Below are 52,047 nucleotides of genomic sequence, written 5' to 3' on the forward strand. Positions count from 1 at the left end.
TCATGCCGTTCGACTTCTCGATGATCGCGTAGTCCTGGCCCGAATCGGCGGGATAGCAGAACAGCATCACGAAGTCCTCGCCGCCGAAATTTACCGAACGATGGATCCAGCGCGGCGGCACATAGCACACCGTGTTCGCGCGTATCTCGATGATGCGCGTGTCGCCGTCCGGCGACTCCATCAGCATCAGCCCCGTGCCCTTCAGGCCGAAGTACAGCTCCGGCCGGTCGATGTTCGCGTGGATATGTCCGCGCGTCATGAAGTACTCGTTGCCCACCTTGCCCGGACTCATGCGCGTCACGCCGGTAATGAGATCGCCGGGCGCCGCGCTCGGGCGATGGTCGGTCACGTCGTACACCACGTCGTCGCCGCGCTGGGCCGCGAGCGCGGCGAAGGCGGCGGCATCGGCATAGAGGCCGTCGAGATCGCGCAGATGCTTCCGGTAACGCGTGTCCGTGCCGTCCATGAGGCCGGTTTCCAGATCGACGTCGAATGCTCGGGGTTCAGGCCAGCTCATGAGGCGCTCTCCAGGATCAATGTCCCGCCGATTCTAACGTTACTTTTAGTAAAGTTAAAAGATAAGTTTTGACGTTTTATGACCGGGTTTTCCCCCGAGAAATTGCTGCTTCACAGCACACAAACGCTAGTGATACGATCTGTCAACGTTCACATAACTAACGATATTCACTGGCGCCAGGGAAAGCCTGTTGGCCTCGCCGGGAGACATCCATGCACAACTCAGACTTGCCAGCGGTAGTGGCCGCGCTGCATGAGGCGCTCGGCGCCGGCATCGTGACGCTGCCCGCCGATTTCGCCGGCCGCAAGCACGCCGACTGGAGCCGCACGCCGAGCGCCGATCCCATCGCGTTGATCCGGCCGCGCACGACCGCTCAGGTGGCCACGGCGCTGCGCATCTGTCATGTGCACCGGCAAGCGGTAGTCACGCAAGGCGGCCTGACGGGCCTCGCGGGCGGCGCATGCATGCTGGGCGGTGAAGTCGCGCTGAGTCTGGAGCGCATGACCGGCATCGAGGAGATCGATGCCGTGGGCGCCGCGATGACGGTACTGGCCGGCACGCCGCTGCAAACGGTGCAGGAAGCAGCCGATGCGGCGAACTTCATGTTCCCGCTCGATCTCGGCGCGCGCGGCAGCGCGACCATCGGCGGCAATCTCGCGACCAATGCAGGCGGCAACCGCGTCATCAAGTACGGGATGATGCGCGAACAGGTGCTCGACCTCGAAGCGGTGCTGGCGGACGGCACCGTGGTCGGCGGCCTGCGCAAGATGATCAAGAACAACACCGGCTACGACCTGCGCAATCTGTTGATCGGCAGCGAAGGCACGCTCGCGGTCATCACGCGCGCGGTGCTGCGGCTGCGTCCGAAGCCGCGCGCCGTCTCGACCGCATTCTGCGGCGTCGGCAGCTACGACGCCGTGACCGCGCTGCTGCACGCCGCGCAGGAGCGGCTGCCTGCGGGCGTCTCCGCATTCGAGGTGATGTGGCCGGGCTATTACGACTTCGTGCTCGGCCGTCTTCCGGAACTGCGCGCGCCGCTCGAAGAACGGCATGCGTACTACGTGCTGCTGGAGAGCAGCGGCGCGGACCCGGCGCGCCAGGCGGAAGCCTTCGAGGACTTCCTCGGCGAGATGCTCGAAAACGGCGTGATCGCGGACGCGGCGCTGGCCGCGAGCGAAGCGGACGCCGCCGCGTTCTGGGCGATCCGCGACGCGCCCGGCGAATATCCGCGCCTGATTCCGGGCCGCGTGTCCTTCGACGTGAGCTTTTCGATCGCCGATGTCGGCGAAGCGGCGCGCCGTGCCGAAGCGAAGCTGCGCGAGCAATGGCCGCGCGCGACGATCCTCATCTACGGCCATCTTGGCGACGGCAATCTGCATATCGTCGTGCAGGAACCCGACTGGCCCGCCGATACCGCGCCGCGCGTGCAGGCCGTGGTGTATGGCGTCACGGCGGAGTTCGGCGGCTCGGTGTCGGCGGAGCATGGCATCGGCTTGAAGAAGCTCGGCGTGATCGCGCTGTCGCGCACGCCCGCCGAACTCGCCGCGATGCGCGCGGTGAAACACGCGCTCGACCCGCTGAACCTGCTGAATCCCGGAAAGCTGCTTCCGGCCTGACCCGCTTCATTCGACGACGCAGCAGTCGATCACTCGCATCACACCCGCGCGCTCGCGCTCATAAAGGAGGAGACATGTCCCGTGTCATGAAGAAAGCAGCCGGCGCCATCGCACTTGCGGTCGCGGCCATTGCGCTGTCGTCGTCCGCGTTCGCCGCCGACAAGATCAAGGTCGGCATCTCGATGAAAGTGCTCAACGCGCCCTACTTCGCCGCCGCGATGGAATCCGCGAAGGCACGCGCCACCGAACTGGGTCAGGACGTCATCGTCGCCGACGCGCAGGGCAAGATGCAGAAGCAGATTGCTGATGTGGAAGATCTCGTGACGCGCGGCATCAAGGTGCTCATCATCGATCCCGCCGATCCGAAAGGCCTCGTCAACGCGGTGAACGCCGCGACCGCCGCCGGCGTGAAAGTGGTCGTGATCGACAGCACGCTCGATCCGAAGGCCAACTACCTGACGCTGGTGCAGTCGTCGAACCGTGAGAACGGCTCGCTGGTCGGCCAGTGGGTCGTCAACACGATGGGCGACAAGCCGCTCAAGATCGCGTTGATCTCCGGCGAGAAGGGCAACCCGGTGGGCAAGGAACGTCGCGACGGCGTGCTCGAAGGGATCATGGAAGCGCAGCTCGCGAAGACCGGCAAGGTCAACGTGCAGGTGGTCGGGCAAGGCTGGGGCAACTGGTCCGACGAAGGCGGCCTGAAGGCGATGGAAGATCTGCTGGTCGCCAACAAGGACATCAACATGGTGCTCGGCGAAAACGACAGCATGGTTCTCGGCGCGCGCCGCGCGATCGAAAGCGCGAACCGCCAGGGCATCACGCTGGTGGCGGCGGCGGACGGCCAGAAGGAAGCGCTCGCGCTCATCAAGCAGGGCAAGTACGGCGCCACCGCGCTCAACGACCCGGCGCTGGTCGCGCGCACGGCGGTGGATATCGGCGTGAAGGCGGCGCAAGGACAGGCCGTGAGCGTGCCGAAGATCTCCTATACGCCTTCGGCGGTCATCAGCAAGGACAACGTCGACAAGTTCTACAACCCGAAGGCGATCTTCTAAAGCCGGACCGACCGCACGCTGCGCGCGCCGTCATGCGCGCAGCGTGCTGGAGTGGAGAACCCAACATGCTTCCGTTTATCGCTCTCTCGGGCATCGCCAAGCGCTTCGGCGGCGTGCACGCCATCGAGGGCATCGACTTCGACGTCCACGCGGGCGAGGTCCATGCGCTCGTCGGCGAGAACGGCGCGGGCAAGTCCACGCTGATGCGCGTGATCGGCGGCGGCCATCAGGCGGATGCGGGCACGATACGCGTCGAAGGCCGCGAGATCACGTTCCGCAATCCGCATGCGTCGCTGGCCGAAGGCATCGCCGTGATTCATCAGGAGACCGCGCTCGCGCCCGATCTCTCGGTGGCCGAGAACGTGTTCCTCGGCGCGATGCCCGCCGTGCTCGACTGGCGCGCGCTGCGCATGAAGGCCCGTGCGTTGATCGAGAGCCTCGGCTTCGAGATCGATCCGGCCGCGCTCGTCGAAACGATGTCGGCGGCGCAATGCCAGGTCATCGAGATCGCCAAGGCGCTGAGCGGTACGCTCAAGCTGCTGGTGCTCGACGAACCGACCGCCGCGCTCGCGCCCTCGGACGCCAACCGTCTGCTCGATATCGTGCGCGACCTGAAGGCGCGCGGCGTGGGCATCGTCTATATCTCGCACCGGCTGGAAGAGGTCTTCGCGATCGCGGACCGCATCACGGTGCTGAAGGACGGCAAGCGCGTCGATACCGTTACGCCCGGCGACATCACGCGCGACGAACTGATCCGCAAGATGGTGGGCCGTCCGCTGTCCGTGCTGTTTCCCGAACGCCATGCGACGCCCGGCGCAGAAGTGCTGAAGGTCGAGGGGCTGACGCGCGGCCGCGCCGTGCAGGATGTGTCGTTCTCATTGCGCGCCGGCGAAGTGGTGGGCCTGGGCGGGCTGATCGGCTCGGGGCGCACGGAAGTCGCGCGGCTCATCTTCGGCGCGGACACGCGCGACGCAGGTCATATCGAACTGAAGAACAAGCCGCTCCATGCGCGCTCGCCGATGGCCGCCGTACGCGCGGGCATCGGCTTCGTGCCGGAGGACCGCAAGGGCCAGGGCGCGGTGCTCGGGATGCCGATCCGCATCAACGCGACGCTCGCCGCGCTCGATTCGGTGAGTGGGCCGTTCGGCTGGCTGGCCTTCCGGCGTGAACGCGCGGCGGTGGCGAAGCTGATGGACGCGCTGCGCATCAAGGCCCGCTCGATGGACGCGGATGTCTCCACGCTGTCCGGCGGCAATCAGCAGAAGGTCGTGCTGGCGAAGTGGTTCCACGCCGACGGCGATCTCATCATTCTCGATGAACCCACGCGCGGCGTCGACGTCGGCGCGAAGGTCGAAATCTACACGCTGGTCAATCAACTGGCGGAACGCGGCAAGGCCGTGCTGGTGATCTCGTCGGATCATCAGGAACTGATGGGCCTGTGCGATCGCATCCTCGTGATGGGCGAAGGCCGCATTCGCGGACAACTGAATCCCGACGACTACAGCGAGGAACGCATCCTCGCGCTGTCGCTGCAACGCGAGGCCGGCGAAGCGCCCTCGCTCACTCACACCCATGCGGAGATGACATCATGAATCACAGCGCCGCCACGCCGGAATCGTCCAGTGCGCGCACGCAGCGCGCCGCGGCCGCCTCATGGTGGACCGCCGCGCGCCGCTTCAATACGGTCGCAATCCTCGTCGTGCTCGTGATCGCGGCATCGTTCGTGTCGAGCGACTTTCTCTCCGTGCCGAACCTCGCGAACATCTCGCGGCAGGTCGCGGGCGTCGGCATCATGTCGGTGGGCATGCTGCTGGTCGTGCTCACGGGCGGCATCGATCTCTCGGTGGGCTCCGTCGCCGCGCTCGGCAGCGTGCTGTGCGCGCTGCTGATCCCCGAACACGGCCTCTGGTTCGCGCTGCTCGCCACGCTCCTGACCGGCGCGCTGTGCGGCTTCGTCTCGGGCGCGCTGGTGGCGTGGTTCCGGCTCACGCCGTTCGTCGTCACCCTCGCGATGATGACCGTGGCGCGCGGCATCGCGCTGATCGTGTCGAACGGCTCGCCGATTCTCGTCGACGATCCCGGCCAGGCGCTGCTCGACTTCGGCCGTCATTCGTATCTCGGCATTCCGGGACCGACGCTCGTGATGCTGCTGGTGTTCGTCGGCGGCGGCATCGCGCTGAACCGGCTGCGCGCGGGCCGCGTGGTGCGCGCGATCGGCTCCAACGAGGAAGCCGTGCGTCTCTCCGGCGTGCCGGTCGCACGCCACGTGCTCGGCACCTATGTGGCGTCGGGCGTGCTCGCCGCGATGGCCGGCATCATCTCGACCTCGCGCGCGGGTGTCGGCGCGCCGACCGTCGGCGTGGGCGACGAACTGACCGTGATCGCGGCGGTGGTGATCGGCGGCGCGAGTCTCGCGGGCGGCAAGGGCGGCGCGCTCAACACGCTGATGGGCGTGCTGATCCTCGGCGTGATCGGCAACATCATGAATCTGGCGAGCGTGCCGGGCTATCACCAGCAGGTGGTGATGGGCGTGATCATCGTCGCGGCGGTGCTGTCGCAGCGCGGCGGCGGCTTCTGGCGCCGTTTCTCGTTCCGATAAACTGTTCCTTTCGCGTGACCCCGCCGGACGCGCCGCCGTTGAAGCCCGCGCGTCCGGCGTCCTTCAAAGGAACATCGAGTGTCCGACATCAACGTTCTCGAACTGATCGACCGCGCACGGCCGGGCCTGAAGCGCGGCAGCCGGCAGGTCGCCGAGTTCATCCTTTCGAATCTCGATACCCTCCCCGATCTGAGCCTCGCCGAACTCGCGCGGCTCGCCAACGTCAGCGAGCCGACCGTGCTGCGCTTCTGCACGACGCTCGGCTGCAACGGCTTTCGCGACTTCAAGATTCGAGTGGTGCAGAGCCTCGCGCTCGGCGCGCCCGCCGCGCACTCGGTGCTCTCCAACGACGACACGCCCGAGGCCGTCGCCACCAAGATCTTCGACTACACGATCACGAGCCTCGACTGGGCCCGCAAGAAGCTCGATTTCGCGGCCGTCGGACGCGCGGTCGATCTGCTCGCGAAGGCGCGGCGTATCGAGTTCTTCGGCTTCGGGGCGTCGGGCATCGTCGCGCAGGACGCGCAGCAGAAGTTTCCGTTGTTCGGCGTGCCGTGCGTCGCGCATCAGGATTCGCATCAGCAGTTCATCGCGGCCTCGATGCTCGAAGCGGGCGATGCGGTCGTTGCCATTTCGAACACGGGTTCCACGCGCGGGTTGATCGAGATTGCCCGCACCGCGCGCGAACGCGGCGCGGGCGTGGTCGTCATCACCGGTTCCGATAGCCCGATCACGCGTTACGCCGACGTCGCGGTGATCGCCGAGACGCTCGAAAACACTGACGTCTATACGCCGACTACCTCAAGGCTCGCGGCGCTGGTCGTCATCGACATTCTTTCGACCAGCGTCGCATTGAGGCGCGGTGAGAACCACACGCGCGATGTCATGCACATGAAGAAGCGGCTCGCGCATCTGCGGGCCACCGGGGAAATCTGAGCGTTCAGCAAATGGCTTTCGACGCACAAGAAAGCGCAAAGCCGGCACGGCGTTCAGCCTGTGCCGGCTTTTCAGGTGTGCAATCTGAAGTTACCGCCTGCGGCTATTCACCAGTGCAGCAGGCACCAGCAGCACCAATATCCCGCCGATCACCAGACTCACCGAAAGCGCCAGCACGCCCGCCCCTGCCGATCCCGTCGCTTCCTTCACCAACCCGATCAGCGACGGACTCACCACACCCGAAATACTGCCGACCGAATTCGCGAGCGCGAGCCCCGCTGCTGCCGCCGCCCCGCCCAGGAACGACGGCGGAATCACCCAGAACTGCGAGATGGTGGTCATGACGCCCATCGTGCCGATGGTCAGCGCGATCATCGCGAGCACGGTCGAGTGAGAGAACACGACGCTCATCGTCAGGCCAAAGGCCGCAACCAGACCCGGCACGATCAGATGCCAGCGACGCTCACCGGTCCGGTCCGAGTTGTGGCTTACGAACACCATCGCCAGCGCGCCGGCCGCATACGGAATCGCCGTCAGCAAGCCGACATGCAGCGGGTCGGCCACGCCACTGGACTTGATGAGCGTCGGCAGCCAGAAGCTGACCCCGTACAGCCCCATGGTGTAGAAGAAGTAGATGACACTGACGAGCAGCACCTTCGGGTTCATCAGGCCGTCTTTCATCGAATGCAGCCCGCTCTTCGGCTGTTCGACCTTGAGCGCGGTCTCGAGCGTGTCCTTCTGCGATTCCGTGAGCCACTTCGCGTCGCGCACCCGGTCGTCGAGGTAGAAGAACGCCATCACGCCCAGCACGGCGGTCGGGATGCCTTCGACCAGGAACAGCCACTGCCATCCCGCAAAACCATGCGAGCCGTTCATCGCGGTCATGATCCAGCCGGACAACGGCCCGCCGATCACCCCGGACATCGGAATGCCGGTCATGAACAACGCCGTCACCTTCGAGCGCCGCGAAGCCGGGAACCAGTAGGTCAGATAGAGCACGATGGCCGGAAAGAAGCCCGCCTCCGCGACACCGAGGAAGAAGCGCATGACATAGAACATCGTCGGTGTCTTGACGAACATCATCGCCGCTGAAATTAGCCCCCACGTGACCATGATCCGGGCGATCCAGCGGCGCGGACCCACGCGGAGCAACAACAGGTTGCTGGGCACTTCGAACAGCAGATAGCCGACGAAAAACACACTCGCGCCAAAGCCATAGACGGCCTCGCTGAAGCCGAGGTCGCTCAGCATCTGGAGCTTGGCGAATGCAACGTTGATGCGGTCGAGATAAGCGAAGAGGTAACAGACGAAGAGGAAGGGAACGAGACGCCACGCGGCTTTGGTAAAGACGGACGTGTCGGCGCCTTCCACGAAGGTGGCTGGGCTTTGGGAACTCAAGTTGTGTCTCCTGTGGGGCCATCGAGTGACCAGCGGTGTCCTGTACCGGACGGTTCTCCGCCAGCGCTTGAGATGCGCGCGCCAGACCTGGCGCGCGCATCCCGCACTACCCTGCGTACTCAGTCGAACATGTCCGGCTGGGTTTCGACCAGCTCGCTCCAGATGGTCTGGAAGTGCAGCCAGCCGATGTAGTCGCTGCCCACGTGCTCACGGCTGTAGCGCGCGCGCTCGGGCGTGACTTCCTTCGGCGTGATGCCGGTGGCTTCGATCATCAGTTGCTGCTGGCAGCAGCGCTCGAGCGCGATGAACCAGAACGCGGCCGAGTCGATGCTGTGACGGCTCGCCGTCAGCAGACCGTGGTTCTGGTGAATGGCGGCCTTCACGCCCTTGAACGCGTTCGCGACCTTGTTGCCGCCCTTCACCTCCACCGCGACCTTGCCTGCCTCATCGCCGATGACGACGTGGTCCTCGAAGAAGGCGGCCGCATCCTGCGAGATCGGCGCCAGCGGCTTGCCGAGCGAGGCGAATGCCGTACCGTAGGTGGTGTGCGCATGACACATCGCGACGATGTCCTGATGCTGCTCATGCACCGCGGCATGCAGGACGAAGCCGGCGCGATTGATCGCGTATTCGCCTTCAACCACCTTGCCCTCGTGGTCCGCGCAGATGAGGTTCGACACCTTCACCTGCGAGAAGTGGACGGCCATCGGATTGGTCCAGTACAGGCCCGGATGCTCCGGGTCGCGCACCGTCAGGTGGCCCGCGAAGCCGTAGTCGAAACCTTGCAGCGCGAAGGCGCGGCATGCGGCGACGAGGCGTTCCTTCAGATACTTGCGATGCTCGGCGTGGTCCTTGAACTCGGGCATGCGCGGGAAAATCACGCCTTCCTGATCCGGCTCGTAGATCGAGATCTTGCCGGGCTTCAGAATCGATTCCTGCGTGGCTTGCTTCGGTTCATCGATGGTGGACATCAGATACTCCTGTTGTTGATTGGGGGACACTGGAACTTCACGAGAGCGGCGGCCTAGTTCCTGGAGCGGTCGACCAGTGCGTCCCGGGCGATCCACGGCATCATTGCGCGCAGCCTGGCGCCGACGATTTCGATCGGATGCGCGGCGGTGATACGTCGGCGCGACTGAAGGGTCGGCGCCCCGGCCTTGCTTTCGAGGATGAATTGCTTCGCGTACTCACCTGTCTGGATGTCGTGCAGCACGTCCTTCATGGCGGCCTTCGTCTGCGCGGTCACGATGCGCGGGCCAGTGACGTATTCGCCAAACTCGGCATTGTTGGAAATGCCGTAGTTCATGTTGCCGATGCCGCCTTCGTAGACGAGATCGACGATGAGCTTCACTTCGTGCAGGCATTCGAAGTACGCCATCTCGGGCGAATAGCCGGCTTCCACCAACGTTTCGAAGCCCGCCTTGATGAGGTCCACCAGACCGCCGCAGAGCACGGCCTGCTCGCCGAACAGGTCGGTTTCGGTTTCCTCCAGGAAGCTGGTCTCGATGATGCCGGCGCGGCCACCGCCCGTCGCCGCCGCATACGCGAGCGCGATGTCGCGCGCCGAGCCCGAGCGGTCCTGCGCCACGGCGATCAGATGCGGCACGCCGCCGCCTGCGGCGTAGGTGCTGCGGACCGTGTGGCCGGGTGCCTTCGGCGCGATCATGATGACGTCCAGATCCGCGCGCGGGCTGACCTGCCCGTAATGGATGTTGAAGCCGTGAGCGAAGCCGAGCGCCGCGCCCTCGCGGGCATGCGGTTCGACGTCCGTGCGATAGACCTCGGCGATCTGCTCGTCAGGCAGCAGCATCATGACGATGTCGGCTTCCTTGACGGCATCGGCGATGCGCTTGACGGCCAGGCCGGCGCGTTGCGCCTTCTCCCACGAAGGGCCCTGGCGCACGCCGACGCAGACGTTGATGCCGCTGTCCTTCAGGTTGAGGGCATGCGCATGGCCCTGCGAACCGTAGCCGATGATGGCGACGCTGCGGCTCTTCAGAAGGGCAAGGTCGGCATCCTTGTCGTAAAAGACTTTCATGCGGTTTCCAGATGGGTGCGATGGAAGGGTTGATGTCGGCCACGCGAGATGCGTGGTCTACAGGTCCAGGATCAATGTCTTGCTGATGGGCCTGGAGACGCATACCGTCAGAAATTCCCTGCGTTCGTCTTCGTCCAGAATGAAGTCGTTGTGCTCGACTTCGCCTTCGAGATAGCGGACCTTGCAGGTTGCGCACAGGCCGGCACAGCAGGACGTGGGCACTTCGACACCCGCCTCGCCCAGCGCTTCACTGAAGTTCTGCTCCGGTCGCACATGAATGACCTGACCCGTGCTGGCGATGGTGACGTCGCAACCGTCGGCGTTCTCGGTGCCCGAAGGCTCGCGCTTCGGCTGCTCCGGCGCCTTGAAGTGCTCGAAGTGCACCGTGCCCTTCGGCCAGTGACTCGCCGCGTCGGCGCAGGCCGCCATGAATCCGCCCGGCCCGCAGTAATAGACGTGCGTGCCCGGCTGCGGCTCGGCGAGCAGCGCACGCAAGTCCAGGCGATCGGCTTCCGCGCCATCGTCGAAGTGATAGTGCAGCTTGCCCGCGCGCAACATGCTGGCGAACTCAGGACCGAATGCCGCTGCATCCTGGCTGCGCGTGCAGTAGTGCATGTCGAAATCGACGCCGCGCTGTTCCAGCTCATGCGCCATCGCCTTCAAGGGCGTCACGCCGATACCGCCCGCAATCAGCACGACCTTGCGTGCGCCCTCGGCCAGCGCGAAATGATTGCGCGGCTTGCTGATGGTGACGATGTCGCCGGCGCCGATGCTTTCGTGCACCGCGCGCGAACCGCCCCGCCCGCTCTCGTCCTTGAGCACGGCAATGACATACCGGTTGCGCTCGGCAGGTGAATTGCACAGCGAGTACTGTCGGATGACGCCGCTCTTCAGATGAACGTCGATGTGCGAGCCCGCCTCGAAGCGAGGCAGCGCCTGGCCGCTCGGGTTCGTGAGTTCGTACGAGTTGATGCCCTTGCCTTCGTAACGAATCTGCTTGACGCGGACATCGAGCGTACCGGCTTCGATATCCGCGACCGCTTCTTCCTGTTCCAATCGTTCCAATACCGTGTCCATGATCCTTGCTCCGTGGCGGATGTCCGGCCGCGCGTACAGACGGCCGACACCCGGCGCGCCGATTAGCTCTTCAGCGACTGTTCGAGGTCCTTGAACTTGTTGCGCACGAATTCACCGCGCGCTTCGCCTTTCAGGCTGTCGCTCTCGGTCAGGATCTGGACGACGGTCTTCAGCACCTTGCGACGGCGCGCCACTTCTTCTTCGACCGTCGCGCCCTCTTCGATTTCGAACACGTTGCCCGAGCAGAAGCTGTTGGGCGCACCGCCCAAAGCGCGGAACCATTCGGCGAAGCCCTGCGCCGAGGCCGCTGCGTTTGTGCCGCGCACTGCATCGCGCAGCATCTTGCGGAACTGATACAGGCCCGCGTCGAACTTGGTCGGATTCTCGAGTGCATGAACGGCGATCGGACGCTGGCTGATGATCGCCTCGTAGTCGCCCGGTGCGTACTGAGCCTGCTTGTAGATGTCGCGTTCGCGATGGTTCGGGGGAATCGGCGGCATGTCTTCGAGCTTGTACTTGCCGAAGCGCTCGGGACGGCGCATCGCCACCTGTCCTTCCAGGAAGTCGATGGTTTCGTAACCGACCATCTCCTTGTTGCCGATGCCGCGTGTATCGATGCCCGGGCCCATGACGCGCCAGCCGATCATCTTGCTGTTCTCGTCATCGACGGGCACGGTCCAGCGGATGATGTGGAAGCGGCTGAAGTACTTCTTCTTCGAGCCGTCTTCCGACGTGTAGGCATGCAGGCTCAGGTTCGGCAGCACCTGATGCTGGACGCGGACGAACAGCCGGTCCTTGTTGACGCGACGCGCACCGGCGCACGCCAGACTGCGGCCGCCCTGCACCGGCACGAAGTTCATGTCGGGCGCGACTTCCATGGATGCAGCGCCGACTTCGTCGAAAGTCGTTCCCTGATAGTTGCCGTCGACGACGTTCTTGCCCGCGTGCAGTGCGGTCGGATGGTAGTTGTCCGCCGCGTTGTCCTGGACCTGCAGCCAGTTGCAGTGCTGGAAGTTGCTGTAGGGCACGAGCTCGTCGCCGGGCGATACCGTGTAGTCGCCTTCCCATTCCGGAAACGGCGGCTCCTCTTCGGGCGGTCCCATGTAGGCGAACACGAGGCCGTTGCGCTCGACCGCCTTGTAGGCGCCCTGGCGGATCGAACACGCGTAGCGCTCGGCTTCCTTTTCCTCGCCCTTCGGGAACGGCACGTGGAGGCAGGCGCCGTCCACGTCGAACACCATGCCGTGATAGCAGCACATGATGCCGCGCTCCTGGATCGCGCCGTATTCGAGCGATGCGCCGCGGTGAACGCAGTGCGCATGCAGCACGCCGACGCGGCCGCTCTTGTCGCGGAAGGCGACCAGCTCTTCGTTGAGGATCTTGAGGAAGCGCGGCGTGTCGGTCAGTTCCATCGACATGCAGACCGGATGCCAGAAGCGGCGCATGTATTCGCCAGTCGGCGTGCCCGGGCCGGTTTCCGTCAGCTCGGGATCATGCTCCGGCGTCTTGTTGGCGTAATAGCCCCCGAATGGAATCAGCTTCTTCGCCACCGGCGCCGAACCTCCGGTGCGCTTCTGGTCGTCCATCTTGTCCGATTTGACGCTCATGTCCTGCCTCCAATGATTGTTAGGGACCACATCGGTTGTTCTTGTCAGAGCGGTTTCCGTCGTCGGTGTTCCGTGCTCTGAACTCTGTATCCAAAGATTATGCGCATACGAGAGCGATGTCTCTATGGGTAAACACGGATAAGAGTGTTTCCGGGCGTTGCCGGAGACGCATTAGCGTTGCGCGGGAAGTGTCACGCGCACGTCGCGAGGACGTGAAGTTGGTGGCAATGCAGACAGGTGCAGAAACGCGGGATTTTCAGAAGAGATGACGGCCGCAGGACCTAAGCGGCCGGTATTGCGACTCAGGAAGTAGCCTGAGCGATTTCGCTGTTCGTGCTCATGTGCTTCACGAGATTCGCTCGCGCCGCCTCGACGTGCAGCACGCTCAGGCGCGCGGCGAGTTCTTCGTCGCCTGCGGCGATTGCGTCGGCGATGGCCGCGTGCTCGTCCCAGACCACCTTCCTCTGGCCGACGACCTGATGCACCGCGCCCATCACGCGCCTCAGATGCATCCAGTGCAGCCGGGCATTTTCCAGGATCAACGGATTGCCTGAAGCGGCATAGATGGCCAGATGAAATGCCATGTCGGCCTCGACCATGGCCTTGATGTCGTCGCCGCGCATTGCCTTGCGGCCATTGGCGATCAGCGACTTGTCGAGCCGCACGGAACGCCGGGCGGCGAGCTTGGCGGCGAGACCGTCGAGCGCTTCCCTGAATTCATACAGATGCCCGACCCGTTCGACGTTGAGCGGCGTGACCTGCAAGCCGCGCCCGGGTGCGTCCTCGACCAGTCCGTCTTTCTTGAGCAAACGAAACGCCTGAAGCACGGGCGAACGAGATACCGAGAGCTGTTCGGCAATCTCCTCCTGCACGATGCGCGTTCCAGGGGCGATGGAGCCTTCGCTGATGGCGTCGAGAAGGATGTTGTAGACCTCGTCGACGTAATCGGTACGAGCCTGGATCTTGACGAGTTTGGCCGGCATGGCAAATCAGAATCGATATTGAATACCGAATCCTATCAGCTTTCCACAGGGATTTTGCTCCGGCAAATTGCCACGTCGAGGGCGCTCAGCTCATCGACAGGAGCGCGACGCCAAGCGTTTCGTTTTCGGCGGCATGCTTCTCATAGAGCACGTCCGGCGCGACATCACGCATCTGCAAGACCTCTTCCATGACCGCGCGTGCGCGTGCCAGGCCGGATTCGGAATGGGCCTGCACCAGCACGAGCGATTGCGACGCAAAGTAACGTCTCGCCTGCTTCAGCACGAAACTCGCATCCTCGATGAATGCCGCTGTGGTGAAGTCGCGCGCGTCGCGTACCAGGATCGACACCAGCCCGATTCTCGCGCGGGCCAGTATCCAGGCGGCGTCGTAATCCGTACGCGTTTCAGATCGCATGAGCACGCGCGAGAGCCCCTCGAGTTCCCTCAATGAGGATTTTGCATTCAAAACGCATTGTGCCGAAGCCGGAAACGCGTCGGAGTCTGTCCACTGTGCGAGGGCATGAGGCGGCCGGCGGAGGCCGCCGAAAGCGCCATCGCTATGGCTCAGGGTTTGACATTCGACGGGAGGGCCTGCATCGGACCGGAGAATGAGATAGTTGGGGACGTCCATTTTTGGATCTGTCGACTGGCGCTGTGGAGACGTGTGATCGTCATGGCTTGAGGCGCCGTGACTACGGTACTCTAAATTCTGTATACAAAGAGTACGTCCGCAAAGGGGTCGCTCCCATCAGGGAAAACACTATCTCTTTCGGTGGGACTAAAGGGTGAGCGAGAAGATGCCACGAGCCACATGGCGGAAGGCAGCCGGAGTCGAACCGACCTGGGAATGTCTGACATCCCCAACTGGGTTTGAAGCCCAGCCGCACCACCGGATGCGGATGCCTTCCGTGCGTCACACTGCGCCGCCGTCAAAACTTCGCGGGGGGCGACCGATTATAACGACGTCATTCGTCGAGCATGAGTCAGGGTCCGCCGCCCTTGTCCTTCATGTGCCGTCGCGGCTGACGCCTCCGCAACAGCCGATAGACGCAGTACAGCAACGCCACGGCCACGAGCAGATCGACCACCGTGGTGCCGTGCGCCTGCAATTCGAGCAGCGCGAGGTGCAATTGATGCTCGAAGAGCGCGCCGCCGAGCAGCCAGAACGCCGCCCACGCGACGATCCCCGCCGTGTCCCACAAGAAGAACGCCGGCACCGCGATCTGCGTGGTGCCCATCAACGGCGGCGTGACGAGTCCAAGTCCCGGAACGAACTTCGACAGCGCCACGATCGGCGGCCCATGCCGTTCGAACAGTTCGCCGGTCGTGCGCATGCCCGAATCCACCGCATACGATCTGCGCGAGAGCGCCGCGACCAGCTTGCGCCCATAGATGCGCCCTGCGGCAAACCACACGCCATCGCCGAGCAACGCGCCGCACACCGCCGCGAGCAGCACATGCGAGAACGCGAGCCGCCCGCTCGCCACCGCCGATCCCGCGAACACCAGCAACGGCGCGGACGGCAACGGCACGCCCAGTCGCGTGAGCAGCACGTTCGCAAAAACGGCCGCGCCGCCCCATTGCACGATTGCCGACGGCGGGATCTGAATCAAACAACACCTCGCGAACGCTGGTTCCAACGCATCATTCCGCCCTCGACTCAACGAGCATCACCGGCACATTGCCGCATCCCGCGCTACTTGCAATTTCGATGCCTTGCCACGGCGAATTCTTGCCGTGGTCGAAGGCCATCGGATCGACGCGCCGGTCGGGCCTCAGCACATTGAACGGCCACGAAGGACGGCGGATCCGCTCGTGCACCACGGCGCCGAGCCAGATGGGCGTCGGCGCGACGCCCGGACGCTCGCGCACCTCGTATGGCGTGGACCAGAAGCGCAGCACGTCGCGCTCGTCGGCGCCGTAGGGCGAGCGCGCGAACACGAGCTTCGACGGCTCGCCATTGTTCAGGCGCGGCAGCGCCGGCAGATCGATGGCGGGCGCATTCGGCAGCACCACCGACAACACGCTCTTCAGCGACACATGCGACACCTCGGTCCAGCCGCGGCTCAACAACTGCGCGCGGATCTGCGCGGGCGTCGCGGCCCACTGCACGGTGATCGGCTCGCGCCGGTCGCCTTCCATGTTCGCGCGATAACACGAGAAGGTCCGCCAGACCGAATCGGTCCATTGGATCGGCGTAATGACGACGGACCGGGGCGGCGCGCTGCGCGCTTCAGTGTCGTCGCTCAGTTGCAGCGCCACGCTCGCGCAGATCACGACCAGCACCGCGACCGGCATCAACGGCCGCGGCTTCGGCTTGGCCGGATTGCGCCACACGGCCGTCAACGCGATCAGGAACACCCACACGGCCGCGAGCGCCGCGCTGCCGAGCGCATCCGAGATCGTGAAGCGGCCGAAGTAGAGCCCCGCCAACGCCACCGCCGTCACGATCGCCGACGTCCCCATCGCGACCAGCACGCCCGTCAGCAGCCGCACGCGGCGCAGCAGCAGGAACGCGAGGAAGCCGTAGATCACGACCGTCGCCGCGACGTGACTGCTTGGAAAGCGGTGCGTCGAAGGCGCGAACGACACGGCCAGCGGCTCGTGCGCGGTGAAGCGGATCGCGGCCACCAGCAACTGCGAGAACGCCAGCGCCGCGACCCAGTAGGCGACCGTGCGCCAGCGCCGCTCGATGCTCATCCACACGATCACCATCACGCCCAGCACGAGCAGCGTCTCGGTGCTGCCGAGCGTGGCGGCGGCATCGAGGATGGAGTCGGTCCAGGTGGAGCGGAACGATTGCAGCAGCCGATACACCGACACATCCACCTGCACGATCGACGCCCCGCGCGCGACATTCGCGAGCACCGAGAAGAAGAGCACCGCCGAGGCAAGCAGCAGCGTCGAGATCATCACGATGAGGCCGGTGGCCGGATTGGCCGGATCGAGCGCGCGCGCGACGAGCCGCGCCGGCAGTCCGCGGCTGTTGCGGGCCCAGGCGAGCAGCGCATCGCGCGACAGGATGCTCCAGCGCATCGCATGCGAAACCAGCACGCGCACGATGTTGAACACGACCCACGCGAGCGCGGTGAGGATGATGAGGATCACGACGAGCCGGATCGAAACCGCACCCGCCAGTTCGATCGACGCGCCGAACACCACGCCCGGCAGGATATGCGTCGGCGCCCAGACCAGCGCGCTCAGGATGTTGACGGCCAGGAAGCGCGCGGGCGTCATGCCCGTCAGGCCCGCGACGACCGGCACGACGGCGCGCATCGGCGCGACGAAACGCGCCAGCACGACGCTCTTCGCGCCATGCTTCTCGAAATACTTCTTGCCTGCCGTGAGCGCGCCGGGATGCGTCCGGAACGGCCACATCTGCGCAATGCGGTCCGCGTAGCGCTGACCAAACCAGAAGCTCGCGGCATCGCCGGCAATTGCGCCCCCGATCGCGCAGACGAATACCCAGCCGAGATTCAACGCGCCCGTGCCGACCAGCGCGCCCGCGATGAACATCGCCGTGCTGCCGGGCACGAAGGTGCCGATGAACGCGACCGATTCCAGGAACGACGCGAGCAGCACCACGGCGAGCGCCCATTCCGGGTAACTCGCCAGGACATGCAAGAGCTTGAAGTAGTAATGCTCCATCGCGATCAAGGGTGAACCCGGCCAGGGACAGGACGGATCAGACGGACATCAGACGGACTCGTGCCAGCGGCTGTCGGTGCGCAACAGGTGGAGGTCGCGATGGAATCGAGTGTATCCAACCCGGTCGAAGAACTCCAAAAGCTGTATTGCGCGCTTGCGGCCGAGACCCGTTGCATCGCGGAAATGGGCCGCACCCAGCCCGCCGCCCTGCGCCGCCGCCTGTTCGGCCACGAGCCGCGCCAGTGCGCCGATCGTCGCGCGGTCGTAGAACAGGTCGCGCACCACCTGATGCGCGTCGCCACGCCGCGCGAGTTTCTTCAGCAGCCGGCGCATGTCCTCTTCCGCGACGCCGTGCGTTCGTGCAAGATCGCGCACCCACGGCGGATCGAACCGGCCTTGTTGCAGCGACGCCAGCACCGCGTGCGCCAGCGTTTCCTCGCGCGCATCGAGCGTCACCGCGTGCGTCGGCAGATGCAGCCATGGACCGCTTCGCGCAATCGTCTTCTGCGCCACGGCGTCGTCGACGAGCGCGCGCCACAGTGCATCCGGCGCGAGCGGCGCGGCCATGCGGCGCAGGCGCGCGACGTCAGGGCCCTGTTCATCGGGGAAGCGTGCGTGAAACGCGCCCAGCGCGTCGATGAGCCGTGCGTTCAGCACGTTCCAGTAAGCAGCCGACACGTAGAGCACATCGTTCTGCAGCGGAATCTCGCGCATGTCGGCCGGCAAGGCGAGCGCCGCCATCGGCACGCCGCACAGATGCTCGATCAGCGAACGCGGCAGGCCGTAAGGCGCCTGTTCGAACAGCGCATCCACACGCTGGGTATCGAGCCACGCCGCGAGCGCATCGAGCCAGGCGCGGCGTTGCGGCGTGCGGCGCTTACTGGCAGGCGCGAACGGATCGAGCACGCGGCCGCCGCCGACCGTGCGGCTCGCCTGCGCATTGCGCACGATGAAGCGGTCGCCGGGCAGCGCGCACACCGGGGTATCGAAGACGAGCTGCACGCGCGCCGTGTGCCCCGGCTGCAAGGTGTCGCCGTCGAGCAGCGCGACGTGCGCCACGCGATGCGTCGTGCCGAGATGAACATGCAAGGGCGACCAGTGCTGGAGCGTGAGAGCCGCATCGTCGAGCAGGCTCAGTTCGACGTCGATACGCTCACACGCACGCGCCAGCCGCGCATCGACGATCCAGTCGCCGCGACCCAGCGCATCCTTCTCGATGCCAGCGAGATTCAACGCGCAGCGTTCGCCCGCGCGGCCCGTCTGCGTCGCGCGATTCTGCGCATGAATGCTGCGCACCCGCACGGCCTCGCCCGAGGTTCCGCGCGGCGCGAGCGCGCACACGTCGCCCGTCGCCACGCGGCCCGCGAACACCGTGCCGGTCGCGATCGTGCCCTGCCCCGCCAGCGTGAACACGCGATCCACCGCCAGCCGGAACCAGCCGTCGTCGCGGCGCGCGCGCTCGTGCGCCGCCGCTTCGTGCAGATGCGCGGCCAGCGCGGCGACGCCGGCATCGTATTCGCGCGTGGCGTCGGTATCGAAGCGCGGCGCCGCATGCAGCGGACTGCGCGCGAGCAGCGCGTCGATGTCCGCCTGCACCTCGCGGCGGCGCGCGGCGTCCACGCGATCGACCTTCGTCACCGCCACCGCGCCCCGCGTCACGCCGAGCAGTTCGAGGATCGCGAGATGCTCGCGGGTCTGCGGCATCACGCCGTCGTCGGCGGCGATCACGAGCAGCGCGAAGTCGATGCCGCACGCACCCGCCGCCATCGTATGAACGAGTTTCTCGTGCCCGGGAACGTCGATGAACCCGAGCACGCCGCCGCCTGCCAGCGGCATGTACGCATAGCCCAGTTCGATGGAAATGCCGCGCTCCTTCTCTTCCTTCAGACGGTCGGTATCGACGCCCGACAGCGCGCGCGTGAGCGTCGTCTTGCCGTGATCGATATGTCCCGCCGTGCCGACGATCATCCTTCTTCGCCTCGCGCGCCCGGCCCTCGCAGTTGCGCGATGAACAAGGTTTCGTCGCCTTCTTCGAGGCAGCGGAGGTCGAGCCGCAAGGCGCCGTCGGCGATGCGTCCGATCACGGGCCGCGGCAACTCGCGCAGCCGCTTCTCGATGCGGTTCAACTGGCTGCCCGGACGCTTGCCGTTCGCGAGGCGCACGGCCAGGCCGTAGCTCGGCAGGACATCGACGGGCAATGCGCCGCTGCCGATCTGGCTGAACATCGGTTCGGCGCTCACGACGAAGGCATCGCCGATCCATTGCTGCAGCGCGGGCTGGATGCGTTCGGCGCAGAGACGCATGGCGTCGGCGGGACGCGTGAGCAGGCGCAACGTCGTCAGGCGTTCGCGGAGATTCTCCGGTGCCCGATACAGCCGCAACACGGCTTCGAGCGCCGCGAGCGTCAGCTTGCCGACCCGCAGCGCGCGCTTCAGCGGATGCTTCTTGATCTTCGCGATCAGCTCGCGACGGCCGACGATCAGCCCGGCCTGCGGGCCGCCCAGCAGCTTGTCGCCACTGAAGGTGACGAGATCCGCGCCGGCGTCGACGGTCTCCCGCACCGTCGCTTCGCGCGGCAGGCCCCACTGCGCGAGATCGACCAGCGTGCCGCTGCCCAGATCCACCGCGATGGGCAAATCACGCGATTTGGCCAGCGGCGCGAGTTCGGCGAGTGTCACTTCCCTGGTAAAGCCGGTGACGGCGTAGTTGCTGCAATGCACCTTCATCAGCAGGGCGGTCTTCGGGCCGATGGCTTCGTCATAGTCCTTGAGATGCGTGCGATTCGTCGTACCGACTTCGCGCAACCTTGCGCCTGCGCGGCTCATGATGTCGGGAATGCGGAACGCGCCGCCGATTTCCACCAGTTCGCCTCGCGACACGATCACTTCCTTGCGCGACGCAAGCGCCGACAGCGTCAACAGCACGGCCGCCGCATTGTTGTTGACGACGGTCGCTGCCTCCGCGCCCGTCAACTCGCAGATGAGGCCGTTGATGAGGTCATCGCGATCGCCGCGCGCTCCGGTGTCGAGATCGAATTCGAGGTTCGCGGGCCGCGTGAGGACTTCCGTCACCGCGCTGACGGCTTCGTCCGGCAGCAGCGCGCGGCCCAGATTCGTATGCAGCACGGTTCCGGTGAGATTGAAGACGCTGCGCACCGCGCTGCGCGCCCGAGCCGAAAGCACCGCGCTCACCGCTTGCGCCAGTGCGGCGTCGCTCAATGCATCGACGGTTGCCCGGCCGGCCTGCGCATCGCTGCGCCAAGCATCCAGCGTGGCGCGCAGGGCCGCGAGCGTCTGTGTGCGTCCATGGGCGGCGATCACGTCCGCGAATTCCGCCGCGCCCAGCACGCGCTCGACCGACGGCACGCGCGCCATCAACGCACGCAGTTCACCGCCGTCGCTTCCCCGGACGTCGCTCATGATTCGTCAGGCTGTTCGGGCCACAGCCAGGGATGCGGCGCGGCACGGCGATAACCGGCATCGCCCATCAACAGGTCGAGTGTGAGGCTCGCGAGATCGTCGGCGTAGGGTTCGAAGTCGAACGCCTTGTCCTGGTAGCCGATCTTGCGATACGTGCCGCATTCGTCGCACGACTCAGCCTTGAGCGCCGCGCGTTTCGCCTGCTCGGCCTTGTCGTCCTCGCTTTCGTCGCCCGTGCCCATCGCGTGATAAGCGATGCCCTTGGTCGAATCGCAGTTCGTGCATTTTGCGCGGACCACGTGCAGCTCCGTCGCGCACAGCCCGCACTGCACATAGCGATACCCTTCATACGGACCGCCGACGCGCACGATGCTCGCCACCGGCACCGAGCCGCACACGGGACAGACGCCGGGCGCGTCGAGGTAGGGCACGTCGCGCATGTTGACGCGGCTCGCGAGATCGGTCCAGACGACTTGCAGCGCCGCCGCGACGAAGGGCGCGGCGGCCGGATCGATCTCGGCGAAGCGCAAGGCAAGGATGGCGTCGGCCTGATTGTCGAGCGTGGCGGTGTCCATCGTGCGCAGACGCGCCACCAGTTGCACGAGCGCGGGCGTCAGCGCGCCAGCCGCCTCGATGCCGTCGAGCAGCATGAACAACACGTCGCGCCAGGCGGGATCGCGGTGATCGGTGAGTGCGGGGATGATCGGCATCGAATGCCGCTGATTCATTTGAATCGATTCGCGCGCGGGCATCGGCGCCTGGAACTGGGACAGAACGCGCTGCTGCGTGTCAGCGAGCGCGGACATCAGCCGCAGATAGCCGCCGATGGGACTGCTCGCATCCGCGAGTTGCAGCAGCCGTGCGGCGCGTGAAGCGAACACCGTGGCACGCTCGGGCATGCGCAATCTAGGGATCGCCGAGGGATCGAGCGACTCGATCTCAGCGGCTTCGATGATGCGTTGGACCACGGCGGCTCCTGGATGGAAGTATCGGGCAACAAGGCAGTCTGTTCGAACGGACACGCGCGTCAAGCATAGCAGTATCCATGCGCGCGCTCAGAGCAGTCTGAAATCACTGTGTTTTGCTTAAAAACACGTTGCAAGGGCCGCCTGAGAGAAAGACATCGCGTCGATGAGCGCTACGATTTCGCGTAGCTTGAGTCAAGACACGTTGAGGAAATCAAGATGGAACTGTCGATTCAGAAGTGGGGGTATAGTGCCGCTTTGCGTTTGCCCGCCGCGCTGCTCGAGCAAGCTCGCGTCACCATAGGTGACAGGCTCGTCGTTGAGATCCGTTCGGAGGGAATCGTGCTTGCGCCGGCACGACCCCGATACTCTCTGGATCAGCTTATCGCGCGCTGCGACTCCAAGGCACCGGTTTCCGATGACCTGGTGAATTGGATCAGCATCAAGGACGCGGGACGTAAAACATCCTGCTCCCGCCTGAGCCTGAGACGAACCCCCTACTTCCCGATCATCTCCCGAAACCACCTCGGATGATGCTTCCGCGCCCATCCGAACGTGACCGTGCCGCGCGTCATCGCGCCGATCGATCCCTTGATCCACAGCGCCGCATAGATATGCACGATGATCGACACGATCAGCACGAAGGCCGTCGCCGCATGCACGATCGACGCCACGCGCACCACCGTGATCGGAAAATAGAACGCGAAGTAACGCCGCCAGATCACGATCCCGCTCAGCAGCAGCAGCACGAGACTCGCCACCATCACGAAAAACAGCAGCTTCTGCCCGGCGTTGTACTTGCCGATCTCCGGCAACCGGTCCTCGCGGTTCGTGAGCACGTCGCCGATCTGTTTCATCCACTGCACGTCGTTGCGGTCCAGATAGTTGTGATGCCAGAACCGCAGCGCGAGGATCAGGAACGACACGAACATCACGCAGCCCACAAACGGATGCAAGATGCGCGTCCACTGTCCGCCGCCGAACACCGCGTAAAGCCACGCCATCGAAGGATGAAACATCGCGAGCCCGGAGAGCGCGAGCAGCACGAAGGTGATCGCGGTGATCCAGTGATTCGTGCGCTCGTTCGGCGTGTAGCGCTGTATCAGCCGATGCCCCTTGACGTCACGCAGTTCGCTATCGTGTTTCATCGCTTCGCTCCTGTCCGCCCTCACGGCGGTGACGCACTTCATCCGCCTCGCGCTGCGCCTCGATTTCGTCTTCGTCGCTGACTTCGTTCGGCCCGATACGCGTGTAATGGAAGAACCCGGCCAGCGCCGCAATGCCGATGCCGATCATCGCCAGCGGCTTCGTCACGCCCTTCCAGATCGACACCAGCGGACTGATATGCGGATCCTTCGCCAGACCGTGATAAAGCTCCGGCTGATCCGCGTGGTGCAGCACGTACATCACGTGCGTGCCGCCCACGCCCGCCGGATCGTACAGTCCGGCATGCTCGAAGCCGCGTTCCTTCAGGTCCTCGACACGCTCCGCCGCCTGCTGCTGCATGTCCACCTTGGTGCCGAACATGATTGCGCCGGTCGGGCAGGTCTTGACGCACGCGGGCTCCTGTCCCACCGCGACGCGGTCCGAACACAGCGTGCACTTGTACACGCGATGATCTTCCTTCGAGAGCCGCGGAATATTGAACGGACAGCCCGTGATGCAATACCCGCAGCCGATGCAGTTCTCCTCGTGAAAGTCCACGATCCCGTTGGTGTACTGCACGATCGCGCCCGGCGACGGACACGCCTTCAGGCAGCCCGGATCCTCGCAGTGCATGCAGCCGTCCTTGCGGATCAGCCATTCGAGATCGCCCTTCGGGTTCTCGTATTCGGTGAAACGCATCACCGTCCACGAGTGCTCGGTCAGGTCGCGCGGGTTGTCGTAGATGCCGGTCGTGTGACCGATGTCGTCGCGCAGGTCGTTCCACTCCATGCAGGCCGTCTGGCACGCCTTGCAGCCGATGCACTTCGACACGTCGATCAGCTTCGCGACCGTGCCCGTGACGGGCACGCGGTCGCCGGGCGGCGGCGTGGTGGTGGCCGAGAGGCGCTTGATATCCAGCGATTGCAATGCCATGCCGTCCTCCCTATGCCTTTTCCACTTTCACGAGAAACGACTTGAACTCCGGCGTCTGCGAGTTCCCGTCGCCTACGGAAGGCGTCAGCGTGTTGACGAGATAGCCCGGCTGCGCGAGGCCCTTGAAGCCCCAGTGCAGCGGCAGGCCGACGGTATGGACCTTCTTGCCCTCCACCATCAATGGCTTGATGCGCTTGGTGACGAGCGCCACCGCGACGATATGTCCGCGATTGCTCGATACCTTCACGCGGTCTCCCGCCACTACGCCCACTTCCTTTGCGTGTTCCTCGCCGATCTCCACGAACTGCTGCGGCTGCACGATCGCGTTCAGGCGCGCGTGCTTGGTCCAGTAGTGGAAGTGCTCGGTCAGACGATAGGTCGTGCCGGTGTTCGGGAACTTGTCCGCCGTGCCGAACGCCGCGCGGTCATCCGGAAACACGCGCGCCGCCGGATTGCTCGTCACCGCCTTGTTGTCCGGGAAGAACGGGTTATAGCCGATGGGCGTCTCGAACGGCTCGTAATGCACGGGGAACGGGCCTTCGTTCATGCCGTCGCGGGCGAAGAAACGCGCTACGCCCTCGGGGTTCATGATGAACGGGCTCATGCCCTTGTCGGGCGGTTCGTCGACCTTGAAGTCGGGGATATCCGGACCGGTCCACGCGCGCCCGTTCCATGCGATCAGCTTGCGCGACGGATCGAAGGGCTTGCCGTTCACGTCGCACGACGCGCGGTTGTACAGCACCCGCCGGTTCGCCGGCCACGCCCAGGCCCAGCCGAGCGTCTGGCCGATGCCGGTGGGGTCCGCGTTGTCGCGCCGGCCCATCTGGTTGCCCGCCTGCGTCCACGAACCGCAGAAAATCCAGCAGCCGCTCGCGGTCGAGCCGTCGTCGCGCAATTGCGCGAAACTCGCCAGCTGCTCGCCTTGCTTCGCGAGCACCTTGGTCTTGTCGGCGGGATCGGTGACATCGGCGAGCGCGCGGCCGTTGAACTCCATCGCGATCTCTTCCGGCGTCGGGCTTTCCGGATCGGCGTAGGGCCAGCTCATCTTGAGGATCGGATCGGGATACGCGCCGCCCTTTTCCTGATAAGCGCGACGCATGCGCAGCCACAGACCCGACATGATCTCCAGGTCGCTGCGCGCCTCGCCCGGTCCCACCGCGCCCTGCCAGTGCCACTGCAACACACGCGACGAGCTGACCAGCGAGCCGCGTTCCTCCGCGAAACAGGTCGTGGGCAGCCGGAATACCTCCGTCTGGATCGTCGACGAATCGACATCATTGAACTCGCCGTGGTTCTTCCAGAACTCGGACGTCTCGGTCGCGAGCGGATCCATGATGACCAGCCACTTCAGCTTCGACAGCCCGAGCCCGACCTTCGCCTTGTTGGGCGCCGCGGCCAGCGGATTGAAGCCCTGGCAGATGTAGCCGTTCATCTTGCCCGCGGCCATCAGCTCGAAGACCTGCAGCATGTCGTAGGACTTGTCGAGCTTGGGCAGATAGTCGAAGCCGAAGTTGTTGTCGGCGGTGGCGTTCTCGCCCCACCATGACTTCATGAAGCTCACGTGGAACGCCCGATAGTTCTTCCAGTAACTCAGCTGGTTCGGCCGCAACGGCTGCGACGCGCGCTTCGTGATGTAGTCGTCGAAGTCCTGTTCGGCTTCCATCGGCAGGGTCATGTAGCCGGGCAAGAGGTTCGACATCAGGCCGAGATCGGTGAGGCCCTGGATGTTCGAGTGCCCGCGCAGTGCGTTCATGCCGCCGCCCGCTATGCCGATGTTGCCAAGCAGAAGCTGCACCATCGCGCCCGTGCGGATCATCTGCGCGCCGACCGAATGATGCGTCCAGCCGAGCGCGTAGAGAATCGTGCCCGCGCGATTCGGCGCGGCGGTCGTGGCGAGCATCTCGCAGACCTTGAGGAACTTGTCGGTCGGCGTGCCGCAGACCTTGGTCACCATCTCCGGGGTGTACGAAGCGTAGTGCTGCTTCAGCAGGTTGTAGACGCAGCGCGGATGCTGCAAGCTCGGATCGGTCTTCACATAGCCGTCGTCGCCGCGCTCGTAGTCCCAAGTCGACTTGTCGTACTTGCGATGCTCGGCGTCATAGCCCGAGAACAGGCCGTCCTTGAACACGAAGTCCTCGCGCACGATGAACGACATGTCCGTGTAATTCTTCACATACTCGTGCTGGATCTTGTCGTGCGTGAGCAGATAGTTGATCACGCCGCCCAGGAACGCGATGTCCGAGCCGGTGCGGATCGGCGCGTAAAAATCCGCGACCGATGCCGTGCGCGTGAAGCGCGGATCCACCACGATGAGACGCGTCTTGCGATGCGCCTTCGCTTCGGTCACCCACTTGAAGCCGCACGGGTGCGCCTCGGCGGCATTGCCGCCCATCACGAGAATCACGTCCGCGTTCTTGATGTCGACCCAATGGTTCGTCATCGCTCCACGGCCAAACGTCGGGGCAAGACCTGCCACCGTCGGGCCATGTCAGACACGCGCCTGATTGTCGAATGCGAGCATTCCCCAGCTGCGCACCGTCTTGTGCGTCAGATAGCCGACCTCGTTGCTGCCCGCCGACGCCGCCAGGTAGCCCGAGGTCAGCCAGCGATTGACCGTCTTGCCGTCCGCCGTCTTCTCGACGAAATTGGCATCGCGGTCTTCCTTCAGAAGCGTAGCGATGCGGTCGAGCGCGTCCTCCCACGACATCCGTTTCCACTCGCTCGATCCAGGCGCGCGGTATTCCGGATGAAGCAGACGGCTCGGGCTGTGAATGAAGTCGATGAGCGAGGCGCCTTTCGGACAGAGGGTGCCGCGATTGACCGGATGATCCGGGTCGCCCTCGATGTGGATGATGCTGGCCTTGGCGTTCTTGGCGTTGTCGCCGAGGCCATACATCAGGATGCCGCATCCGACTGAACAGTACGGACAGGTATTGCGCGTTTCCGTGGTGCGCGACAGTTTGTATTGCCGGACTTCGGCAAGCGCGGGAGCCGGAGAGAAGCCCATTGCCGCCAGGCTCGATCCGGCGAGCGTGCTCGCGGAGACCTTGAGGAACTGTCGCCGTGACATTTGGAGCATGATTGCCCTCGGCGTGTCGTAAAGTGGGTTTCCAGAGTGTAAGGGTGCTCGGTGACACCTGCAGTAAAGATGCAGTGGCGGCAGCGTCTTCATGTCCGGAACGTCCCGATGAAGCAATGTACGCGCCTGAGACGCATGCCTCCTGAACGTTCTGGAATGGAACCTGCTCTCCCGACCTCAAGTCCGGGCGCCCTGCGCGTCTTACCGAACCGAGAGGTCCGCCATGAGTTCCGTGTCAACGCAGAAGATCGAAGCCGCCGTCAGGAAAGATGCATCTTGGGCCGTCGGCGCGCTCAAGAAGTTTTCCGAAGACCGCTGCGCCGCCATGGCGGCAAGCATTGCCTTCTATTCCGCCTTCTCGCTCGCGCCGACGCTCGTCATGGTGATCGCCGTCGCGGGCTGGATCTTCGGGCCGGAGGCGGCGCGCGGGCAGTTGTTCCATCAGGTCAACGGCCTGATCGGCGATCAGGCGGCTGCGGGCGTGCAGAGCATCGTCGAGAATGCGCACCGCAGCAGCGGCACGGGCATCGCCGCGATCATTTCGTTCGCGCTGCTGGCCATTGGTGCGTCGGCTACTTTTTCTTCACTCAATACCGCGCTCAACCTCGTGTGGCCGATGACCGGCGAACAGCGCTCCGGCGTCTTCGCGATGGTGCGCGTGCGGCTCGTGTCGTTCGGTCTGGTGCTGGGTGTCGCTTTCCTGCTGATCGTGTCGCTGGTGCTCGATACCGCCATCCAGGCCGTCGGGATGTGGCTGTGGGGCGAATCGCCCTTTGTGATCATCGGCGATATCGTGCAGATGGTGGTCGGGCTCGTGATCCTGTCGGCGGCCTTCGGCGGACTGCTCAAGTTCCTGCCCGACGCGCCGGTCGAATGGCGCGATGCGCTCGTCGGCGGGCTGGTGGCCGCGGTGCTGTTCTCCGCGGGCAAGAAGTTGTTCGCCGTCTATCTGACGCATGCGGGCACGGCCAGCGCATTCGGCGCGGCGGGTTCGCTCGCGGTGCTGTTGATGTGGCTGTATTTTTCGGCGGCTGTCCTGCTGCTCGGCGCGGAATTCTCGGCGGCGCGGGCGCGTCTGCATGATCCGCGCGGCGCATGGGGCATGCAGAACAATGGCAAGGTGCCGCCCGGCAGCCGCGCGAAGATCGGCTCGCTGCTCGCGTCCTCGACGCGTCCCGCAACGCCCGCCAATGCGGCAAGTGCCGCCGCCCTGCCCGCCACGGCCGCCAGCATGCGTCCGGATGCCCCTGTGAGCGCGAGCGCGCGACGCGTCATCGGTGCGCGCGCCCAGCATGCCCAGCAGTTGACCGGTCAGGCGCGCAAGAAAGTATCGGCGGTTGCGCGGGCGCTCGAGTTGTCGCGCAAGCTCGCGCGAGCCGAATCGACAGCGACACGCGCCACCGCAATCGCCATGATCGGCGCGACCCGCAAGGCGTCGAACGCCAACCAGGCGGTGCGCCGGCATCCGTGGCGCGCAGTGTTGGTGGCGGCGAGCGCCGGCATGGCAGTGGCGCTGCTATCGCGTCGCGACACGTCACGATCGTCAGAAGAAATAACCCGCGATTGATCTCGTGCGCCAATCATCCGCAACGGCCCAAAAAAGCAAACTCGAAAAGGCCGTTTGTTATTCAAACAGAAGGTAATCGAATAAAGCAGCGCAGTTGAAGTTTCGCCATGCCGGCGCTCGTGCGGAACTTTTCGAGGTGCCTTCTGTCGTCGGTCATCTGCTTTCAAACTTGCCGCAAACCCTTTACTGGCTTGTGTTGCATCAAGTGTGTGTTTTTCGAGACAATCTATATTTTTTCATTTCTAAAGTTTCGAAACGTTGCGTTATTCTCTGCGCCAGCAACAACATATTAAACATTCGCGTGGAGAATTCGATGAAGAAATTCGCACTGACGTCCCTGTCGCTGGCACTGCTCGGCGCGGCTGGCGCAGCTCAGGCCCAAACGAGCGTGACGCTCTACGGCGTGATCGATGCGGGCATTGGCTATGTGAGCCATGCAAACGCGAACGGCGACAAGCTGGTCGGCATGATCAACGGCAACCTGTCCGGCGACCGTTGGGGCCTGAAGGGTCAAGAAGACTTGGGTGGCGGTCTGAAGGCAATCTTCCAGTTGGAAAACGGTTTTGACGTTGGCACGGGCCAACTCGGACAGGGCGGTCGCGAATTCGGCCGTCAGGCATTCGTCGGTCTGTCGGGCAATCAGTGGGGTACGGTCACCCTCGGTCGTCAATACGACCCGCTGGTTGACATGGTCCAGGGCATCACGGCTGACAACTACTGGGGCGCCATCTTCGCAACGCCGGGCGACATCGACAACTACGACAACTCGCTGCGCGTGAGCAATGCGGTCAAGTACGTTTCGCCGAACTTCGCAGGCTTCCAGGTTGAAGGTCTGTACGGCGTGTCGGGCGTTGCCGGCGCAACCGGTCAAGGTCAGACGTGGTCGGGTGCAGCGACGTACAACAACGGCCCGCTGGCTATCGCAGGCGGCTACTTCTACGCGAACAACCCGAGCGCCGGCCGCACGCCGCCGACGGGCGCAAGCGGCTGGACCAGCTCCACGTCCGACGCACTGTTCGACGGCCCGATCAACAACGCCTACGCTTCGGCTCATGCCATCGGCATCGCTCGCGGCGCGGTGCAGTACTCGATCGGCGCATTCACGGTCGGCGGTTCGTACAGCAACTCGCAATTCAAGGCTGACGGTGGTTCGCGCTTCGGTTCGGAACACTTCAACACCGGCAACGGCTTCGTGAACTTCCAGGTCACGCCGGCTCTGTTGACGGGTCTGGGCTACACCTACACGAAGGCAGGCGGCGATACGTCGGCGACCTACCATCAGGTCAGCCTCGGCGCCGACTACTCGCTGTCGAAGCGCACGGACTTCTACGCTGTTGCTGCTTACCAGCACGCAAGCGGCGACCAGCGCGATGCAACGACGGGTACGGTGAACTCGGCACAAGCGTCGATCGGCTCGTACGGCTACGAAAGCGGCCGCAGCCACCAGGAAATGGTCATCGTCGGCGTTCGCCACAAGTTCTAAGAACAACCGGCTCGCGCGACATGCAGATGTCGCGCTGGCAGGACCGCAAGACGCTCGAACAGCCATCGGCATGCCGATGGCTGTTTTTTTTGCGCGTCAGTAACGTGACAAATGGTTGAATCGAGCGGGTGGAAGATCACATCGCTCGATGATCGCGGCAGAATCTCCCGAACCTCAAGCCGTTCGGAGTCTGATTCGATGCCGTTTCGCCACGCCGCCGCGTTCGCCGCTGCCCTTGTTATCTGCATCGCCGTGGCGGGATGCGGGGCCGCCCGCAGCGACGATTCCCCCGCCGCGCCGATGATCATCGCGCATCGCGCAGGCGCAGCCGATTTCCCCGAGAACACGCTGCTCGCCATCGAAGGCGCGCTGAAGAATCATGCCGATGCCATCTGGCTGACCGTGCAGCTCACGCGCGACGGCGTGCCGGTGCTGTATCGTCCGGCGGATCTGTCGGCGAATACCGAAGGCCAGGGCGCGGTCGCTGACACCGATCTCGCCTCGCTCGAACGTCTCAATGCAGGCTGGCGCTTTGCGCGCATCGATGCGGCTGGCGTAACGCGCTATCCGTACCGTGAGACACCGCTGCGCATTCCCACGCTCGCGCAAGCCTTGCGCGCGATTCCGCCCGGCGTGCCCGTCATGCTCGACATGAAGGCGCTGCCGGCCGAGCCGCAAGCCGCAGCGGTAGCGCGCGTGCTGAACGAGGAAGCCGCCTGGACGCGCGTGCTGATCTACTCGACGGACGCGTCCTATCAGGAGGCCTTCGCTGCGTGGCCGCAAGCCGTGCTGTTTGAATCGCGCGATGCCACCCGGGCGCGGCTCGCGGCCGTCGCACTGGAACAGACCTGCGAAGCGCCCCCGCCTCCCGGCACATGGACCGCGTTCGAGTTCGAAAGAAAGATGGAGCTCGTCGAAACCTTCACGCTGGGCGAAGCGCGCACGGCAGTGACAGCGAAGCTCTGGACGCCCGACGCCGTGCGCTGCTTCGGCGCGCGAGGCAAGACCCGGATCGTCGCGATCGGCATCGACACGGCGGAGGACTACCGCGCCGCCGCGTGTCTCGGCATCGATGCCGTACTGGTGGATTCGCCGTCGAAGATGAGCGCCGTGAAAGCGGCGCTGCCGTCGTCCTGTGCGGCGGGCATGAGCTGATGACTATTGCCGCGGCGCGCTGCCCGAAGGCACGTCTTCGGCCAATGTCTGCGCGGGCGCTTCGGGACACGGCAGATCGCCGATAACGAGCCGCGGCACCGTGTTGCGCGCATCGCGCGGACGCAGCGGCACGTTGCCGGGCTCGGTCCACGCGGGATTAGGGATCTCGCCGAACAACTGCCGCAGGCGCTCGCCCCACGTCTTGTTGATCATCTGGTAGTAGGCGCTGTTGCTGTCGAGCGTGGCGAAGCGCGTCACGCACAGCGCGTCCTTCTCGTACACCAGCAGATCGAGCGGCAAGCCAACGGACAGGTTCGAGCGCAGCGTGGAGTCCATCGAAATGAGGGCGCACTTGGCGGCTTCGTCGAGCGGCGATGCCGGCGTGATGACGCGGTCGATGATCGGCTTGCCGTATTTCGATTCGCCGATCTGGAAATACGGCGACACCCGCGTCGATTCGATGAAATTGCCCGCCGCGTAGATCATGAACAGGCGCGGCGGCTGGCCGCAAATCTGTCCGCCGACAATGAAACTGCAATTGAAGTCGACGCTGAACTCCGCGAGCGACGACGCATCGCGCCGATGCACCTCGCGCACCGCGTCGCCGACGACCCGCGCCGCCTCCGGCATGGTCGCGACGCTGTAGAGCGTGGGCGCGCTCGGATCGGACGGTTCGGCGAGCAGTTGCGTGACGGCCTGCGTGATGGCCAGGTTGCCCGCCGTGAGCAGCACGAGGACGCGCTCGCCCGGCTGTTCGAAGACCACCATCTTGCGCGCGGCGCTCACGTGGTCCACGCCGGCGTTGGTGCGGGTATCGGAGAGGAACACGAGTCCCTCGTCCACGCACATACCCACGCAATAAGTCATGTCGATCCATCCTGAAGCAAGCAAAACGTCATTGTACTGAGCGCGCCTGCGCATTTCATCCAGCGCGCTTCCGAGCGCTTAACGGCACGGCACGACCGTTTTTTCAGGGCGTTGGCGAGACCAAAAGGCGTTTCGCGCTAGACTTCCTGCTTCACGCCCCGCGCCTCATCATGTCCGAAGTCCCCGAAGCAATCGAAATCAGCGACGCTCTCGCCGATGCCCTCCTCGCCGGCCTTGCGCGTCCCATCGTGTTCGTCGATCTGGAAACCACCGGCTCGAATGCGACCGAAGACCGCATCACCGAAATCGGCGTGGTGGAAGCGAGCACGGCGGGTATCGAGCGCTGGAGCGTGCTGGTCGATCCCGGCGTGCCGGTGCCGCCGTTCATCGCGCGGCTGACCGGCATCGAAGACGCGATGTTGCGCGGCCAGCCGAGCTTCGCATCGCTGGCCCCGGCGCTGGCCGAGCGGCTGCAAGGCAAGCTCTTCATCGCGCACAACGCGCGCTTCGACTACGGCTTTCTCAAGAACGAATTCCGTCGCGCGGGCATCGCCTTTCGTGCGGATACCTTGTGCACGGTGCGGCTGTCGCGGGCGCTGTTTCCGTCGGTCGAGCGGCATGGCCTCGACGCGCTCATCGCAAGGCTCGACCTCGCGCCGACGGGACGCCATCGCGCGCTCGCCGACGCCGATCTGCTCTGGCAGTTCTGGCAGAAGATCCACGCGCTGTACTCGCAGGATCTCGTCAATAGCGCCATCAAGGCGCTGGTGCGCCGCGCGAGCCTGCCGGCCGCGCTGCCCGAAGGCACGCTCGATACGCTGCCCGCGACGCCCGGCGTCTATCTCTTCCACGGCGACGACGATATTCCGCTTTACGTCGGCAAGAGCATCAACCTGAAACAGCGCGTCACGGCGCATTTTTCGGGCGATCACAGGCTTGCCAAGGATCTGGCGATCTCGCAGTCCATCCGCCGCATCGAAACCCGTGAGACGGTCGGAGAACTCGGCGCGCTGCTGCTCGAAGCGAAGCTCGTGAAGGATCTGAAACCGGCGCATAACCGGCTGTTGAAGGGCGCGTCGGGCGCGTGCGCCTGGCAATGGCTGCCGGGCGCACCCGCGCCGGTGCTCGTGAAAGCAAGCCGGCGCGATCTGTCGCGGGAGGATCAGCTGTTCGGCGTCTTCGCGACGCGCGCAAAAGCGCATGCCTTCCTGCGCCATCTCGCCGATGAACACGCGCTCTGTCCCGTGACACTCGGTCTCGAGAAAGCGCCGCTATCGCGCGGACGCGGCTGTTTCGGCTATCAGGTGAAGCGCTGCCGGGGTTCGTGTGCAGGCATGGAAAGCTTCGCCGATCACGCCACGCGCGCGCTCGACGCGCTGCAAAACGCACGTCTCGTGCGCTGGCCGCATGAAGGACCGATCGCCATTGCCGAACGCAACGAAGGTTCGACGCAGGAAGCGTGGCATGTGATCGATCGCTGGTGCTACCTCGGCACCTGTGCCAAACGCGAGGACATCGCCGCGCTGCTCGACGATGCCCCCGACCTGCGTCCGTTCGATTCCGACGTGTATGCGCTGATCGCTAAACGCCTCGCGGCGGGCCGGCTCGAATGGATCGCGTGCGATGCGCGGCCGGGATTCCATCTCATCGCCCAGGAGCCGCCCGCAAGCGTGCGCCGCGCGACCCATGCGGCAAAAGTAAAGGCAACGCACCCGGCACGACGCCGCGCCCCCGCCGAGGCACAGTTCGCGCTGAGCTTCTGAGCTTCGGAACGCCCGTTTACGCGAGTCCGCCGTTCGCGCGCAGCACCTGGCCGTTCACCCAGCCCGCGTCCGGCCCGACCAGGAACGCAACCACCGACGCGATGTCGTCCGGCTGCCCGAGCCGCTCCAGCGGCGCCATTTTCGCCATGCCCGCGATCTGCTCGTCGGTCTTGCCGTCGAGGAACAGCGACGTGGCCACCGGCCCTGGCGCCACCGCGTTCACCGTGATGCCGCGCCCGCGCAGTTCCTTCGCGAAGACGTGCGTCATCGATTCGACCGCTGCCTTGGTCGCGTTGTAGATCGCGTAGCCGGGCATGTTGAGGGCCAGCGCCGTGCTCGAGAAGTTGACGATGCGTCCGCCCTCGCCCATGCGCGCCGCAGCCTCGCGCAACGTGTTGAAGGTGCCGCGCACGTTGATGTCGAAGGTCTGGTCGTAGAGGGCATCGCTGGTGTCGGCGATGGGCATCGTCTTCATCACGCCCGCGTTGTTGACGAGGACATCGACCGCCCCGAGCTCGGCCTCGACCGTCGCGAACATGCTGCGCACTTCCTCGGCATTCGCGACGTTCGCACGCACCGCAAGCGCCACGCCGCCCGCTTCGCGCAACTCGGCGACGAGCGCATCCGCCTCCTTCGCACTCGATGCATAGTTCACCGCGACGGCAAGGCCATCGCGCGCGAGACGCCGCGCAAGCTCCGCACCGATACCGCGCGATGCACCCGTGACGATGGCCACGCGCTGACGTTCCGTCTTGTTCATGCTGCTGCTCCTTGAAGAGTGAGGTTCGATGAGCAGCATGATGAATCATTCCGTTTCCGCGATCATCGGGCGGGGCTTAGTATCATCGTTCCATCTGCTTCAACAATCCTTCATCGATATCGAACCGCCATGGATCGCTTCCAGGAAATGCAGGTCTTCGTGCGCATCGCGGAGCGCCATAGCTTCACGCAGGCCGCCGACGACCTGCAGATGCCCCGCGCCACCGTCACCAATCTGATGAAGCGCATGGAGGAACGGCTCGGCGCGCGCCTGCTCGAACGCACGACGCGCACCGTGCGCCTCACGCACGACGGCGAAGCGCACTACCAGCGCTGCGTGCGGCTGATCGCCGATCTCGAAGAAGCGGAAGGATCGTTCCGTCACGCCGAACCCAAGGGCCTGCTGCGCGTGAACCTGCAAGGCACGCTCGCGCGCACCTTCATCATGCCGGGGCTGCCGGCCTTCATCGAACGCTATGGAGAGATCGAGCTGCATATCGGTGAAGACGACCGGCTCGTCGACCTCGTGCGCGAAGGCGTGGATTGCGTGCTGCGCGCGGGCACGTTGCAGGATTCTTCGATGATCGGCAAGCGCGTTGCATTGCTCGAACAAGTGACGGTAGCGAGCCCCGCGTATCTCGCGCGGGCGGGTATGCCGCACGATCTCGAAGCGCTGATGTCGCATCGCGCGGTGAACTATGTGTCGAGTGCGACGGGACGCGTGGTGCCGCTGGAGTTCAGCGTGAGAGACCGCATCGAGGCAGTCGAACTCAAGGCGACGGTCTCGGTGACCGGCGTCGAGATGTACACGCAGGCGGCGCTCGCAGGCTTCGGCATCGTGCAGGTGCCGCGTTATCACATCCATGATGCGCTCGCGGAAGGACGCCTTCAGCTCGTGCTCCCGGACTTCGCGCCGCCGCCGATGCCTGTCTCGGTGCTCTATCCGCATAGCCGGCAGTTGTCGGCGCGTGTACGGGTTTTCGCGGATTGGGTGAGCGCGGTCTTCAGCGAAACCGATCACGCGTTGCTTGGCCTGGCGTCGAATCACGCTTGAAAGCAAGCATGAAAGTCAAAGAGGCCAGTACCCCACGCATGGGGTACTGGCCTCTTTTCACGAAGCTTCGCGTGCGCCGAACCTGACGGACGCGAACTTCGAACGCAACGTCAAAGCATCAGAGCATCAGAGCATCAGAGCACTCATGCTGCTGCGTCCTTCAGCTTCTTCAGCGCGCGTGCCTTGATGCGGACGCTTGCCGGCTTGGCCGGGAACCAGCGCTCGGTGCCCGTGAACGGGTCCTTGCCGAAGCGCTTCTTCTTGGCCGGAACGGCTTGAGCCGAGATCTTCAGAAGACCCGACAGCGTGAATTCGCCGGCGCCCTTCTTGTGGATCGAACCGAGGATGGTGTCTTCCAGCGCGACCATCACGGCCTTGACTGCCTTCACGTCCACTGCTGCGCGCTCGGCCAGATGGTTCGCGAGCGATGCCTTCGTGAACGTATCCTTGACCGGCGACAGTGCGCCCGTGGTGGTCTTCTTGGCAGCGACTTTCTTGACGGCAACCTTCGGTGCTGCAGCTTTCTTCGCCGGTGCGGCAGTCTTCGCCGTGGCTTTCTTGGCCGGGGCTTTCTTGGCAGCGGTTTTAGCGGAAGTCGGCATGTTTCTCCTACCTGTTTTTTGGTCAGTGATATTCGAATACGTTCGCACCGATGCGTTCGTATCACGCCGGATTCTACATACGCCAAGCGAGTTCGTGCGAGTCTTTTGCGTTTTTATATCGCTTTTACAGGGGTTTTTCGTGGTGCCGCGCAGACATGCGGCTCATGAAGCCATCTCGATGCATGCTTCCTTGATGTTTACCGCACGCCATGCAGGCGCTTTCATCATCGATGCGCGATGTGCGCGATGAGCGGATAGTGATCCGACGCGACACGCGACAGACGTGTGCGATGCACGTCCACGCGCATCAGACGCTCGCCCGGATGCACCCAGATGCGGTCGAGCGCGAACAGCGGAAAGCGCGTCGGAAAGGTGCGCAGCGCAGTGGCGCGATGAAAGTGCGTGACCAGTCGACGGAGGGTGCGGCCATAGACGAACCACTCGTTGAGATCGCCGAGCAGGATCACCGGCAGCGCGGGCGTATCGAAGCTCTGCAGCACCTGCTCCACTTGCGCGCGCCGCTCGCTCGACGCCAGCCCGAGATGCGTCGCGACCACGCGCCACACCTCGCCGCCGCAATCGATGTCGGCATCCAGCGCGCCGCGCGGCTCGCGGCTCCGGAACGACAGGTCGAGCGTGCGCACCGCGCGCACCGGATAGCGCGTGAGCACCGCGTTGCCATAGCGGCGCTCGGGCGTATCGAGCGTCGGTCCCGCGACGGCATGCAGACCGGTCATGCGCTGCAGCACGTCGAGCACGTCATGCGCGCCACGGCCACCAAGCGGCACTTCCTGGAGCGCGAAGACATCGGCGTCGATCTCCGCGAGCACTTCGCCGATGCGCTGCGGCGAAAACCTTCCGTCGATGCCCACCGCGCCATGCAGGTTGTATGTCGCGATACGCAGTTCGCGCGCGCGGCTTTCGCTCGTGTCCTGCAAGTCGATCACGGGTTCGTGCAGCGGCGTCATGAGTTGACCTCGTCGGGCCGCGCGTTGCGCGCCGCTGGATCGCGCGGCATCGCGCCGCTCTCGTGCAGTTCGCTCGCGCGCTTCGCTTCTTCGCTGGCGCGCGGCTTGTCGGCATCGCCGGGTGCGCCTTCGTGCGCATCAGGCTGAGCGCCGCCGAGGAAACGCTGCAACAGCAGCGACACGCCGATCAGCGCCGCGCCGATGCCGATCAGCACCGCAAACGAGCCGATCGTCGGGCGGTGCAGTGAAGCGACCAGCTGATGGGCGAACGCCACCGTGAGGAAGATGCCGGGCCCCATGCCGAGCATCGTGCCGATCATGAAGTCGCGCATGCGGATATGCGAGGCGCCCGCGACGAGATTGACGATTGAGAACGGCGCCACCGGCAGCAGACGCAGCACGACGACGGCCACGATGCCGCGCTTCGCGACACGTTCTGACAGCCGGTTGACGCGCGCACCCGCGACTCGGCGCACGACATCGCGCCCGAGCCAGTTGCCGAGCGAATAGGAGACGGCCGCCGCGGCCATCGTGCCGAGGAAGGCATACAGCCCGCCCCATGCCGCGCCGAACACGAGACCGGTGGCCGCGATGAGCAAGGTGATCGGCACGGAAATGACCGCCGCCACGACGTAGGCCAGCACGATCCAGAGCGGCGCGAGCGGCAGCGCGTCGATGCGGCGCGTCGCGTTCGTCAGCGAGCGAAGGTTGACGTAGTCGCCGAGCGAGGTCCAGTGCAACAAGCCCGCGACCACCACGACCATCAGCGCAAGTACACCGAGCAGCGCGAAGCGGCCGATGAGCGGCCGGGTCTTTTCCGCGGGCACGAACTGGTCGACGAGTTCGTCGGCGGCGATCGGCGTTTCCGGATCGATCAGCGCTTCGGTCGGAATCAGTTGATCGAGTTCCCTCGACACCAGCGGATCCAGCGGCACCAGCGTGCGATGTTCGTCGCGCTCGCGCAGCAGCGCCTGGATCGCCGCGTTCATGCCGCCATGCGCGGCGCGTTCACGGTCGATGTCCGCGATATCGCAGCCGAGATGTTCGGCGAGCAAGGTGTCGCGCATGGTGGCGATGGCGCGGCGGATGCGTGCATCGCCGAGAGCATCGATGGCGATGTTGCATTCGCTGTCCAGCACCATCGAACGATTGTTCAGGTTGGCCGAACCGACCATCAGCAATTCGTCGTCGACGATCATCAGCTTGCTGTGCACGTTGACGATCTCGTCGCCGAGTTTCGGCACGCTCGGACACAGCAGCCGGTAGCGGCCATGCGTGTCGGCGTCCTTCAGCAAGGCGTGCAACCGCGCCCGCAACACGCCCATGGTGACTTCCTGAAGCCAGCCGCTCTGGTTGCGCGGCACGACGATGGCAAGGTCCGGTCCGTCCTCTCGCCCGAGCGATTTCGCGAGCGCCGCGCCGATGGTGCCCGACGTGAAGTACTGGTTCTCGATATAGATGCTGTGCCGCGCCCGCGCGATGGCGTCCAGATACTGCGCGCGAATCTGCTGCACGGGCTCGCGGCCGAGATAACCGGGCTCGGTCAGCGAGATGGCAATCTCGACATCTTCGAGATCGACACGCCGCGACGGCGGCCAGGCATCGTGTTCGAGGTTTGCCCGATGCGCGCGGATCGCGAGCTGTTTGCCGCAGGCGCGCGCCCAGCGCTCGCGCGCGAGCAGGCCGATTTCGCGCGCGGCCGCGCCATCGAACATCGTGTGGACATCGTGAAAGGGCTGGTAGCGCGTGCCGTTCGCATCGCGGCGCAGCGGTTCGTCGGGTGCATGCGCGGTGGTGTCCCAGCGCGAGCGCGTGAGATCGAGACCGCCGACGAACGCGAGCCGGTCGTCGATGACGACGAGCTTCTGATGCTGCGAACCGCCCATCGGATGCTTGCCGTCCATCTGGAACGCAATGCGCCGGCTGGTGCGCCAGCCCATCTTGTAGACGGGCAGCCACTCGCGTTCGAACGCGTAGAGCATCGCGAAGTCCCACGCCAGGATGTAGATGCGCAGACGCCGCTTGTGATTCGCGACCGCATGCAGGAAGTCGCCGAGCGCTTCGGGGAAGCCGTCGTCCGCGCCTTCGGGCGTGAGCTTCATGCGGCTGTCGATGTCCCAGCCAAGGATGAACACGGTGCGCTCGGCACGCGTGATCGCCTCGCGCAGCACGCGAAAATAATCCGCGCCATCGATCAGCAAGCTGAAGCGCGCCGCGTGACGCACGCTCGCGCAGTTGCGTCCGGGCTGGAAAAACGGCTCGTCGTCGCTTGCCTGATTCATGCGCGTCTCACGCCTCCGTGTTTCCTTGCGTCAAATGTCTTTCGTTTTGCAAGCAGCATGCCCGGCGCGATGCTACCCTTCGCAGCACATGCCGATGCGGAGCTTCATGCGCAATGAACGACACCGACTCCCTCGAACAGCACGACGAACGCGCAGGACTCGTTCCACTCGCGGCGGCCTCGGTCATCGTCGGCTCCGCGACGGGGGCCATCGGCGTGGGCTTCCGCTTTTCCCTCGAACGCGCGGAGGCGTGGCGCACTGCATTCGTCGCGTGGGGCCACGCGGGACATGAGGCCGCTTTCGTACTGGTCGTGCTCGCGGCGGCCGTGGGCACCGGGCTCGCGACCTGGCTCGTCGCGCGCTTCGCGCCGATGGCCAGCGGCAGCGGCATTCCTCATGTCGAAGCCGTGCTGCACGGCAAGCTGCCGCCCGCGCCGCTCGTGCTCGTGCCCATCAAGTTCGTGGGCGGCGTGCTTGCCATCGGTGCAGGTCTTGCATTGGGACGCGAAGGTCCGACCGTGCAGATGGGGGCATCGATCGCGCATGCCATCGGCCAGTTCATGCGGCGCACCGCCGGCGATTGCCGCGTGCTGCTCGCGGCAGGCGCGGGCGCGGGACTCGCGACGGCCTTCAATGCGCCCATCGCCGGTGCGGTCTTCGTGCTCGAGGAACTGATGCGGCGTTTCGACACGCGCACGGCGGTCGCGGCGCTCGGCGCTTCCGCAAGCGCCATCGCAATGGCTCGTCTGCTGCACGGCGATCTGCCCGACTTCCACGTGCCCGCGCAACCGTTCCCCGGCTTCGCGATGACGGGCGCGCATCTGCTGCTCGGCGTGTTGCTGGGGTTGCTGGGCGTGGCGTATTGCCGCGCAATTCTCTGGACGCTCGATATCGCCGAGTCGCTTTCGAGGCCGCTGACGGTCGCGCATGCGACCGCGCGCGCGGCGCTCGTCGGCGCGGCGGTCGGCGTGCTCGCGTGGTTCGCGCCGGATCTCGCGGGCGGCGGAGATGTGCTCACCGAACGCGCGCTGCTCGGCGCAGGCACCGTCGCGGGCGTGCTCGCAACCCTCGCGCTGCGCTTCGTGCTGGGCACCGTGTCGTATGCGGCGGGCACGCCTGGCGGTCTGTTCGCGCCGCTGCTGGTGCTCGGCGCGCAGACCGGACTCGTGTTCGGGCGCCTGTGTCTCGACTGGTTTCCGGGCATGTCGGCGGTGACGGGCGACACCAGCACGTTCGCGGTTGTCGGCATGGCCGCGTTCTTCGTCGCGGTGGTGCGTGCGCCCTTGACGGGCATCGTGCTCGTCACGGAGATGACCGCCAGCTTCACCCTGCTGCTGCCCATGCTCACGGCCTGCTTCACCGCGATGATCGTGCCCATGCTGTTGCGCGTGCCGCCGATCTACGACTCGCTCGGGGAACGCGCGGCGGCGGACAAGCGGTGATGCTGCGTTTTGCGTTTTGCGTTTTGCGTTTTGCGTTTTGCGTTTTGCGTTTTGCGTTTTGCGTTTTGCGGGCTGCGGGCTGCGGGCTGCGGGCTGCGGGCTGCGGGCTGCGGGCTGCGGGCTGCGGGCTGCACGTTGGCATTATGCGTTTTGCATTCTGCATTCCGCGGACCGTTGCGGTAGTCTCGTCCGCTGAACACTCGCGCGCCGCTCGTCATCGATATGGACAATGAGCGGCGTCTCTTCGACTTCATCTCAGAGAGGACACGCAATGGAATATCGACATCTCGGCGCTTCCGGCTTCAAGGTTCCGGTCTTGAGCTTCGGCACCGGCACGTTCGGCGGCAAGGGCGAATTCTTCCAGGCCTGGGGCGAGACCGACGTGAGCGAGGCACGCAAGCTGATCGACATCTGTCTCGACGCCGGCGTCACGATGTTCGACACCGCCGACCTCTATTCGCGCGGCGCATCGGAATCGATTCTCGGCGAAGCACTCAAGGGCCGTCGTGACAAGGCCATCATCTCGACGAAGGCCACGTTCCGTTTCGATCCCGATGAACCGAACGCCGTCGGCTCGTCGCGCTTTCATCTGATCGAGGCGGTCAATGCGGCGCTCAAGCGTTTGCAGACCGATCACATCGACCTGTTCCAGCTGCATGGCTTCGATGCAAAAACGCCGGTGGAAGAAACGCTTTCCACACTCGACGACCTCGTGCGCGCGGGCAAGATCCGCTATACGGGCGTGTCGAATTTCTCGGGCTGGCATCTTCAGAAATCGCTAGATGTCGCTGCGCGCTACGGTTATCCGCGCTACGTCGCGAACCAGACGTACTACTCGCTGATCGGCCGCGACTACGAATGGGAGTTGATGCCGCTCGGACTCGATCAAGGCGTGGGTGCTGTCGTGTGGAGCCCGCTCGGCTGGGGACGCCTCACGGGCAAGATCCGGCGCGGCCAGCCGCTGCCCGAGACCAGCCGCCTTCACAAGACCGCCGACATGGGGCCGCCCGTGCCCGACGACTATCTGTACCGCGTCGTCGATGCGCTCGACGCCGTCGCCGAGGAAACCGGAAAGACCATTCCGCAGGTTGCGCTCAACTGGCTGTTGCAGCGTCCGACGGTCGCAACCGTGCTGATCGGCGCGCGCAACGAGGAACAGTTGCGGCAGAACCTCGGCGCAGTGGGCTGGAACCTCACGCCGGAACAGGTCAAGAAGCTCGATGAAGCGAGTACGGTGCGGCCGGCCTATCCGTACTGGCATCAGCAGGGCTTTGCGGAGCGCAATCCGTTTCCGGTGTAAGTGAGCAGGAAGGCGCGCTTCTTTTCCGTACTGGAAATCTGTCGGCGATCTGTACCGGTACTGTACCGGACCACTCCAGTACACTGGGTTCATCGATATCCCAGTTCAAGGAGCGCGCCATGCCACAGGAACTCTTCAACGCTCTGCCCGCCGCCGCGCTGTTCGCCCTCGTGACGACCATTACGCCCGGCCCGAACAACACGATGCTGCTCGCCTCGGGCGTCAATTTCGGCCTGAAGCGCACGCTGCCTCACGTGCTTGGCATCAGCACGGGCGTTGCCATCCTGATGATCGCGGTCGGGCTGGGCCTCGCGCAGGCCTTCGAACGCTTGCCGTGGCTCTATACGGTGCTGGAAGCCGCGAGCGTGGCGTATCTCCTGTATCTGGCGTGGAAGATCGGTACGTCGTCGTCGGTGCAGCTGCGCGACGGCCAGAGCCGCCCGATGCGCTTTCACGAAGCCATCGCGTTCCAGTGGATCAACCCGAAGGCGTGGATGATGGTGCTGACCGCCGCAACCACCATTCACCTGCATGCCAGTCTCTCGCTGAATGCGGCGTTGATGGCGCTCGTGCTGGTCGTGATCGGCTTGCCCTGCATCACAATGTGGGCGGCGTTCGGCATGTCACTGCGACGCTTTCTCGCCAACCCACGCTGGCTGCGCATGTTCAATCTGTCGATGGCGCTGCTGCTGGTGCTTTCGCTGTATCCGATCGTGGCCCATTTTTTCGCATGATGCATCCAGGCGCCGCGCGCTTTGCCGGATCGCCGGGACCGGTGCATACTGGTCAGACGCGCCGGCACGCAAAATCTGCTGTCCCGCTTGCAAGTTTGGGACAGGATGGTACAGAAGCTTCCAGCAAGCACCTGCGTGACTGCTCTAGCGGCGGTTACAGTCCGGCGCGTACATGCCTTGCTTGCTCGTCAATTCGCGTCGAATTTCCGGCGCGGCTTTGCAATCCGTTCAAGGAGTACGTCATGTCTGGAGCCAACCGCCCATCCGGTCCCGCCACGCGCAAATCCCTCGATCTCGCCGATCAGATCGAGCGCGATGAACTGGAGAACAACCTGCCGGATGCGCTAAACAGCGTCGATGATGAAGACGATCTCGACGATGAATCCGACTCCGAACGCACACTAGGCCGTTAGCCTTCCCTGCCGTGCCCCTTGCGTCTCCCATGGCGCATCCCGCGACGCCGCACTGCCGCTCAGGCCTTGCGGCGTTTTCATTGCTGGGCACGGGCGTTGCTTCATGCCATCGCGCGGCATGCACGCCATGAGCGAAGCGGCATCGGCATCCGCCCGGCTGCGAATCATTCGATCAACCGATCCCGTGGAGGACTTCATGCTTCGTTACGCTGTCATCTTCTTCATCATCGCGATCATCGCCGCCTTCTTTGGCTTCGGTGGCATCGCGACCGGCGCGGCGGAAATCGCCAAGATCCTGTTCTTCATCTTCATCGTGATCTTTCTTGCGACCTTGCTGCTGGGCGTGTTCAGACGATGACGCTGCATTGAGGTTAAAAAAGACGCGCGGACCTCTCTCGAGTCCGCGCGTTTTTTTTATGGCCGCATGGTTCAGCGAGCGGCCGTATCGAGCTGCAGGGTTTCGCCGAATTTCAGCACCGTGAATGCATTGGCGGGCAGACCGGCGTGGCGCACGGCTTCGGCCAGGCGACGCGGAGGTTCATCGAGCGGCTCGTCGGTGAGTTCGAACGTGCCCCAGTGAATGCCGATTGCCTTCTTCGCGTGGACTTCCTGGAAGATGCGCACAGCCTCTTCCGGATCCACGTGTTGCGCGTGCATGAACCAGCGCGGGTCATAGGCGCCGATCGGAATCAGCGCGAGATCGAAACCACCGAATCGCGCGCCGATGTCACGAAAGTCCGGCGAATAGCCGGTGTCGCCCGCGAAGTAGAACGAGTACGGATGCGCCGCGCCTTCAGGCGTCTTCACCACCCATCCGCCCCACAACGTTTCAGAACGATCGAACGGCGTGCGGGCCGACCAGTGCTGGCTCGGCACGAACCAGATATCGAGCCCTGACGCGTGCGTTTCATCGCCCCAGTCGAACTCCTGCGCGTTCGTGATGCCGATGTCGTTCATCCATGCCTTCACGCCCAGCGGCACGAGAAAGCGCGGCGGGCCGCCGGCCTGGCGATTCAGCGCCTCGACGGTGGGCTTGTCGAGATGATCGTAGTGATTGTGCGAGATGAGCACGACGTCGATGTGCGGCAGTTGCTCAAGCGTGAGCCCCGGCGGCGTCTTGCGTTTCGGGCCGGCGAACGAGAACGGCGACGCACGCTCGGACAACATCGGGTCCGTGAGGATGTTCACGCCGTTGATCTGCACGAGTGCGCTCGCATGACCGATCCATGTGAGCGTGTTCGCTGTACGGTTAGCCTTCAGCCACGCGACGTCGGGCTGGGCCGTCGGGAAGTGATAGCCGTTGGCCGGCGGCTTCGGCAAGCCCTGCGTGAAGCGTTCCCAGCGCCATTTCAACAGGGATTCACGCGGCAAGGTGCCGTAGTTGTTTTCGAAGCCTGAAGCCGTGCGTTTCGCGTGATGCAGCGGCTGGGGTTGGGTGGTGTCGGGTGGCTGGGACGTTTGATCGCCTTGCGCGGAGGTAGTCGGGGTACAACCTGCCAGCAGTGCGATCGTGCAGAGGGCGACGCGAGTGGTTTGCATCAGCGCGCCGGCCGGGAAACTGGGAAACCACGGCATGTCGTTGTGCCTTGATGTGCGCATGAATCCGATTGTACGGAAAGCTTCCCGGGACTTCAGGCATGACGCGGAGGGAGGTGTTGTCTGTCCATCGCCAGTGGCAGGCGATGGACGATATCAGAGCGGGTCCGCTCCTTAAATCTGATACACGATGAAGCTGGTGGGCGAAAGTGTGGCCGGAAACGCAAAGAAATTCGAGAGCGTGTTTCCGCTCAGCGGTTCGAAATACTGGACCTTGGATATTTCGTCGCTTGCAGTATTGGCCTTCGTGAATCCTACGTTGAAGAAGGTGATACTTCCGTAGTTCGCCACGGGCGCGCGACCAATCCATCCAACAATGCCCGGCTGCTCCATGACGACTTCAGCCGATTTATTGCCCGGATCCAATGCACTCGCGCCCGGCGCCGAACCTTTCGTGTTGAACGTCCATTTCGGTGAGGTCGCGCCTTTGGCCGTGGCCGATTCCAGGAGGGTGTAACTTCCATCGAGGTTTTGGACGACCATTGCCGTCACCGTATCGCCCGCTGAAAGCGGATATTGGGCGCCTCCAAACTGCGGACCGGCCGGGACAAACTCGTAAAAGACCGCGTATGATGGCGTCGTTCCGTTGCACGATTGGGCGGTCCCGATTTGCTCCAGGGAATTTTGCTTCAGCACTGCGTCGTTGTAGCCCCCCAACCCAACCCAAGCGTAGGAAGCAGATGCCCCGCCGGCAGCGATTGCGCTGCAATCCACAGACGGTACGACCCAAGACGCGTACACGCTCGAATATGCTGCGTCGTTTATGACGTAGCCAGCCCAATTTTGCATTGTTACGTCGGCCGTACTGGCTTGTGCGTGAGAGGCAGTTGCATCAATCAATAACCAGGAAAACGCGGCAAACATGAATAATTTATTAATGACCGATTTATCCACTTTCGACTCCTTAGATTGGTAAAGGTTGTTCAACACACCAGATGAAGCCTTGTTAATCTAAGATGCATTCAGTCGCTTTATCTACCTTATAACTCTTCTATTACACAGTTTGGCAGATTCAATGAAACCGTAAACTGAATTATTTATCGAGGCATTAAATCTACCTGGGGAGCCAAGCGGCATTGCGGCTCATTAAGACCAGGGCAAACACGATTCGCATCTGAAATCCAGCCTCGAAGAGGGTGGTGGAAGACAATGTGATAAAACCGAAGAACGCTGCTGAATGAAGCCTGCGGACCAGACACTATTTCGGAAATTATTGTTATTGGAGTACCCCCTGAAAGTCCGGACACAGTCGCCCACTTGCAATAGTGGGTAGGCTTAAGACTGTGTATATGACTAACAACAAGGACGAAGTAATGGAAGTGTTGCGCGGACCTGAGCATCGGCGGCGCTGGTTCGAGAAACTTCGAGCCAGGCAAGACGGTTTAGATGGTTGCGCGGCTGCACGGCATCACTCCGAATCAACTGTTTCAGTGCGCAAGCTGCGTCAGGACGGCAGCCTGTCGACGGTGAGCGCTGGTGAAGAAGTTGCTCCGGTATCTGAGCTGAGCGATGCGCTCAAGCAGGTAAAGAAGCTGCAGCGCCTGCTCGGCAAGAAGATAATGGAGAATGAGCTTCTCCGGGAAGCAGTGGAGGTGACGAAGTCGCGAAAATGGATTGCGCGCTCACCCGCATTGCCGGGGGACGGCCAGTGAAGCAGATCTGCGACGTTCGCGGCGTAGCGCGCTCAAATGTGTCGGTAAAGTTCGCACGTGCTGCTGACTGGCGGGATGGCCGTAGTGCAAGCCGGACGGATGATGCTGGCCTCGTTGATGAAGTTCGGTCGCTAGTTGCTGGCGTGCCGACCTACGGTTATCGACGCGTCTGGGGGATGTTGCGGTGCGAGCGGGAATCGCGACGTGCGGCTCCGGTGAACGCCAAGCGCGTTTACGCTGCTTCACAGGAGGCCTGCGAGGTCAGGCATCGAGCGGCGGCTAGCGCGCTGAAATACCGCTCGCCGCGCGAGTTCCGACGTAGAACCGATTCATCAACCTTGGTGTGAGATGGTGTCCGGAAATGCGGGGCAAATCCAGTCTCACGCGCCGCATCGCACGTGGCAAGCGCGCTGCGCGAAGAGGGGCGATCCAAAGTACTCGCCGAGGGCATCGCCGATGTCATGGCCCATTGCGGGCATGCCGGGCTTGGGCTGTTTCTCGCCGCCGTCCGGCACTGGCTCGACGACGCGGTTACGACGAAGCGACGCATACCGTGCAGCACTACATCGAGAACGGCACAGTGTCGACGCTCAAGCCGGTACAGGCTTCGCGCCGGTGCGACGCGCGCATCTGACACCCGCGGCGCTTACGTAACGCGCGGCCGTAACGCCGCCGTGACGCGTCAAGCGCGGAACCACCCCGCGTCGACGTAAAACTCTCGCCCAGTACAACGCGCGCCATCATCAGAGGCGAGAAACAGCACCATGCGCGCGATATGCTCCGGATCGATGCGCTCATGAAGGCATTGCTGTGCGAGAAGCTTCGCTTCGCTGTCCGGCGATTGCCACAGCTTCATCTGCCGCGGCGTACGCACCGCCCCCGGAATCACCGTATTCACGCGAATGCCGTGCTCCCCAAGCTCACGCGCTAGCCCGCGCGTGAGCCCTTCTATTCCCGCCTTCGCCGTCATATAAAGCGTGAGATCGGGCAAGGCAAGGTGCCACGAAATCGAGCCCATATTGATGATCGATCCGCGCCGCTGCGTCCGCATGCGTTGCGCCGCCGCCTGCGCGCAGAAGAACTGATGTCGCAGGTTCACGGCCATGCGCTCGTCCCAGTAAGCAGCGCTGACGTTGTCCCATTGATGACGATCGTCGTTCGCCGCATTGTTGACGAGCACGTCGATGCGCCCTGCTTCGCTCGCGATGGCATCGAAGGTTTGTTCGATGGCGGCGGGATCGCGCAGATCGCAGTAAAGATACTTCGGCGCGTGTGGTTCACCCGCCAACGCCTGTTCGAGTTGCCGCGAATCGGCATCGGCCACGTCGATGAAAAACACGCGCGCGCCCTGCTGCGCGAACGCCTCGACGATCCCCGCACCGATACCGCTGCCGCCGCCCGTCACGACGACACACTGGTCCTTCAAGCTCGGATAAATGGCAAAGGACATGATGGTGCGCTCAGTGTGAGTGACGCGGATTGCCGCGCGTTTCGATCACCTTCAGATACAACGTCGCGGGCTCGAGACAGCCGCCCGTCGACAACTGCCCCACGGTCTGTCGATACAACTCCTGCCACGGCGTTTGCGCAACCGGCACGGCGAACGCGCTATCCGCGCGACGGCTTTCGAGCTCGGCCTCGCCAAGCAGCACGTTGACGGAACGCGCGTTCAGGTCCACGCGGATCATGTCGTTCGTGCGCAGGAGCGCGAGGCCGCCGCCCACCGCTGCTTCCGGCGACATGTTGAGAATCGACGGACTCGCGGACGTCCCGCTCTGCCGTCCATCGCCCATGCAAGGAAGGCTATCGATGCCTTGCTTGATCAACTCCGCCGGCGGCGCCATGTTCACCACCTCCGCGCTGCCCGGATAACCCACCGTGCCGCAACCGCGGATCACGAGAATGCAATGCTCGTCGATGTTGAGCGACGGATCATTGATGCGTGCGTGATAGTCCTCCGGACCATCGAAAACAATGGCACGCGCCTCGAACGTGTTCTCGGCACCGGGCTCGCTCAGATAGGTCTTGCGGAAAGCATCGCCGACCACGGACATCTTCATGATCGCGCTGTCGAAGAAATTGCCCGACAGCACCATGAAGCCCGCACCATGTTTCAGCGGATCGCTTGCCGTGCGGATGACGTCGTTGTCGGCGGCGGGCGCGTCGCTGGCAATATCGCCGATCGTGCGGCCCGATACCGTCATGCACTGCCCCGCGATCAGCCCCGCCTGGTCCAGTTGCCTGATGACCGCCGGCACCCCGCCCGCGCGATGAAAACTCTCGCCGAGATAGTCACCCGCCGGCATGCAGTTGACGATCAGCGGTACAGGCTCGCCATGACGTTGCCAGTCATCGAGCGTCAGTTCGATACCCATATGACGCGCAATCGCGATCAGATGCGGCGGACAGTTGGTCGACGCACCGAGCGCCGAGGCCACCACGATGGCGTTGATGAACGCATCGCGCGTCATGATCTTCGAAGGCTTGAGGTCCTCGCGCACCATCTCGACGATGCGCCTGCCGGTCGCATACGCCATCTGTCCGCGCTCGCGATACGCGGCGGGAATGCTGGCGCAGGTCGGCAGCGACATGCCGAGCGCTTCGGCGAGGCTGTTCATCGAGAGCGCGGTGCCCATCGTGTTGCAATGACCGATCGATGGCGACGACGCCGTCGTCAGTTGCATGAAGCCCTCATAATCGATCTTGCCCGCCGCGAGCAGATTGCGCGCATGCCAGATGACCGTGCCGGAGCCGACCCGCTTGCCTTCATGCCATCCGTCGAGCATGGGGCCGCCCGAGAGGACGATGGCCGGCATGTCGACGGTCGCGGCCGCCATGAGACAAGCCGGCGTGGTCTTGTCGCAGCCGGTGGTGAGCACGACGCCATCGAGCGGAAAGCCGTGCAGGATTTCAACCAGCCCGAGATAGGCGAGATTGCGGTCGAGCGCCGCGGTTGGACGGCGGCTCTGTTCCGCCAGTGGGTGAACAGGAAACTCCATCGGGATGCCGCCCGCGTCGCGGATGCCCGCCTTCGTGCGCGCGGCCAGCTCGATGTGATGACGATTGCACGGCGCGAGATCGCTACCCGTCTGCGCAATGCCGATGATCGGACGGCCGGACTGCAGTTCTTCTCGCGTGAGGCCGTAGTTCATGAAACGTTCGACATACAATGCCGTCATGTCGGCGTGAGAGGGATCGTCGAACCATTCCTGGCTGCGCAGCCGTTGTACCTTCTGCTGGGGCATGATTTGTCTCTCCATGTGATGCGCCTCGTCCGGCCCGAATGCCGGCGCTGCTGTTTTCATGATTCCGTTACCGGTAACATCGCGATGCATGGTAGCACGCGTGAGCAAACCTGCTGCGGTTCAGGCGCTCTCCCTCGCCACCACGTAGTACGCCACGCGCTCACGCTTCCCTGTCGGCTCGACGATGCCGTTCTCACGCATGTCGAGCGCTTCAAGCAGCATCGCGCCCGCGCGCTCACCGATGCCGTATGCATCCACGGATACCGTGGTGATCGACGGATTAGAGCAGGCCGCGACCTCGAAATTGCCGAAGCCCGCCACTGCCACGTCGTCCGGCACCGAGAGCCCGCGCCGATGGCATTCCATGATCGCACCAAAGGCGGACATGTCGCTCACGCACATGACGGCTTGCGTGTCAGGCCAGGCTTCGAGCAACGCGGCCATCGCGGGGCCGCCGTGACTCATGGTGATCGGCGATTCGCCCAGCCGGATCACGCGACGATCGTCGAGACCCAGTGCCTTCATTTGCGCTCGGAAGCCCTTCAGGCGATCGAGGCCGCGCCGGTCGAGTTCGCTCGCGCCGCCGAGAAAGCCGATGCGTTCGTGCCCCTTGCCCGCCAGATAGCGGACCATTTCGCGTGCTGCGCTGACATTGGAGAACCCGACGGCGGCGCCGATCGGATCTGTCGTTGCATCCCACATCTCGACGACGGGAACGCCCGAGCGGCGCAGCAGCGTGCGCGTCGCTTCGGTGTGGCGCGATCCCGTCAGCGCGATGCCACGCGGCTGATGACGCAGCATTGAACGCACGAGGCGCTCTTCGCGGTCGAGATGGTAGTCGGTATCGCCGATCAGCAATTGCAAGCCATGTGGCTCCAGCGACGCTGACAGGCCCCGGACGGTATCGGAAAAGTTGGAGCTCGCGAGCGACGGCACCAGCACGGCCACGAATTCGGACCGGCCCGAAGAGAGCGCGCCAGCGGCGGCATCGGCGACGTAGCCGAGTTCATCGATGGCCTTCTGCACGCGTTCGCGCGTGGCAAGCGCAACGCTATGGCCCGCCAGCACGCGCGACACCGTCATCTTCGACACACCCGCGTGGCGAGCGACGTCGGACATGCGCGGCGCGTTCGCTCGCACGGATGTAGGAGGGTTGAGACAGCGGGTCAATCCACCCGCACCCAGCCATCCTCGCGTTGTTCGAGCGTGATGTGCAGCTTTGTCTCGCCCGCTTCCCGATCAGACGCCGTCACTTCGGAAAACGCCCGCTTGACGTCGCGATCATCGGCCCAGGGGGCCACGTTTTCGAGCTTGTACGTGTAAGTGACATCCGAGCGGTGCGCAGTGGGATCCGGCTCCGTCCAGCTCGCGACTTTGTCGAGCTTGACGTGCGCGTAGCAGATCTTCCAGGTATGCGGGTCGTTCGTGGCATTGGGATCGCCCGCCGGCCGATTCGTTTCGACCGCGTACTTCTGCCCTTCGCCCGTCAGGCTGTAGGCGACGCCGTTCTGCTTGGCGCTGGCATTCGCGGGCGTGGTTGCCGCGCGAGCAATCAGACCGGCCTTCTCCAGCGCGGCGAGTTGCTCGCGCAAGGCGCCGGCAGCGTATTCGTTGAGATCCTGGTTGCTATAGACCGATGGAAACGTATAAGGGCCGCGGCCGCTGCGGTTCAGACAGAGCAGACCGCGGCTGGTTTTCATGTCGGCGGATATTGCATCGCCCAGGCTGGACTCGCTCGCGTCGTTCTTCTTGCCGCATGCGGCAACCAGCAAGGCGGCGCTCAGGGCTGCGATCAACAGGCTCGTTCTCATATGCGCTCCAGTGAGGGTCGACATGATGGCTCTCGTCGTCATTCTACCGACAGAAAGCGAAGGTCCGACATCGAGATGGTGTCAGAACGAGATAGCAGGATGCAAATGCCAGGCCCGACCTCAGCCCAGGCCCTGAAACGCAAAAACCCCACCTTTGTGGGGTGGGGTTTTTGTTTGTAGCATGAGGAGCCTGACGATTACCTACTTTCACACGGGTGATCCGCACTATCATCGGCGTGGAATCGTTTCACGGTCCTGTTCGGGATGGGAAGGGGTGGTACCGACTCGCTATGGTCATCAGGCATGACTTGTTGTTGTGTCGTCGGGGACGGCACAACCAA

At 64.2% G+C, this 52,047-nt stretch carries 43 protein-coding genes, 1 tRNA gene, 1 rRNA gene and 1 pseudogene (1 of these 46 only partly in view); 17 read left to right on the forward strand and 29 right to left on the reverse strand.

Annotated features, from left to right (window positions below; all coding sequences use genetic code 11):
* Nucleotides 1-517, reverse strand: the 5' portion of a protein-coding gene (locus QCE64_RS32940; protein WP_309926962.1) for a glucose-6-phosphate isomerase. Its footprint begins 125 nt before the window's first position; only the first 517 of its 642 coding nucleotides appear in the window; the start codon lies at nt 515-517; its stop codon lies off the left edge, out of view.
* Nucleotides 518-729: 212 nt separating this feature from the next.
* On the opposite strand from QCE64_RS32940, the gene QCE64_RS32945 reads away from it, so the two are divergent.
* From QCE64_RS32945 to QCE64_RS32965, 5 genes are all read left to right on the forward strand, one after another.
* The gene (locus QCE64_RS32945) at nt 730-2,133 is read left to right on the forward strand and encodes an FAD-binding oxidoreductase (protein WP_310008347.1); all 1,404 of its coding nucleotides are present in this window, start codon (nt 730-732) and stop codon (nt 2,131-2,133) included.
* A 74-nt stretch (nt 2,134-2,207) separates the two neighbouring features.
* Nucleotides 2,208-3,185 carry a substrate-binding domain-containing protein gene (locus QCE64_RS32950; protein ID WP_309820940.1) on the forward strand — a complete coding sequence of 326 codons (978 nt, stop codon included), beginning with the start codon at nt 2,208-2,210 and terminating at the stop codon, nt 3,183-3,185.
* A gap of 65 nt (nt 3,186-3,250) precedes the next feature.
* Entirely contained in the window at nt 3,251-4,777 is a 1,527-nt protein-coding gene (locus QCE64_RS32955) for a sugar ABC transporter ATP-binding protein (RefSeq protein ID WP_309926967.1), read from the forward strand.
* The gene (locus QCE64_RS32960; protein ID WP_309926969.1) at nt 4,774-5,784 is read left to right on the forward strand and encodes an ABC transporter permease; all 1,011 of its coding nucleotides are present in this window, start codon (nt 4,774-4,776) and stop codon (nt 5,782-5,784) included. The genes QCE64_RS32955 and QCE64_RS32960 overlap by 4 nt, the downstream gene beginning before the upstream one ends.
* A 78-nt stretch (nt 5,785-5,862) precedes the next feature.
* Nucleotides 5,863-6,720: an SIS domain-containing protein gene (locus QCE64_RS32965; RefSeq protein ID WP_309820946.1), complete on the forward strand. Its 858-nt coding sequence runs from the start codon at nt 5,863-5,865 to the stop codon at nt 6,718-6,720.
* Between the two features lie 90 nt (nt 6,721-6,810).
* Here the strand turns inward: QCE64_RS32965 and QCE64_RS32970 are convergent, their stop codons facing one another.
* From QCE64_RS32970 to fdhE, 13 genes are all read right to left on the reverse strand, one after another.
* Nucleotides 6,811-8,118: an MFS transporter gene (locus tag QCE64_RS32970; RefSeq protein WP_309926971.1), complete on the reverse strand. Its 1,308-nt coding sequence runs from the start codon at nt 8,116-8,118 to the stop codon at nt 6,811-6,813.
* A 119-nt stretch (nt 8,119-8,237) separates the two neighbouring features.
* Entirely contained in the window at nt 8,238-9,089 is an 852-nt protein-coding gene (locus QCE64_RS32975; RefSeq protein WP_309926974.1) for a class II aldolase/adducin family protein, read from the reverse strand.
* A 53-nt stretch (nt 9,090-9,142) separates the two neighbouring features.
* Nucleotides 9,143-10,156, reverse strand: coding sequence for a ketol-acid reductoisomerase (gene ilvC / locus QCE64_RS32980; protein WP_310008349.1), 1,014 nt, complete (start codon nt 10,154-10,156; stop codon nt 9,143-9,145).
* 57 nt (nt 10,157-10,213) lie between these two features.
* A complete protein-coding gene (locus QCE64_RS32985) occupies nt 10,214-11,233 on the reverse strand; it encodes a PDR/VanB family oxidoreductase (RefSeq protein WP_310008351.1) in 1,020 nt (339 codons plus the stop codon).
* 62 nt (nt 11,234-11,295) lie between these two features.
* Nucleotides 11,296-12,840 (reverse strand): Rieske 2Fe-2S domain-containing protein, encoded by a 1,545-nt coding sequence (locus QCE64_RS32990; protein WP_310008353.1) that lies wholly within the window; start codon nt 12,838-12,840, stop codon nt 11,296-11,298.
* A gap of 302 nt (nt 12,841-13,142) precedes the next feature.
* Nucleotides 13,143-13,823: a GntR family transcriptional regulator gene (locus tag QCE64_RS32995; protein WP_309820977.1), complete on the reverse strand. Its 681-nt coding sequence runs from the start codon at nt 13,821-13,823 to the stop codon at nt 13,143-13,145.
* An 85-nt stretch (nt 13,824-13,908) separates the two neighbouring features.
* Nucleotides 13,909-14,454 carry a hypothetical protein gene (locus QCE64_RS33000; protein WP_310008355.1) on the reverse strand — a complete coding sequence of 182 codons (546 nt, stop codon included), beginning with the start codon at nt 14,452-14,454 and terminating at the stop codon, nt 13,909-13,911.
* 181 nt (nt 14,455-14,635) lie between these two features.
* Nucleotides 14,636-14,731 (reverse strand) — tRNA-Sec (locus QCE64_RS33005).
* 75 nt (nt 14,732-14,806) lie between these two features.
* Nucleotides 14,807-15,436 (reverse strand): DedA family protein, encoded by a 630-nt coding sequence (locus QCE64_RS33010; protein ID WP_309926985.1) that lies wholly within the window; start codon nt 15,434-15,436, stop codon nt 14,807-14,809.
* Between the two features lie 31 nt (nt 15,437-15,467).
* Nucleotides 15,468-17,471, reverse strand: a complete 2,004-nt coding sequence (locus QCE64_RS33015) for a VTT domain-containing protein (protein ID WP_310008643.1) — start codon at nt 17,469-17,471, stop codon at nt 15,468-15,470.
* Nucleotides 17,472-17,519: 48 nt separating this feature from the next.
* The gene (selB, locus tag QCE64_RS33020) at nt 17,520-19,439 is read right to left on the reverse strand and encodes a selenocysteine-specific translation elongation factor (RefSeq protein ID WP_310008357.1); all 1,920 of its coding nucleotides are present in this window, start codon (nt 19,437-19,439) and stop codon (nt 17,520-17,522) included.
* Nucleotides 19,436-20,890, reverse strand: a complete 1,455-nt coding sequence (gene selA / locus QCE64_RS33025) for an L-seryl-tRNA(Sec) selenium transferase (protein ID WP_310008359.1) — start codon at nt 20,888-20,890, stop codon at nt 19,436-19,438. Before selA ends, selB begins: the two co-directional genes overlap by 4 nt.
* Nucleotides 20,887-21,858, reverse strand: a complete 972-nt coding sequence (gene fdhE / locus QCE64_RS33030) for a formate dehydrogenase accessory protein FdhE (RefSeq protein ID WP_310008361.1) — start codon at nt 21,856-21,858, stop codon at nt 20,887-20,889. The genes selA and fdhE overlap by 4 nt, the downstream gene beginning before the upstream one ends.
* A gap of 216 nt (nt 21,859-22,074) precedes the next feature.
* Here fdhE and QCE64_RS33035 point away from each other — a divergent pair, with 216 nt between their 5' ends.
* Nucleotides 22,075-22,389, forward strand: coding sequence for an AbrB/MazE/SpoVT family DNA-binding domain-containing protein (locus QCE64_RS33035; protein ID WP_310008363.1), 315 nt, complete (start codon nt 22,075-22,077; stop codon nt 22,387-22,389).
* On the opposite strand, the gene QCE64_RS33040 is transcribed toward QCE64_RS33035, so the two are convergent.
* The 3 genes from QCE64_RS33040 to fdnG are packed head-to-tail and all read right to left on the reverse strand — an operon-like array spanning nt 22,353 to nt 27,013.
* The gene (locus QCE64_RS33040) at nt 22,353-23,003 is read right to left on the reverse strand and encodes a formate dehydrogenase subunit gamma (protein ID WP_310008365.1); all 651 of its coding nucleotides are present in this window, start codon (nt 23,001-23,003) and stop codon (nt 22,353-22,355) included. The two genes, QCE64_RS33035 and QCE64_RS33040, sit on opposite strands and share 37 nt — an antisense overlap.
* Nucleotides 22,990-23,934, reverse strand: coding sequence for a formate dehydrogenase subunit beta (fdxH, locus tag QCE64_RS33045; RefSeq protein WP_309820995.1), 945 nt, complete (start codon nt 23,932-23,934; stop codon nt 22,990-22,992). Before fdxH ends, QCE64_RS33040 begins: the two co-directional genes overlap by 14 nt.
* Nucleotides 23,935-23,944: 10 nt before the next feature.
* Nucleotides 23,945-27,013, reverse strand: a complete 3,069-nt coding sequence (gene fdnG, locus QCE64_RS33050; RefSeq protein WP_310008367.1) for a formate dehydrogenase-N subunit alpha — start codon at nt 27,011-27,013, stop codon at nt 23,945-23,947.
* A gap of 223 nt (nt 27,014-27,236) precedes the next feature.
* Between fdnG and QCE64_RS33055 the strand changes: the two genes are divergently transcribed.
* The 3 genes from QCE64_RS33055 (at nt 27,237) to QCE64_RS33065 (ending at nt 31,218) form a co-directional block, all read left to right on the forward strand.
* Complete coding sequence (locus QCE64_RS33055; protein ID WP_310008370.1) at nt 27,237-28,580, forward strand: YihY/virulence factor BrkB family protein; 1,344 nt, start codon at nt 27,237-27,239, stop codon at nt 28,578-28,580.
* Nucleotides 28,581-28,893: 313 nt separating this feature from the next.
* Nucleotides 28,894-30,063, forward strand: a complete 1,170-nt coding sequence (locus QCE64_RS33060; RefSeq protein WP_309927002.1) for a porin — start codon at nt 28,894-28,896, stop codon at nt 30,061-30,063.
* A 198-nt stretch (nt 30,064-30,261) separates the two neighbouring features.
* Nucleotides 30,262-31,218: a glycerophosphodiester phosphodiesterase family protein gene (locus QCE64_RS33065; protein ID WP_310008372.1), complete on the forward strand. Its 957-nt coding sequence runs from the start codon at nt 30,262-30,264 to the stop codon at nt 31,216-31,218.
* 3 nt (nt 31,219-31,221) lie between these two features.
* On the opposite strand, the gene QCE64_RS33070 is transcribed toward QCE64_RS33065, so the two are convergent.
* Nucleotides 31,222-32,085, reverse strand: a complete 864-nt coding sequence (locus QCE64_RS33070; protein WP_310008374.1) for a proteasome-type protease — start codon at nt 32,083-32,085, stop codon at nt 31,222-31,224.
* A 170-nt stretch (nt 32,086-32,255) separates the two neighbouring features.
* Between QCE64_RS33070 and QCE64_RS33075 the strand changes: the two genes are divergently transcribed.
* Nucleotides 32,256-33,848 (forward strand): exonuclease domain-containing protein, encoded by a 1,593-nt coding sequence (locus tag QCE64_RS33075; RefSeq protein WP_310008376.1) that lies wholly within the window; start codon nt 32,256-32,258, stop codon nt 33,846-33,848.
* Between the two features lie 16 nt (nt 33,849-33,864).
* Here QCE64_RS33075 and QCE64_RS33080 read toward each other — a convergent pair whose 3' ends face one another.
* Nucleotides 33,865-34,608 carry an SDR family oxidoreductase gene (locus QCE64_RS33080; protein WP_309935184.1) on the reverse strand — a complete coding sequence of 248 codons (744 nt, stop codon included), beginning with the start codon at nt 34,606-34,608 and terminating at the stop codon, nt 33,865-33,867.
* Nucleotides 34,609-34,737: 129 nt separating this feature from the next.
* On the opposite strand from QCE64_RS33080, the gene QCE64_RS33085 reads away from it, so the two are divergent.
* Nucleotides 34,738-35,661, forward strand: a complete 924-nt coding sequence (locus tag QCE64_RS33085; protein ID WP_309927013.1) for a LysR family transcriptional regulator — start codon at nt 34,738-34,740, stop codon at nt 35,659-35,661.
* 143 nt (nt 35,662-35,804) lie between these two features.
* Here QCE64_RS33085 and QCE64_RS33090 read toward each other — a convergent pair whose 3' ends face one another.
* From QCE64_RS33090 to QCE64_RS33100, 3 genes are all read right to left on the reverse strand, one after another.
* Nucleotides 35,805-36,263: an HU family DNA-binding protein gene (locus tag QCE64_RS33090; RefSeq protein WP_309821010.1), complete on the reverse strand. Its 459-nt coding sequence runs from the start codon at nt 36,261-36,263 to the stop codon at nt 35,805-35,807.
* 224 nt (nt 36,264-36,487) lie between these two features.
* Nucleotides 36,488-37,231 carry an endonuclease/exonuclease/phosphatase family protein gene (locus tag QCE64_RS33095; protein WP_309927015.1) on the reverse strand — a complete coding sequence of 248 codons (744 nt, stop codon included), beginning with the start codon at nt 37,229-37,231 and terminating at the stop codon, nt 36,488-36,490.
* Nucleotides 37,228-39,513, reverse strand: coding sequence for a VTT domain-containing protein (locus QCE64_RS33100; RefSeq protein WP_310008378.1), 2,286 nt, complete (start codon nt 39,511-39,513; stop codon nt 37,228-37,230). Before QCE64_RS33100 ends, QCE64_RS33095 begins: the two co-directional genes overlap by 4 nt.
* A gap of 113 nt (nt 39,514-39,626) precedes the next feature.
* Here QCE64_RS33100 and clcA point away from each other — a divergent pair, with 113 nt between their 5' ends.
* The 5 genes from clcA to QCE64_RS33125 all read left to right on the forward strand — a co-directional run bounded on the left by clcA (nt 39,627) and on the right by QCE64_RS33125 (nt 43,760).
* Complete coding sequence (clcA, locus tag QCE64_RS33105; protein ID WP_309927020.1) at nt 39,627-40,955, forward strand: H(+)/Cl(-) exchange transporter ClcA; 1,329 nt, start codon at nt 39,627-39,629, stop codon at nt 40,953-40,955.
* Between the two features lie 271 nt (nt 40,956-41,226).
* Complete coding sequence (locus QCE64_RS33110; RefSeq protein ID WP_309927022.1) at nt 41,227-42,255, forward strand: aldo/keto reductase; 1,029 nt, start codon at nt 41,227-41,229, stop codon at nt 42,253-42,255.
* A gap of 119 nt (nt 42,256-42,374) precedes the next feature.
* Nucleotides 42,375-42,989, forward strand: coding sequence for a LysE family translocator (locus QCE64_RS33115; RefSeq protein ID WP_309910943.1), 615 nt, complete (start codon nt 42,375-42,377; stop codon nt 42,987-42,989).
* Between the two features lie 242 nt (nt 42,990-43,231).
* A complete protein-coding gene (locus tag QCE64_RS33120) occupies nt 43,232-43,402 on the forward strand; it encodes a hypothetical protein (protein ID WP_309927024.1) in 171 nt (56 codons plus the stop codon).
* 196 nt (nt 43,403-43,598) lie between these two features.
* Nucleotides 43,599-43,760 (forward strand): DUF1328 family protein, encoded by a 162-nt coding sequence (locus QCE64_RS33125; RefSeq protein ID WP_035509367.1) that lies wholly within the window; start codon nt 43,599-43,601, stop codon nt 43,758-43,760.
* A gap of 71 nt (nt 43,761-43,831) precedes the next feature.
* On the opposite strand, the gene QCE64_RS33130 is transcribed toward QCE64_RS33125, so the two are convergent.
* The gene (locus QCE64_RS33130; protein ID WP_309927026.1) at nt 43,832-44,941 is read right to left on the reverse strand and encodes an MBL fold metallo-hydrolase; all 1,110 of its coding nucleotides are present in this window, start codon (nt 44,939-44,941) and stop codon (nt 43,832-43,834) included.
* A gap of 171 nt (nt 44,942-45,112) precedes the next feature.
* Complete coding sequence (locus tag QCE64_RS33135; protein WP_310008380.1) at nt 45,113-45,892, reverse strand: G1 family glutamic endopeptidase; 780 nt, start codon at nt 45,890-45,892, stop codon at nt 45,113-45,115.
* A 419-nt stretch (nt 45,893-46,311) separates the two neighbouring features.
* On the opposite strand from QCE64_RS33135, the pseudogene QCE64_RS33140 reads away from it, so the two are divergent.
* Nucleotides 46,312-46,886 (forward strand): annotated as a pseudogene (locus QCE64_RS33140) (transposase); the annotation flags it as partial.
* A 446-nt stretch (nt 46,887-47,332) separates the two neighbouring features.
* Here QCE64_RS33140 and QCE64_RS33145 read toward each other — a convergent pair.
* The 5 genes from QCE64_RS33145 to rrf all read right to left on the reverse strand — a co-directional run bounded on the left by QCE64_RS33145 (nt 47,333) and on the right by rrf (nt 52,008).
* The gene (locus QCE64_RS33145) at nt 47,333-48,100 is read right to left on the reverse strand and encodes an SDR family oxidoreductase (RefSeq protein ID WP_309927031.1); all 768 of its coding nucleotides are present in this window, start codon (nt 48,098-48,100) and stop codon (nt 47,333-47,335) included.
* Nucleotides 48,101-48,110: 10 nt separating this feature from the next.
* Nucleotides 48,111-49,895, reverse strand: a complete 1,785-nt coding sequence (locus QCE64_RS33150; protein ID WP_310008382.1) for an IlvD/Edd family dehydratase — start codon at nt 49,893-49,895, stop codon at nt 48,111-48,113.
* 120 nt (nt 49,896-50,015) lie between these two features.
* On the reverse strand, nt 50,016-51,014 hold the full coding sequence (locus QCE64_RS33155) for a LacI family DNA-binding transcriptional regulator (protein ID WP_309935193.1): 999 nt from the start codon (nt 51,012-51,014) through the stop codon (nt 50,016-50,018).
* A gap of 47 nt (nt 51,015-51,061) precedes the next feature.
* Complete coding sequence (locus QCE64_RS33160) at nt 51,062-51,730, reverse strand: hypothetical protein (RefSeq protein ID WP_309935194.1); 669 nt, start codon at nt 51,728-51,730, stop codon at nt 51,062-51,064.
* A gap of 164 nt (nt 51,731-51,894) precedes the next feature.
* A 5S ribosomal RNA gene (gene rrf / locus QCE64_RS33165) occupies nt 51,895-52,008 on the reverse strand.
* Nucleotides 52,009-52,047: the final 39 nt, after the last annotated feature.

It is taken from the genome of Caballeronia sp. LZ043 (assembly GCF_031451075.1).
Taxonomy (GTDB): Bacteria; Pseudomonadota; Gammaproteobacteria; order Burkholderiales; family Burkholderiaceae; genus Caballeronia.

Excerpts from the sequence above, each read along its gene's own strand:
- QCE64_RS32945 (WP_310008347.1), top strand. The coding sequence starts at position 730 with ATGCACAACTCAGACTTGCCAGCGGTAGTGGCCGCGCTGCATGAGGCG.
- QCE64_RS32950 (WP_309820940.1), top strand. The coding sequence starts at position 2,208 with ATGTCCCGTGTCATGAAGAAAGCAGCCGGCGCCATCGCACTTGCGGTC.
- QCE64_RS32955 (WP_309926967.1), top strand. The coding sequence starts at position 3,251 with ATGCTTCCGTTTATCGCTCTCTCGGGCATCGCCAAGCGCTTCGGCGGC.
- QCE64_RS32960 (WP_309926969.1), top strand. The coding sequence starts at position 4,774 with ATGAATCACAGCGCCGCCACGCCGGAATCGTCCAGTGCGCGCACGCAG.
- QCE64_RS32975 (WP_309926974.1), bottom strand. The coding sequence starts at position 9,089 with ATGTCCACCATCGATGAACCGAAGCAAGCCACGCAGGAATCGATTCTG.
- ilvC (WP_310008349.1), bottom strand. The coding sequence starts at position 10,156 with ATGAAAGTCTTTTACGACAAGGATGCCGACCTTGCCCTTCTGAAGAGC.
- QCE64_RS32985 (WP_310008351.1), bottom strand. The coding sequence starts at position 11,233 with ATGGACACGGTATTGGAACGATTGGAACAGGAAGAAGCGGTCGCGGAT.
- QCE64_RS32990 (WP_310008353.1), bottom strand. The coding sequence starts at position 12,840 with ATGAGCGTCAAATCGGACAAGATGGACGACCAGAAGCGCACCGGAGGT.
- QCE64_RS32995 (WP_309820977.1), bottom strand. The coding sequence starts at position 13,823 with ATGCCGGCCAAACTCGTCAAGATCCAGGCTCGTACCGATTACGTCGAC.
- QCE64_RS33000 (WP_310008355.1), bottom strand. The coding sequence starts at position 14,454 with ATGGACGTCCCCAACTATCTCATTCTCCGGTCCGATGCAGGCCCTCCC.
- QCE64_RS33015 (WP_310008643.1), bottom strand. The coding sequence starts at position 17,471 with ATGGAGCATTACTACTTCAAGCTCTTGCATGTCCTGGCGAGTTACCCG.
- selB (WP_310008357.1), bottom strand. The coding sequence starts at position 19,439 with ATGATCGTCGGCACGGCGGGACATATCGATCACGGCAAGACGACGCTC.
- selA (WP_310008359.1), bottom strand. The coding sequence starts at position 20,890 with ATGAGCGACGTCCGGGGAAGCGACGGCGGTGAACTGCGTGCGTTGATG.
- QCE64_RS33035 (WP_310008363.1), top strand. The coding sequence starts at position 22,075 with ATGGAACTGTCGATTCAGAAGTGGGGGTATAGTGCCGCTTTGCGTTTG.
- QCE64_RS33040 (WP_310008365.1), bottom strand. The coding sequence starts at position 23,003 with ATGAAACACGATAGCGAACTGCGTGACGTCAAGGGGCATCGGCTGATA.
- fdxH (WP_309820995.1), bottom strand. The coding sequence starts at position 23,934 with ATGGCATTGCAATCGCTGGATATCAAGCGCCTCTCGGCCACCACCACG.
- QCE64_RS33055 (WP_310008370.1), top strand. The coding sequence starts at position 27,237 with ATGAGTTCCGTGTCAACGCAGAAGATCGAAGCCGCCGTCAGGAAAGAT.
- QCE64_RS33060 (WP_309927002.1), top strand. The coding sequence starts at position 28,894 with ATGAAGAAATTCGCACTGACGTCCCTGTCGCTGGCACTGCTCGGCGCG.
- QCE64_RS33065 (WP_310008372.1), top strand. The coding sequence starts at position 30,262 with ATGCCGTTTCGCCACGCCGCCGCGTTCGCCGCTGCCCTTGTTATCTGC.
- QCE64_RS33070 (WP_310008374.1), bottom strand. The coding sequence starts at position 32,085 with ATGACTTATTGCGTGGGTATGTGCGTGGACGAGGGACTCGTGTTCCTC.
- QCE64_RS33075 (WP_310008376.1), top strand. The coding sequence starts at position 32,256 with ATGTCCGAAGTCCCCGAAGCAATCGAAATCAGCGACGCTCTCGCCGAT.
- QCE64_RS33080 (WP_309935184.1), bottom strand. The coding sequence starts at position 34,608 with ATGAACAAGACGGAACGTCAGCGCGTGGCCATCGTCACGGGTGCATCG.
- QCE64_RS33085 (WP_309927013.1), top strand. The coding sequence starts at position 34,738 with ATGGATCGCTTCCAGGAAATGCAGGTCTTCGTGCGCATCGCGGAGCGC.
- QCE64_RS33090 (WP_309821010.1), bottom strand. The coding sequence starts at position 36,263 with ATGCCGACTTCCGCTAAAACCGCTGCCAAGAAAGCCCCGGCCAAGAAA.
- QCE64_RS33095 (WP_309927015.1), bottom strand. The coding sequence starts at position 37,231 with ATGACGCCGCTGCACGAACCCGTGATCGACTTGCAGGACACGAGCGAA.
- QCE64_RS33100 (WP_310008378.1), bottom strand. The coding sequence starts at position 39,513 with ATGAATCAGGCAAGCGACGACGAGCCGTTTTTCCAGCCCGGACGCAAC.
- clcA (WP_309927020.1), top strand. The coding sequence starts at position 39,627 with ATGAACGACACCGACTCCCTCGAACAGCACGACGAACGCGCAGGACTC.
- QCE64_RS33110 (WP_309927022.1), top strand. The coding sequence starts at position 41,227 with ATGGAATATCGACATCTCGGCGCTTCCGGCTTCAAGGTTCCGGTCTTG.
- QCE64_RS33115 (WP_309910943.1), top strand. The coding sequence starts at position 42,375 with ATGCCACAGGAACTCTTCAACGCTCTGCCCGCCGCCGCGCTGTTCGCC.
- QCE64_RS33120 (WP_309927024.1), top strand. The coding sequence starts at position 43,232 with ATGTCTGGAGCCAACCGCCCATCCGGTCCCGCCACGCGCAAATCCCTC.
- QCE64_RS33125 (WP_035509367.1), top strand. The coding sequence starts at position 43,599 with ATGCTTCGTTACGCTGTCATCTTCTTCATCATCGCGATCATCGCCGCC.
- QCE64_RS33130 (WP_309927026.1), bottom strand. The coding sequence starts at position 44,941 with ATGCAAACCACTCGCGTCGCCCTCTGCACGATCGCACTGCTGGCAGGT.
- QCE64_RS33145 (WP_309927031.1), bottom strand. The coding sequence starts at position 48,100 with ATGTCCTTTGCCATTTATCCGAGCTTGAAGGACCAGTGTGTCGTCGTG.
- QCE64_RS33150 (WP_310008382.1), bottom strand. The coding sequence starts at position 49,895 with ATGCCCCAGCAGAAGGTACAACGGCTGCGCAGCCAGGAATGGTTCGAC.
- QCE64_RS33155 (WP_309935193.1), bottom strand. The coding sequence starts at position 51,014 with ATGTCCGACGTCGCTCGCCACGCGGGTGTGTCGAAGATGACGGTGTCG.
- QCE64_RS33160 (WP_309935194.1), bottom strand. The coding sequence starts at position 51,730 with ATGTCGACCCTCACTGGAGCGCATATGAGAACGAGCCTGTTGATCGCA.